The sequence below is a fragment of the Corynebacterium variabile genome (genome assembly GCF_006539825.1).
GTDB classification, from domain to species: Bacteria; Actinomycetota; Actinomycetes; order Mycobacteriales; family Mycobacteriaceae; genus Corynebacterium; species Corynebacterium variabile.
This window is the reverse complement of sequence record NZ_BJNT01000021.1, coordinates 1-57,671: the sequence shown is the minus strand read 5'-3', so window position 1 is coordinate 57,671 and position 57,671 is coordinate 1. Positions and strand designations below refer to the sequence as shown.

The window sequence follows — 57,671 nt, the reverse complement described above, 5'->3', positions numbered from 1 at the left end:
GTCTGCCGTTCTGGTGCGCCGGCATCCTCGGCGTCGTCGGCATGTATCTGCGCCTGAAGCTGGAGGACTCCCCCGCTTTCCAGGAGGCGATGGACGCCGCGGAGGCCCGCGAGGAGGACCTCACCAAGGGCCAGAAGACCGGTCTGGTCTTCCTGCTGCGCAACCACAAGCGCGAGATGCTGGTCCTGCTCGGCATCGTCGCCGCGTACAACGTCCTCGGCTACACGCTGACGTCGTTCATGAACACCTACCTCACCGAGTTCGCGGCACACACCACCACGGTCTTCGAGTCCGACATGCTGGTGCTCGTGGCGATCGTCATCACGGTGGTCACCGCTCACCCGATCGGCATCCTGTCCGACCGGATCGGACGCCGCCCGGTGCTCATCGCCGCGTCCGTCTCCCTGCTGGTCTTCTCCTTCCCGGTATTCGCCCTGCTGCAGTCCGGCAACATGGTGCTGATCTTCCTGGGCTGCGCGGTTCTCGCCGTGAACCTCGGCGGCTTCGCCGGTCCGGTCGCCGCGACACTGCCGGCGATCTTCCCGACCCACACCCGCATGGCCGCGCTGGGCATCGGCTACAACCTGTCGGGCGCGGTCTTCGCCGGGACGACGCCGATGATCAGCTCCGCCCTGATCCCGATCCTCGGTACCTGGTGGCCCGCGATCTGGCTGGTCATCTTCGGTGTCGTCGGCCTGGTGTCCGTGCGCTTCCTGCCGGAGTCCGCGCGCCAGCCGCTGGTGGGCAACAGCCCGCAGGTCGAGTCCCCCGAGCACGCCGCCGGGGTGGCCCGCACGCTGGAGCGGATGCGCCGGTCTCTGCACCTGCGTCGCCGTGACCGCACCGACTACACGGAGTGGGACGCCACCTGGGACCGGTGGCCGGGCGCCGCGGTCGAGGCCGGGCTCGACGCCTCGGACCACGATGCCGCGGTCGGCGAAGTCACGATTGACGATCTGGCCCCGTCCTACGCCGCAGGGGCCGCGGAGACACCGGTCGACGCCACCGCTGTCAAGGAACACGTCACCGCGTCCTGACGCCCCGCTACCCTGGTGTCATGGATGCCCCGGATATCTCACTCCGCGCTGCTGACCTGCTTGCCGGCCCCCGCGGACGCCGCCTGCTGCTGGAGTTCGGGTGCGACGTGGCAGACAACGCCCTGGGTTCCGCGGTGCATGAGGTCAGCGCGGACCTCGATCCGCAACGCGACAGGATCGCCCGGTACGTCCGGTACACCGACGACCCCGGAGACACCGCCGGTGCCTCCGCTCCGGCCACCCCGGACACCGTCGCCCGGCTGCTCACCGTCGCGGCCGGTCGCATTCCCCTCCCGGACCCCACAGCCGGACAGCTCCGGGACGCCCTGGGCACCTCCGTCGACGCCGCCAGGTACTGGTGCCCCTCAGACGGAGCCGACGTCCTCACCGCTGATCCTGCGGTCCGCGCCGCGCTGACGCCATGGGCGGAACACCTCGCGGCGTCCCCGCTCACCGACTGGTGGTGGTCCGCCCCGGACCCCGCCGACCAGTGGACGGTGGCCTGGGGGGAGGACGCCGCCCCGTGCCCCGCAATGACGGCGGAGAAGAAGATCTCGAACCTCCTCGCCTGGTGCACCCGCACCAGGGAGAGCGAACAGCGCGACTCGGGTTTCCTGGACCGTCGGCGGTCAGTGACGGCCGCGGCCGGCGGTGACTGGTGGTCCGTACCACTGTGGGAGGTCCCGGCGTCCACCCGGGCTTGGCCGGACGGTACCGGCGGCGGAGACCCGGTCGGAGCCCTGTTCGTCGAGGACCGGTGGGAGGACGCCTTCTGCGCCACCCGGTTCACCCCGCCGGAGCATGCCCGCATCCGGGAGATCACCGGTGCCGACGACTGGTCCGCCCTATGCCGTGAGTTCCCCCTCGAGGTCACCTGGTCCCGTCGCCGCGAGTGGTGGGAGGTCACCGGTCGGGACTCCCGGGACGCCGGCCCGTGGCTGATCCCCGACTGGTCCGCGGTCGCCGACAGGTGGGACGCCGTGCACCTCACCGTCGCCGGCTACCTCAACGCGGCGACCCGCTCCATCCCCGTCCCCGGCGACGATGGGCAGGACGCCGCCTCCGTCATCGCCGGCTGGGGACCGGACGTCACTTACTGGCTGCGGTGATCTATCCCAGCGCCTCCCCGAGCAGCCGGACAGTCTGCTCGGCACCCGGCGCGCGGTCGATCGGTTCGCCGTCGTAGGCCCCGGCGACCGGGGCGATCATGACCTCGTCGACCCCGTAGCGTCCGGCGAAGGCGGTCAACTGCTCCAGGGCGTTGTCCGGGGTGTCGACGACCTCCTTCAGCCGGTCGGGATCGGTGCTGCCGGTCTTCGAGGCGTAGCTCTCCGCCGGTCCGGGCAGCGGCGTCGTCTGCGCCTCCTCGACCGTCTCCTGGGCGGTCATCGGCAGGCCGGTGCGCAGCCGCGCCATGGTCCGACGCTGCGGGAGCATCCGCTCGGCCGCCTCCTCCGCGGTCGGGGCGACCGACGCGTTGACCGTGAGAATGGTCCGGGGCTCGGGGAACGCCTCGGAAGGCTGGTAGGTGTCGCGGTAGGTCGCCAAGGCGTCAGACAGCCCGGGGCCGCCGAAGTGGTTGGCGAAGACGTAGGGCAGGCCGAGCTCGGCGGCGAGCTTCGCGGAGAAGTCGGAGGAGCCGAGCAACCAGACTTGCGGGATCTCCCCAGCCACGGCGACCGGGGTAGAGCGAACGGCGTAGCCCTCGCCACCACGCAGGCGGACGCCGGCACCGGCCGGGTCGAGCAGGGCCATGATCTCTCGGACCTGCTGCGGGAAAGACTCCGCCCCGGGCGCGGTGCCGGACTGATGCAGCAGCTGACTGATCACCGGGTCACTGCCCGGCGCACGCCCGAGACCGAGGTCGATACGTCCCGGCGCGATCGCGGCGAGGGCGGCGAACTGTTCGGCGACGATGAGGGTGGAGTGGTTGGGCAGCATGACGCCACCGGAGCCGACCCGGATCTGTTCGGTCCTGGCCGCCACGGCGGCGGCGAGGACGGGCGGGGTGGTGGATGCCACGGCGGGCATGTTGTGGTGCTCGGCGAACCAGTAGCGGCGGTAGCCGAGCTTATCGGCGGTGGCGGCGACCTCGAGTGTCGCGACGACGGCCTGGGCACTGGTCTGACCGGTGCGGACGGGCACGAGGTCGAGGACGGACAGGGCAAGGGTGCGGTCACTGTTCATGGTCGCCACCGTAGGCCTGAATTTCAGTCACTGCAATCCCTTTCTACAGTGACTGCAGAATTGGGTTACTGTCGTCCCCATGGCAGGAACACGGACAGCAACCACCGTCGCGGCGATAAGGACAGCAGCACTGGACCTGGCCGCCGAGAACGGTTACCAGCAGACCACCGTCGACCGGATCTGTGAGCGTGCCGGCGTCAGCCAACGCACCTTCTTCAACCACTTCCCCACCAAGCAGGACGCTTTCCTCGACCACGGAACACCGTGTCTCGACGAGAAGGCGACGAGGGAGTTCCTCGTCGGCACCGGCCCCCTGCTCGATGACGCCCTCGCCATGATCACCCTGCCCGGCGCCGAGGACATCGCCCGCATGCGCATCGTCACCTCGTGCCCGGAACTCCTCGCCGCCCATGTCGCACGGATGGACGCCGTGGAGGACGAGATCCGTGACCTGGTGCTGCTGCGACTGTGCAGTGGGCACTCCGGCACCACCGGTGAACAGGAGCAGGACGCCGCCATGGTCGCCTGCCTGCTGGCCGGGGTGGTGCGCTGGGGTGCACTGAACACGGCGTCCTCTGTCCCCTGCCCGGTCACCGCCGCCCGCGCCTGCCTCGACCGGATCACCTCAACCGACACCCGAACCAACCAGGAGTAACCAGGAGTAACCATGACCATTCTCGTCACCGCCGCCACCGGCCACCTCGGCCGCCTCGTCATCGACCGCCTCATCGCCCGTGGAGCAGACGCCTCCGACATCGTCGCCGGTGTCCGCACCCCCGCCAAGGCCGCCGACCTGGCGGAGAAGGGCGTGCAGGTCCGGAACCTCGACTACGACAAGCCCGCCTCCATCCCCGCCGCTCTCGAGGGCATCGACCGCGTCCTGCTGATCTCCAGCCCGGAGATCGGCAGCCGCGTCCCGCAGCACACCGCCGTCGTGGACGCCGCCGCGGCCGCCGGCGTGCAGCTGCTGGCCTACACCAGCTGCGGTGAGGCCCTGACCACGGACTTCATGCTCGCCCCGGAGCACAAGGCCACCGAGGAGGCCATCCACGCCTCCGGTGTGCCCTTCACCGTCCTGCGCAATGTCTGGTACATCGAGAACTATCTGCCCAACGCCGCCCAGGTGAAGGAGACCGGCGTCCTGCTCGGTGCGGCAGGCGCCGGACGCGTGGCCGCCGCGACCCGCGAGGATTACGCGGACGCCGCCGCTGTCGTCCTGCTGGCTTCCGAGGAGGACGGGACGCCGACCTACGCCGGGCAGACCTTCGAGCTCTCCGGTAAGGCACTGACCTACCCGGAGATCGCCGCGGCCCTCGGTGAGGCCGTCGGCCGCGAAGTCGTCTACCAGGATCTTCCGGCCGAGCGGTACCGTGCCGGACTTGAGGTCGCGGGCCTTGACGAGGGCACCATCGGGTTCCTCGCCGGGCTGGCCGACGGCATCGCCACCGGCGGCCTGGACATCGAGAGCCCTGCACTCGCCGAGCTCATCGGCCACGAGCCGACCACCTTCGCCGAGGGCATCCGGGCCGCCCTCGCCGGCGCGGAGTAGCCGACTCCGAAACTGACACCTCCTCACCTTTGTGTCCAGGCCTTTCCGGTGGTCAGGCCTGACGTAACGTTGTTCACTGACGTGACACACCGACGTGAGGAGAGTGTTCAGATGCCACCCGCATCCGAGAAGAGAACCAGTCCGGGCGAACAGCCCAGGTGACCGTCCGGTCGACTGAGTACCGTCCTGAAGAAGGCCGCCAGCGGTGAGCAGTCCATCCACCCGGCCCTGGACCCCGGCATCAGTGTCGAGAACACGAACACGAAGCTCCCGACCCGGATCGGAGTGTTCGCCACCGCGTTGACGGTCGCCCTGTGCTTCATCGTCTGGGCAGCGGTCGCGCCGGACAGTATCGCCGAGGTCGGCTCCACCATGCAGTCCTGGGTGGTCCGCAACCTGGGGTGGATGTACGGGGCGATCACCGTCGCCTGCGCGGTGTTCATGATCGTCATCGCCTGCCGGTCGACCGGACGCATCAAACTCGGCCCGGATGACGCCGAGCCGGACTTCTCCACTGTGACGTGGATTTCCATGCTCTTCGCCGCCGGCCTGGGCATCGGCCCGATCTTCTACGACCCGATGGAACCGCTGCAGCACTTCCTCAATCCGCCGCCGACGACGGACGCCGAAAGCGGCACCATGGAGGCTGTCCGGTCGGCACTCTCCCAGGCGGTCCTGCACCAGGCGAGCTTCGCCTGGGGCATCTACGCCATGGTCGGTGGCTCACTGGCGTACACCACCCACCGACGCGGCCGCGTCCCGCTGATCTCCGCGGTCTTCGAGCCGATCTTCCCGGACGGCTCGAACCGCGTTCTCGGCAAGATCATCGATGTCGCCGCTGTGCTGGTGACCCTGTTCGGTACCGCGACCTCGCTGGGTATCGGCGCACTCCAGATCCGGACCGGTACCTCGATCCTCACCGGCAAGCCACTGGAGGGCAACGGGTTCGTCGTGGTGGCCATGTCGGTTCTCACCGTCGTCTTCATCATCTCCGCGGTGTCCGGTGTGAAGCGGGGTATCGCCCTGCTGAGCAACATCAACATGGGACTGGTCATTGCACTGGGGCTGTTCGTGCTGGTCACCGGGTCGACCGTGTTCCTGCTCGACCTGCTTCCGTCGACGGTTTACAACCTCGCCGAGAATCTCCTGGCCATGTTCCAGGTCAGTGCGAGCGAGGGCAAGGTGGAAGAGGAGTTCCTCACCTCGTGGACCACCCTGCTGTGGGCCTGGTGGATCTCGTGGTCCCCGTTCGTGGGCATGTTCATCACGAAGATCTCCCGCGGCCGGACGATCCGTGAGTTCGCCACGGTTGTCGTGCTCGTCCCGTCTGCGATCTCCATCGCCTGGTTCGTGATCTTCGGAGGCACGTCCATCAGGATGAACCTGGACGGTCTGGGCCTGGAGATCAAGGAGTCCGGAGAGAACGTCATGTTCGATACCATGGACAACCTCCCTTTCACCGGGGTGACGTCCATCGTGGTGCTCATCGCCGTGGTGATCTTCTTCGTCACGGCAGCCGACTCGGCAACGGTGGTGATGGGGTCGATGTCTCAGTCGGGACGCGCGTTCCCCTCGAAGCCGGTGACGATCATCTGGGGCGCGGCCCTCGGCCTCATCGCGATCTTCCTGCTGCTCGCCGGCGGACGCAATGCACTGTCCGGACTGCAGTCGATCATGGTCTCCTGTTCCGTTCCGTTCGCCCTGATCATCATCGGCATGATGGTCTCCTGGTGGAAGGACCTGTCCAATGACCCTGCGACGATCCGTCGCCGGTACGCCCGTTCGGCGGTCTACAAGGGCGTCGCCAAGGGAATCGACGAGCACGGTGACGACTTCGTGTTCGGGGTGGACCCCGTCCCTGCTGAGGAAGGCGCCGGCGCGCACTTCGACAGCGAGGATCCGGAGCTGACCGACTGGTACACCGACGCCACCTCCGAAGATCCGGAGGAGGCGCGGAAGCAGCGTGAGGAGGAGGCTGCCGCTACTCCGGACCCGTGGGCCGCGTACTCGCGGACCCAGGAGAACCGCGCCGCAGCAGAGGCAGCGGAGGCAGCGGAAAAGGACGCCAAAGAGAAGGACGCCGACGGGTAGTAGGTACTCCCCCGGATACAGCACACCCCGTGTCGCTGCAGTGATCCTGCGGCGACACGGGGTGTGTCGTTCTCGGGGTGGCTGCACAACTGCGCGACCATACCCCGGTACTTATCTAGCCGGCGATGATCTTGTTGACCTGGCGGACGACCGGAGCCGGAGCAAAGCGGGCGGACCAGCGGAGGGGAAGGTCCGGGAAGGACACAGAGTAGTCCTGACGCTGACGCTCGATGAAGTTCTTCGGGTGGACGGCCTTCCAGACGGAGTTCGCGACGTCGCTGGGTTCGATCCGGACGCCGAGACGTTTGGTGGACTTGGCCTCCACAGCGGCCAGCCTGGTCTTGGCCCACAGCGGCATGATGCTGACGACGCGGATGTCGTCCTTGCGCCACTCCAGGCTCATGGCCTGGGTGAAACCGTGGACGTAGAACTTGGACGCGGAGTAGGGGGTGATGTGCGGCTGCCCGTAGATACCGGAGGCAGAACCCATGGACAGCATGTGCGCACCCTTGGTGGCCTTGAGGTAGGGGTACGCGGCCTTGGCACCGAGGGTGATGCCGGTGCAGTTGACCTCGATCTGCTTGGCGATCAGGCCGGCCGGCTGCTCGGCGATGTCGAGGTCACCGATGATGCCGGCGTTGTTGTCGAGGACGTCCAGTTTGCCGTTGGTGTGGGAGGTGAAGTCGGCCAGAGCCTCCTCCCAGTTGGTGAAATCGGTGACGTCAAGCTTGCCGGTGATGATGCCGGGAGCCTCGGCGGCGAGCTTGCCGAGGCCCTCCTCGTCGATGTCGTAGGCGCCGACGGTCCAACCGGCGTTGTGGAACTTGAGTGCGACTTCACGGCCGATGCCCGCAGCACCGCCGGAGATGAAAATGCTCTTATTACCCATGGGGAACAAAACTACCGGCGCCCGGACGGCAGCGTCCACGGTTCGGGCATATTTCCAGAAGAAAAGTTGGCCTCAGCTCATCCCCCGCGGTGACCCCGGAGCTTCCGGGGCGAGCGGTTTCACGTGAAACGCACTATCCCTCGTCGCCGCCGATGGCATCCGCCAGCAGTGGCGCGAGGGTCTCGAGCGCCCACTGGGTGGACAGCGGTCCGGGGTAGGCGATGGCCCAGGGGAGATTGCCTTCCTGCTCCTCGGTGTCATCGTTCACCGTGTACCCGGCCTTCCCGGATTCGAAGGCCTTGTTGTGGAGGATCAGGACCCGCCCCTCCTTCACTCCCGGGATCGCCTGGAAGGTCGGGTTGTCCGTCAGATCGTCGATCCTGCCGTTCGAGTTGTCCATGATGCCCATGACATCGGCGGCGGTGTCGTCGAGGCGCTCGGCGGAGATGTCGTCGCTGCCGAAACTCGAGGACTCCGCGATAGTCGTGAGCCCGATGGACTCCATCAGGTCGGCAGCATCCGAATCGTCCGGGTCGAGGTAGCGGATGGTGTCCAGCCCGAAGTAGTTGAGCATCGAGATGCTCTTCCCCTCGAACTCGGGATGCTCGGCCTTCACGTCGGCAGCCACCTGAGCGGTGTCACCGGTGACCGGGGCGATCTTCGAGAGGTCGTCGTACTGGTCCCCGAGGTCCATCTGGCTGGCGAGGATGAGATCCGGCTCCGCAGCGGCGACACTCTCCAGGTCGATGGAGCCGTCTTCGGCGGAGGCGGAGGTGTTCTCCGGTTCTTGACCGTCGAAGGCGTCGACGGTCCAGACCTCCTGCTTGAGCATGTTCTCCCACATGATCACCGGGACCTCGCCGAGTGAAGCCATGATGTCCGCGTCCTTCACCCGACTGCGGCAATGCGGGTCGGCTTCTCCTCCAGGGTGGACTCCCCCACGCGGTCCCGAAGGTGAGCGGGTAGGACGCCGAGTCCACTGCAGTCCCGTCTGCCACCTCTTCTGACGACGAGGAACTGCCGGTGTCGTCGTCATCCGACGAGCAGGCGGTGAGCGTGAGCCCTGTGACGGCTGCGAGAACCGCAGCTGCCACGCTCCGGGACGGGCGGCGCACGGTCAGGGACAAGGGATCTCCTCAGGTCGTGTGCGATGTCATTCAGACTACAAACACGACATGAGGCAAGGCAAAGGTCATGTAGACGGCGCCACCGGTTCACACCGGACCTGCTCCACCGACCCGGGGGACAGGGCGTTGCGCACCAGGTCGATCACCCGTGGCGAGTAGGTCATGTCATGGCCCGACATGTCCCGTTCGCAGCCGTCCTGCAGCACGATATTCTCCACCGTCGCCCCGGGGCCGGCGGTGAGGAAGGTGCTCTCGTAGGGGGTGGTGGTCGTGTCGTAGCGGGAGCCGATGGCGATGTAGTTGACGCCGGGCACCGTATCCCCGTCCGCGTTCAGCTCGGTGAGCAACGGGGAATCGTAGACCTGCTGTATGCCTGCCTCGCCGATGACGTAGTCCAGCGCCGGATCGAGATCGAGTCCGAGGTCACCGATGGTGCGGTCGAGCGTCCCCAGCCCGTTCAACGTAGTGCCGTGGTTCGTCGCGCCGAGCGTGACGAGCCTACCCACCTTCTCCGCCCCGCCATTGAACTTCAGGTACTGCCGGGCGAGCAGTCCGCCCTGGGAATGGCCGACCATGCCGACCTGGGACGTTCCGGTGGCCTGGAGGACGGCGTCCACGTAGTCGGCGAGGTCACCGGCGGTGAGGGCGATGTCCTTGGTGGCGAAGACACCGGGCCCGAGCGACTGCACCCCTCCCCTGGTGGTGATGTCCGCTTCGCCGAGGTTCGGGGCGAATACGCAGTAGCCGTCCTCCTTGAGCTGCGGTGCCAGACCCGACCAGGCACTGTAGGTATTCCCCCATGTCCCGTGGACGAGAACGACCGGCTCGGGGTGCTCCGCCGTGGGGACGCAGTCCCAGTCGTCGGCACCGGGCGGAGCCATGCGTGGGTTATTCCGGGCCTGTGCACTGGCGTCCCGGAAATCGACGGCGCCGGGACCGTTCCCGGTCGTGGTCTCGTGTGGATGGGGCACCTCCGGATACTCGGGAGGGGCGGGCATCTCAGGCATCTCAGGCACAGCCGGCGCGGCAACTGCCTTGGGTGCGGCGAACAACAGACCGAGGGAAGCAAGCAATCCCCCGGCAACGGCACTTGTTTTCCTAGTAAACATAAGAACACGCTACCAGTGACTCACCTCATAGTGTGGTTCACAGTGCGGTGAATCATTGTTTACAGCGTGTTCTTCCCCACCTGATCAACGGCGGTAGGCGATACCCCGCTCATCGAGGAGCTCCTTGAGCCGCGACGGGTAGTCGGTGATGATGCCGTCGGCTCCGGCGTCGATGTACTCCGCCATGTCGGCGGTCTCGTTGACCGTCCACGGCAGGACGCGCACCCCGGCCTCATGTGCCCGGTCGATGAACCCCGCGAGGTCACCTCCGACCCAGGACGAGGAGGTGTCGAAGGCGGGACTCGCGACTTCCACACCCAGCTCCCCCACCCCGGCGAGGACGTCACCGTCGACAGCGTCGTAGTCCACCGGCCCGAGGTACGGCGAGTCCGACCTCCACGTGCTCTTGTCCCACAGTGCGGCGAGTGGGACCTGCGGGGCGCGGTCGCGGACCAGCGGCAGTGTCGACCAGTCGAAGGACTGCACGGTGATCCGGTCGGTGGTGCCGGCGGCGTCCGCGGCATCGAGGATGGCGTCCACATACTCCTGCGGCGCGGCGGACCGCTCCGGCTCCTCGGCCTCGACCTTGGTCTCGATGTTGAAGTACACCTGCGGATCACGCTCCGCGATATCGAAGACATCGCTGAGCTGCAGGATCCGGTTACCGCTGGCGGGCGCGGCGTCCGGGAAATCGTCGAGCACCTTGTCGCAGGTCAGCGTCTGGATCTGGTCCCAGGTCAGGTCGTGGACATCCTTGCCGACATAGGGGAACTCCGGGTCATCGGCGGTGACCGGCGCGGTATCCGTGCACTTGTCGTCCTGGATCGACGGATCGTGCCAGACCAGCGGGATACCGTCCTCCGTCATGTGGATGTCGAGCTCGAGGGTGGTGACGCCGAGGTCGATGGCGGTCTCGAAGGCGGTCCGGGACTCCTCGGTGTGCTCACCGCGGCCGCCACGGTGTGCCTGCAGGTCGAAGGTGGTCGGCAGGTTGTCGACGGGGTCCGCACCCGGGATGCCCGGAAGGCTGCCGGTGATGCCACCGGGTGATCCGGGGACGGATCCCGGGGCCCTGTCGGACAGGGCACCGGCGGCGGTGGCTGCGGGAACTGAGACGAGGAGGGTGGACAGGGCCACTGCGCTGGAGAGGACTGTGGCGGCGAGGCGTCGGGTGAGGGTCATGGGGAGAACGCTAACGACCGGCCACGCTCCCTGTCAGCTATGTGCACCTGGTGTTCACGGTGAACACGGAGAGTTCATCCAGGTGTCAGCATCAGTACGGTCGGGGGTTCTCCGGGGACACCCGCAAGCGGGGACCCGGTGCGGAGTGCGGTCACCGCCCCGCACAGGAACACCCCTACATCCGCCCCAGCCGCCACAGCGAGGTGACCTCGCGGGACCGGGCGACATGCAGCGGATCGTCCCCCCGCAGCACCTTCGGATGACGCGGCGTGGTGTCCGACCGTCCGAGAACCTGCAGGCCGCCGTCGGAGATCCAGGTCTCCAGCTGCTCCCTGGTACGTAGTCCGAGGTGCTCCGCCAGGTCAGACAGCACCAGCCAGCCCTCCCCACCGTCGGTGAGGTGGTCGGTGACTTCAGTGAGGAAGCGCCGTAGGGCATCGGAGGAGGCGTCGTAGATCCCGAGTTCCAGTTCCGAGGTCGGCGTCCCCGGTAGCCACGGCGGGTTGAAGACGACAATATCCGCGGCATCCGCGGCATCCGCGGCATCCGTGGTCTCCGTGGTCTCCGACACCGCCGGCCACAGGTCAGCCTCGACGACCTCGCACCGCTCCCCCACACCGAGCCGGTCCAGGTTCGCCCGCGCACACGCCACCGCACGCGGGTTCACGTCCGTCGCCGTCACTCGTACGGCGCCTCTCCTGGCCAGCACGGCGGCGAGGACGCCGGTTCCGGTCCCCAGTTCCAGGACGCTCGCCCCCGCTTTGAGAGAGGGCAGGAAAGCCGCCGCGACGTCATCGACCAGGTCGACGTACTCGCTGCGCGTCGGCGAGAAAACGCCGTAGTCGGGGTACACCTTCTCCCCCAATGCCGGTACCTCCACACCGTTGAGATGCCACTGATATGCCCCGAGGACACCCTGTAGTGCGGTGAACGGTGTCCGCCGGCTCTCCCCCCGCGAAGGGGCACCGTAGGCGTGCCCGCAGGCCCCGGCCACGTCCGGGGCGCGGTGCAGGTCCAGGAGCCATTGACCGTCCCGCTCCGCCAGGTCGACGACGATGCGGCCGAGGATCTCCGCCCGGCGCGCCCGGTCCTCACGCTGCCGCAGGAACAGGTCTGCCGCGGTCCCCGCGCTCTGCTTCTTCTTCCCCTTACGCGCCGCCTGCTTCGTCAGCCGCCGGTCGACGGCCCTGATGAGCTGGCGTCCGTTGTGGAAGTCCCCCTGCCAGAGCAGTGTGGTTCCGCGGCGCAGCCGGGCGTAGGCGGCGTCTGCGGTGGTCGTGTCATCGGCGACGGTCGTCTGCCCGGAGGTGGAGGTCATGCCTGTGATTGTCGCACGGGCAGGCTGAAGCCCCGGACTACCCCAGCAGGTTCTCGCGCAGGGTCGTGCCCTCGTACTCCCGGCGGAACCGGCCGCGCTCCTGCAGCACCGGGACCACCTGGTCGACGAAGGTGTCCAGCCCGTGCGGCATGGACGGCGGCATGATGTTGAACCCGTCGGCCGCCCCGCAGTCGATCCACCGGATGATCTCGTCCGCGGCCTGCTCCGGGGTGCCCACGAGGGTCGCATGGCCACCACCGGCGGCGAGGTAGCCGAGCAGCTCGCGGACGGTCGGCCGGCGCAGGTCGTCGGGGCCGCTGCTGGATCCGCCGCGGCGTCCGGTATGCGCGATGATGTGGCGGACCAGGGCAGAGCGACCAGGTGCCGCATCGCACTCGCTGACCGGCGGCAGTTCGGGGAACTCGGCGTCCGGGTCCCAGGAGGTGGCGTCCACCCCGAGGAAGGCGGAGAGGTCGTGCAGTGCCGCCTCGACCGGCAGCAGCTCGTTGAGTTCCTGCTGGTAGCGGCGGGCCTCCTCCTCGGTGGAGCCGATGTAGGTCACGAGGCCGGGCATGACGCGCACATGATCGGGGTTGCGCCCCATGGCGGCGGTGCGGGCGCGGACGTCCTTCCGGAAACCGCGGGCGCCCTGGGAGTCCCAGGCGACGGTGAAGACGCCCTCGGCGTGGGACGCGGCGAGGTCCCGGCCCGGCTCCGAGACACCGGCCTGGAAGATCACCGGCTGCTTCTGCGGCGGGGTGGGGATGTTCAGCGGGCCGTCGACCCGGAACCACCGGTCATCGTGGTTGATCTTCTTCAGCTGCGAGGTCTCGGTGTACCGGCCGGAGCGGTCGGCGACGATCGACTCCGCCGGCCAGGACCCCCACAGTTCCTTGAGCGTCTCGGCGAACTCCCCGGCGCGGGCGTAGCGCACCGCGTGGTTCGGCAGGGCGTCCATCCCGTGGTTGCGTGCCTCGGCGTCCAGCTGGGAGGTCACGATGTTCAGCCCGGCGCGTCCACCGGAGATGTGGTCGAGGCTGGCGATGAAGCGCGCCGCATGGAACGGGTCCCAGAACGTCGAGGAGACCGAGGAGACCAGGCCGATGTGTTCGGTGACCTGCGAGATCGCCGCGAGGGTGGTCATCGGCTCGAGGAACCAGGTCGGGCCGGCGGTGAGCGCCTCGGTGCGGGCCGCCTGTCCGTCGGGGAAGAAGACGGCGTCGAGCCTGCCGCGTTCGGCGGTCTGTGCCAGGGACTCCCACCTGGAGATCTCGCCGAGCCGGTCCACGTCGGAGTCTGCCGCGCGCCAGGCCGCGGCATGGTGACCGCAGCCACTGGCGAAGAGGCTGAGGTGGACCTGTGCCGGGTTGTCGGGCTCGCCGTTATCGGTCATGGGAACCTTTCCGAGGTGGTGAATTCCGGGGGTGGGACATTGCTCCACGTCGGTAGCCTTGGCGGCATGTTTCCTGACGTGTCGACAGTTTCACCGTACCTGTCCGCGGCTGAGGGCACCCGCACCGCCTCGGTGGCGACCTGGGTCCTCGTGCCGCTGTTGATCATCATCGGGGCCGTGGCCCTCGCCGCCGTCACCTGGCTGCTGGCCACCGTGATGCGCCGGGTCCTCGGCGTACCGGTGGGGTGGCCGCGGTCGATCGCCGTGGCCCTGGTGGTCTCTCTGGCGACCGGCGGCCTGGTCTACCTGGCGGTCGACCAGTTCTGGGATTCCGGGGTGGACGCCGGCCCGGCGGTCATCCTCGGGGGGATCGCGCTGCTGTGGATGCTCGGGTTCGGTGCGGCGGCGCTCACTGTCCTGGAACTCATCGCCCCGACCGGACCGACAGGCGGCTCCCCGCTGTCCTGGTTCAGCGGCCTGCGCGACGCCCGCGGCCGCAACCGGCGCTACCGGCAGGTCACGGCGGTGTTCGTCCGTCACGGGCTGACCTCGGGGCGTCCTTCCTTCTCCGGGAAGGACGCCGACGCGACCCGTCGGATCGCGCAGTCCTTCCGTGAAGCCCTTGAGGAGTGCGGGACGACCTTCGTGAAGCTCGGCCAGAACCTGTCGACCCGGGAGAACACCCTGCCGCCGGAATTCGTCCACGAACTGTCCCGGCTGCAGACCTCGGCATCCCCGGCACCCTGGCCGGAGATCCGCGAGGCGCTCACCGAGGCTCTCGGCGCGGATCCGGAGGAGGTCTTCGCCTCGGTGGAGCATGAGCCGATGGCGGCGGCGTCGGTGGCGCAGGTGCACCGGGCGCGGCTCGAGGACGGGACAGCGGTGGTGCTCAAGGTGCAGCGTCCGGGTGTGGTCGAGGAGGTCATGCGGGACACCGACATCGTGCTGCGGGTCTGCACCCGGCTGGAGAATTCCGCGCAGTGGGCCCGGGAGATGCGGCTGAAGCAGCTGGCGTCCTCCTTCACCACGACGCTGGCCGAGGAGCTGGACTACCGCACCGAGGCGATGAACATGCGTCAGATGGCGGAGCCGCTCGCGGCGACGGGCATGGTCATGCCGAAGGTCTACGACCGGTACTCCTCGCAGCGACTGCTGGTGATGGACGAGCTGGTGGGTACTCCCCTGGGCTCGGCGACCGGGCCGGACGGGGAGATCGCGGCGATGACCCCGGAACTGCGCCGGGAGCTCGGTGACCTGCTCATGGGCGCCTCGCTGCGGCAGATGATGGAGTACGGCATCTTCCAGGCCGACCCTCACCCGGGCAATGTGCTGGTGATGCACGATGTGACGGTGCGGTCGGCGTCCTCCTCGGAGCATGAGCACAGCCTCGGCCGGGTGCACGTCAGCGCCGGCTCGGACGAGGAGACGGTCATCACGCGGGAGACCGGGCTGGGCATGCTCGACTTCGGTGCGGTGGGCCACCTGGACTCCACGGACCGCGCCGCATTGGCGTCCGTCTTCGCCGCCATCGATCTGGGGGATGCCAGGGTCCTCACCGATGCACTGCTGGGCCTCATGGACCGTCCGGAGGAGCTGGACGTCCGTGCCCTGCAGCGGTCCGTCAGTGCGCTGCTGGCCCGCTACGGCGGCGGGATCGAGTACGGCGAGGGATCCGCACTGTTCAGCCGGCTGACCCGCCTCTTCAATGACTACAGGCTGGTCGTTCCGGAGACGGTCGCCGTGGCCCTGCGCAGTCTCGCCGAGCTGGAGGGCACGTTGCGCGTCCTCGACCCCGACTACCCCCTGGTGGAGACCGCACGGCGTGAAGGATCGGACCTGGTGCGCGACCGGTTCCGTCCGGAGGGCCTGAAGGACGCCGCGGAGAGCGTCCTCATGGAGTCCCTGCCGCTGCTGCGGGACCTGCCGCGCCAGGTCTCGGGGATCGTCGGTGACCTGCAGGACGGCCGCATGTCGGTGAGTATGCGGATGTTCCGCAACCCCGGTGACCGGGCCTTCCTCACCGGACTGCTGCAGCAGGTGACGGTGGCGATGGTGGCGGGGTTCTGCATCCTCGGCGGGGTGATGCTCATCGCCTTCGGTGACGGCGGGCCCGTCCTCGTCGACGAGCTGACCTGGCATGCGGCGATGGGGTACGTGGTGCTGTTCTGCGGCTTCCTCATGTCACTGCGCACCGTGGCGATGGTGCTGTTCCGCGGGCGGGGTGGGCGGGGCCGGGAACGGCCCTGATCCGGCTCAGCCTCCCACAGAGTTCCGCACGAGGACCCGCAGCCGCTCCTCCACTGCCGGGGTCACCTCGACCACGGCGAAACTGGTGGCCCACATGGGGCCGTCGTCGAGGGTGGCGTCCTCCGAGAATCCGACGGTGCCGAAGCGCACCTCGAATTTCGAGGCCGGCTGGTAGAAGACGATGACCTTGCCGTCGAGGGCGTAGGAGGGGAAGCCGTACCAGGTCTTCGGGGCGAGCTGCGGTGCCTCCTCGGTGACGACGCGATGAAGCAGGGCCGCGACGGCCGCGTCCTTCCCTTCGAGGGCGTTGATCGCGGCGACGCAGGCCTCGAACTCCCGGGCGGTCTTCGCCGCCCCCTTGAGCCCCTTGGTGGAGCGGATCTCCTCGGCGCGCTGGGCCATGGCAGCGCGTTCTTCATCGCTGAATCCGGACATGGTGCTACTTCCCTTCCTGGGTCGGGGTCTCCTGGATGCGCAGGAGGTTTCCGGCGGGGTCGCGGACGGCGGCGTCCCTCAGTCCGTAGTCCTGGTTGACCGGTTCCTGGACGATGTCGGCACCGGCGGCGACAAGTGCGTCGAAGGTGGCGTCCAGGTCGGCGGTGGCGAGGTTGACGCCGAAGTAGGTGCCCTTGGCGACAAGATCGGTGAGCAGTGCGGTCTCCTCGTCAGAGAGGTCGGATCCGACACCCACGGGGTGCAGCACAATGGCGGTGTCCGGCTGACCGACGGGGCCGACGGTGATCCACCGTATGGCCTCGTAGCCGACGTCGAGGCGGACCTCGAAACCGAGCACGTCGCGGTAGAACGCGAGGGACGCCTCGGGGTCGAGGTGGGGCAGGAAGCTGGTGTGGATGCTGAGACCGGTACGTGGATCGCTCATACCGCTGAGACTACGGTGCCCCCGATGTGCCCGCTTCTCGATTCCTGACCGGTGCGGTGGGGCGCTCCCGGCGGGGTCTGGTGATCTGCCGGGCGATGCACGGCAGCATCCCCGGAACCACGTCCGCGCCCTGTGCGCGGTACATGCTCGGTGGCACGCCGACGAGCTCGGAGAAGCGGGTGCTGAAGGTGCCGAGTGAGCCGCAGCCGACGGTGAAGCATACCTCGGTGACGCTCATGTCCGTGGTGCGCAGCAGCGTCATCGCGCGTTCGATACGCCTGGTCATGAGGTACTGGTACGGGGTCTCCCGGTAGGCGGCCTTGAACTGGCGGCTGAAATGCCCCGGAGACAGGTGGACCGCCCGCGCCAGGGAGGTGACGTCGAGCGGTCGGTCGTACTCGAGGTCCATGCGGTCGCGGACACGCCGCAGGAGCACGAGTGTCTGCAGGTCAGGTCGTCCGGTCACCTGACCATTGTGGCACGGCTACTCGCCGGTCTCCGCGTCCTCCGGATGGACGAGGCACATGGTGTCGAGGACGTTGTTGTAGGTGTCCAGGGCCTGGCCGGAGAAGTAGGACGCGACGGCCGGGAAGTTCGGGACCACCGAGAACTCCATGGTTCCGGTACCCACCGGCAGTTCCACACCCGGCACCACAGTTCCCCAGATCTTCGAGACGATCATGCCGACGAGGGAGTCCGCGACGTAGGTGTAGTCCACACCGTTGCCGACGGTGAGGTCGGCGACGGCGGTGGTGCCGGACGCGGTGCCGTCGACGGCCCCCTGGACCGCACCCCAGGCGAAAGTGATCATCGGGTCATCGATGTAGGCGAGGACGGGGTTGAGGTCCTCCGGCTCCTTCATGATGAAGTTGTTCGTGATCCGCGCGGTGCGGGCGTTGTTCTGCAGGCGGGCGAGCTCGGCGTCGAAGGCACCCTGTTTGTCAGCCGGGACCTGGCCACGCATGCTCTCGGCGACACGGTCCAGGGCCGCACCGAGGGTCTCGGCGGAGGCCGGGACGCAGGTCTCGCCGTCATCCAGGGTCATGTACTCCGCATTGGCGCGCTCCTGCGGCTGCACCGGGACGACCGGGCGGGCGCCACCGTCGGACAGCCGCTCCTCGTCGGAGGGGGCCGCCTCCCCGTCCCAGCACCGGGCGGTGAGATTGTTCTGCCAGGCGACGGCGAGCTGCTTGATACCGCGGGAACCGTACTGGAAGGGGAGCTTCGCGAAGAAGCCGATGGTGGTGTAGCTGGTGAGCATCGAGCCCACCAGCGGAACGCCCTGGGCGATCGGGGTGAGCGGGGTCGGGCCGATGCTCGGCATGCCCGCCGCGACGACGTCCAGCGGCACGGTGAAGGTGTACATGCCGAGCACCAGGGTCTCGACGACCTCGGAGAGGGTGAGATCCTGGAAGGCGACGACGGCGTCCGCCTCACCGTTGCGGATCTTGTCGAGGCGGGCGACCGCGAAGTTCGCGTACGGGTCCTCGTTGTCCTCGGCCTCGGCGTTGATCTCGGAAGCGTCGCGGGAGACGTCGACATAGGCGACATTCGTGCTGACCAGGGAGGCGCGCAGGTTGTTCACGTTGGTGTCGAACATCGACGCGAACTGGGCCGGGATGCCGGCCTTGGTCTCGGCGGTCATCTGGTCGAAGGCGGCGAGCACGGAGATGGTGCCGGCGTCCTTGCAGGTGGTGTCGTCAGTGGGGGCAGGGGAGTCCTGCGCTGCCGCAGCGGGTGCGACAACGAGCGCGGAGCCAGCGGTGGCGGCGGCCAGGATCATGGTGGCGGCGCCGCGCGACACGCGGCTCATCTTCAACGTCATGCGGGTAGCGTACCCACATCACGTCGACTTTCTCCTGTCGTATCGGTGAGCCTGGCCTAATGTACTTGATCTCACATCGGCCCAGCACCGAGGTCGCCCCGCATTCGCAGGTCAGTAGTTCGCGGGCGGGTCACTGGCGGGGAAGGTCTCCTCGCCCCACTCGTCGATCGTCTCCTCGATCGTTCCGGGTCCCTGCTGCGGAAGCCCGGAGTCCGTGTCCTTGCTGTCCTTGTCTTCCGCGGTGTGCTTCGGATCCTTCTTGGTGTCCTCGGGCGCAGGGGCGTCCTCGGCGTGATGCTTACCGGTCTTCTTGTCCTGATCGGTCATCGTGCTCATTCCCTTCCGGTGATGTCGTGGGTTGGTGAGTTCCCTACCCTAGGCATGAACGCCGCCTCGCGCTGCCCCCGAATTGAGGGGTCCGCTGAGCGCGTGTGTGCCTGGGTGGGGAGGTATGAGCCAGTACTGGATCGCAGATACCTCGGCCCCCGAGAAGACCGACCCTTCCGCGAACACTCCGTTCCGCTCAGCCTCCCAACGCCGCGAGCCCGGCAGGATCGGTCGCTTCTTCCGGTCCATCGCCCGGTTGTGGATGCACCGCAGCCGACCGGAGGGTCCCGCTGAGCGATGATGCGGAATATGACAAAGGGCACTCCCCGGTTTCCCGGAAAGTGCCCTTGACGTGCGGTGGAGCTATGGGGAATCCACCACTAACACACTATCGCCACTGGTCACAGCCCTACCCAACCACCAATGAGACAGTCTTGTTGGGCACTGATTGGGTATACCACCAAGAAAGGTAACCCTTAGCCATTAACAACACCACCGCAACGCCGACCATCATCCACCCCGGAGAGCATGGACGTGGACACCCACGACACTAACGCGGCCAACGTCGCCCGAACCACAACCGCACTCGCGGAGACGATGGACGAAGCACGACGCCTCTACACCGACGACGAGCACAACACCGGACGGTAGAGACCCACCACAGGCACGACAAAGCCCCCACAGGCCCATTACAGGCCTTGTGGGGGCTACTTCTACGTCCAGGTGGGGCTACAGCCTACAAGGGCCGCAGAACGCCGTACAGGGGACAAACAGGGGACGCTAGCGGGGCATTCACCACCAATGGTGAAAAGGGTCACCGAGGACGGCAGGACCGGGAACAGGCACGGATAGCAGGTCAGGACTTTTCTGGATTTTCCCAGAATATTCCCACAGGTGATCTCCCCACACCGCCCGAGGACTTGTTATGGGTAGCCGTCACAATCCCCTCCCGGCACGCACAGGACACCGACAACCACCCCGGCCAGACCTTCTCGGTGACACCACCGACAACCACCCCACCCCGACCGGCGAACTAACCCCCACCACAACAGTAGTCTCGTAAGGCAAACCTAACCCCGCACAGCACCCCGGGGGGGACCCCAGACCAGCAATGATCCCCAGTCCGGTGTCATAGAGCCGAAGGTAGCGTACATGATTGAAAGCCGCACGACGCACACGGTGTCACACGGTATCAGCCTCTCCGTGTACGGGTTTCACACTATTCAACGGTGTTTCATCCCAGGTATTGAACTTTTGGCATAGGTCAAGACTGCTCACCCGGAAAAATCTGGGGAGTATCGTGAACCTTTTTCCGCTGGTCAGGGACGTTTCGCGGAAATCTCCGCGTAATCATCTCCGCTGGTCATGGACAGTTCCCGGTTCTGGGAGGTGCCTTTTCGAGGTTGACCTCAAATGCGCTGGTCAGGGACTACGATCCGATTTCCCGGAACATGCCGCGAACCATTGCGAGGTTGACCTCAACATTGCTGGTCACGCATACGTTCCCGGCGTCGGGAAGCATTGCGGGCACGGCCACCACTTGATTCGGAAATCCGAATATAATCCTGACCTGCACCGAAAACACCCCCTGACCAGCCTATTAGTCACACCACTCCACGCCCGTAGCAGCGTCAACACGGCGCTGTAGCACATCGACAGGCGTTAGGGGAAGAGGCAGAAACGTGTCAGCGAGGAAACGATCTGCGTACTCGTCAGCGAACCTCTGGAACTGGTCGGTCAGATCAACACCACGGCGCTTAGCGTTGCTGACCTTCGCCCGGGCACTGTTGCACGCTCTGCACACGCGCCAACCACGGGACAGATATGCCTTCACGAGGTTTTCACCGATCAAAGGGTGGCCGTTGACGCATAGCGTCTTCCGTGATCCGTGGTGGTTCCCGTGGCGCACCATGTCTGCGCTGTTCTCTGCCGCCGATCCCGGCCGGAGATTCCAAACGGCTACATAATTCCGCTTCGGAACCTTATGCAATGCCATTGAGCCGTCGTCAAGGCAACCGGGGTGCCAAGCAGCCAAGACAAGCCGTTGTACTCGCCAATGTCGTCTGCCGAACCAGACCACCGGGTACCCGGTGCGGTCTAGCCCGATCTTGTAGGCCTTCTTCGTTTCCGCATTCCAGACCTCCGTGCCGTCCGCAAGGATGTGAATGTGCGGGAAGCCCGGTACGCTTCGGTAGCCGCTACCAGCGATAAAGTGGGGGCTGTTCAGGTCCTCTTCGGTGTAGCCGGTCGCCCGGGCTAGTGCTTTTGTATTCAAAGTATTCTCCTTCGATTAATTATTGATTCAATTCCTAGTCTGTCTGTCCGTGAGCGCTCCGGCACCTGCCGCACGTCGGTGATGAGTAGCGGGTCCACGATGACCTCCGGCTCCGCTGTGGACAGTCGTAGGCCCTGTGCCCGTGCGCGTGCGTAAACCGCTTCACAGTCCACAAGAATGGCACCCACAGGCGCTGTAGCGGTCAAGACGGTGCGAACCTCGTGCCGTTGCCGGGCAAAGATCACAGCGGCCTGACGGCTGGTAGTCCAGGACATGCCGTAGTGCTGATAGGTCCACTCATCCACGTGTGCGCCTCGGTACACGTTCACGGGCTGGTCTGGTGTGGGCATGTGAGCGTTGTTGAACAGGTCTATCCACCGCTCTTGTGGCATGAGTAGTTCAGGGTGGCCGCTACGGGTCCACGCTGTGAGCAGTTGCAGCGGCGTCGGTGCCTGACCGGTCAACAGTTGTGCCCGTAGGCGGGTCAGATGCTCCGTCTCGTTGACGAAGTGCTCTACACCCACTGTTCTCCGCCGTTCGCCCTCGGCATTGACGAGACACCGGGTGCCGTCGTGGTTCCGGTCAGGTAATCAATGAACTCGTCAATCGGGCCGTTCCACGGGTCTTTCGGTGGTGTCTGCGGCCTGGTCCGGTTCGCCCACGAGACGTGTTCCGGCCTGTCGAACGTCTCGGTGAAGGTCAGATCGTCGGCCCATGTGTCGGACTCAAATCCGTCATTCATGTTTGGGTGTCTTAAAAGGTCCATTTTGCTGTTATCCAATCTGTAGGGTTTTAAGCGGTTGAATCTCCCTAGGGTGGGTCGATGTACGGTCATGCCCTGTAAAGCCGTCAGAGGGGCCTTACAGTGAGTTTTAGAGGGGGTTGGGGCCGGTCCTACTCCGTGTCCAACAACCAATCGTTCAAATAGTCAGCCAAGGCCTGCACTTCGTCCCGGCCAATCACGGCCACCCGATGCGGGAACCTGAACCTGATAGAACGGTGATCGTGTGCCCCAACCGTGAACGTCGTCCAGCGTTCCCCTGTCTTACCCTCGTCCCCCGGCGCCGGAACTACCGGCAATCTGTGTGTGTTCAATCGTGTGTCCTTTCGTTGATGAAATCATGGGCCAGCATGAAAAGGGTGGTGAGTGGCGACGACCGCAAGCGGTGGGTGGTCAAGGTGAGGGGTGAGAGGGCGCAGCGTGAGGGTGTCTCGGTGGAATGGTGAACAGAATCTAGAGCTGGAATAACGATCAGCAGGTCAAGCCCCATTTCGCTATACGATATTCGTATTGCCGCTATACGATATTCGTATAGCACCCTATACGATATTCGTATAGCACCCACCCTGACCTGCGGAAACGTAAAATCGTCAAAAGTGACGAAAATCAAGCTAGTAACCCCTCGCGCTCCGCTTCCGATCAACGAAAACAGCAGCCAATTTCAAGCACTCTGCCGACGATCCCTCACGGAGATAACCGTACTTAACGGCCTCAGTTACAGCCCTCGCGGGATTCTTCGCCCCCGTAGTTCGACACAGTTCCGCCCGTGACTGCCGCGATTCACACGACCGCACACCCTGATTAGCCCTCGCATAGTGCGCGACCCGCAACCACGCCGGTAGGTCCATATTCTTAGACTGCAACTGATCGAACTTTATCGCCGCCAAGTAGTACGCCCCCTCAACCGTAGTGCCCCTATCTTGATTCTGCTCGCTCATGATTCTTCGTCCTCTCGACGTTATCCAACAAAGTGTTCATATTCTCATCGTCCAAAAGCATGTTGTACCTGCCATTAGCGATTCGCCACAGCAACACTCCATCCTTCGTACGGTATCTCTCAACCGAAAACTCAGGCCGCATTAGCCCTCCTCAATTCCGCTCTCAACTCATCCTGTGCCAGGTCTGCAAGCCGCTTGTAATGCTCATCCGCCTTCTTCTGCAACAGTGCAGCCGAATCAACACCACGCAGCCGATCACGTCGAATATCCGCCCGCGCCGAATCGCACGACCTGCAAGCCAACCATCCGCCCGAAAGGTCAGCCTTCGCACAATTCCAGTAAGTCAGCAGGTGACCACGCACGCAATGAGTCCGGGTATCGTCCATCGCCTTAAAACTGATATGTCTCATTCCTCGTCTCCTTTTTGTTCCCGTTTTGCCTTGCAGTAATCCTCTACTACTGCCGCCCAGAGCGGAACGGCGAGCGGCATAACTGCCCAGAAAATCGTGTCGCCGTGGGCCTTTCTGGGGTCCATTAGCCCGTGCTCACACGCGGTAATCGCCGCGCTGACCAAACAGTTACCGGCAGCCTTTTCTTCCTCTTCGAGCGCAGACAGTCGAACTCGACAATCTTTCATTCGATATTCTAGATCGAGGATGCTCAACTTCATTTCCGCGCTAATTCCGTTATGCTCACGAACGGCCTTCCGCCAAACACTAAGGCCCCAGCGAACCCAGTCGTCACTCGCTTTATTCATTCGCTTCTCCTATTTCAGAATGGTCAGCAGCGTTGCGGTCTGCTTATCGTTCAAACGAATCTCGGTGTTGCCGATGCAAAGGTAGTTGTATGCGGTGTCGCGCACCTCGTCGGTCACCCGGAACAAGTCAAGGTCAGCATATTCCCGGCGTGCGCCATTGTCACGGAACCCGCACGGGATTGACCCCAACGTTTCCCGCTTCTGCGCTCCCCGGTAAACGTCCTCGGTAGTATTGTCGTCGTATTCAGTCATTTCACTCTCTCTCGTTGATTGTAGGCCCGCTCAGACGCTCTCTAACGGCTTGAGCGGGTATTTGTAGGGCTACGGGGTGTTTAGGCCCGCAAATGGGCTTAGGAGGTCTTTCCGCAGGTCAGACATGGCTGCATCCACCTCAGCGCACCGCTGGTCCAGCATTTCGAACCTGGCGGCAATATCGGCCATTAATTCCTCAAAGTAAGTCACAGTCAGTCACCCAGCCTAATCCCGAACCGGCTGAACAAACGGCACCATATCCGGCTCCGGGACAGTCGAGCCAACGGTGATTCGCTCAACGGAATTGTCACGAAGATTACGGCGACTGATCACCTTCTCGTACTGACCAGTCTGGCGATTCAAGACATGAGATTCGGAATCCTCGAAAACGTCAGCACTGAAACGGCCCTCCCAATCCTCAGCCTTCCGATTAGCCTCAGAGAAACGCCGTAGTCGGTCCTGCAACACCTCCCAAGTAGGCGCCACGTCGAGCACGAAGTCACCAATCAGGCCACGTGCCAAAGGCGTTACAGCCTTATCACCAGACCCAATCGCACTGAACTGATTATCATCGCTCAAACGGCGACCGGTAATGTCGTCGGTAAAGCCGCCGATAAACGCTTCCCGCCAGTCTTCCGCGACCTTGTGTGCCGAAAGATCAGCGTCCGACCAGTCACAGACGGTGCCGATAGCCTGACCAGAATTGGAAACGTTGTGGCGGTACGTCAGCATCCCCTTAATCCCCGGGTCACTGAATAGCGCGTAGCCCTCCGCAGGATTCGGCAACAGCAGATCAAGCATGAGTAGACGAACCAGCCCGGCGCGGAACTCAGGAATTACCTCGTTAGCGGCCATAGCGTCCCGCAGATCGTTACCGGTCTTTAGGGTGAGTGGCAGAACGTCGTGATTGCAATAGGCACCGAGATACGCGGCCATTGCCCGAACCTTCGCCACCGTCTCAGCGACCGGCAGGACCGACAAGACGTGATCGAACGTAAGTTCCGGGGCCTTGTTCACCTCTAGCGTCTCCACAGCGGCCTTCTGAATTCCCTGTAGTTCAGCCCTCACCTGTGCCCGGTATTCATTCTCGGCGCGGGTATCGTTGATAATCTTCCGCCGACCGGCGTCATTCTTCTCTCGCAGGACAGCAGCGTCGGGCAAAGCGACCGGGGCGTATTCGGCAATCTCCCCGCCGATCTTCTCGACCTCGGCACGGGCCGCGACATAGCCGGGGTGCAGTAGGTCTTCCGGTGCGACGTTCCACGCCTCAGCAATGGCCTCTAGACGGCTCTCATAGCCCGTAGGACGGGTGAACTCGGTCGGCCTGGCATAAGCCCTACGATGGTCGTCAGCGACGCTCAGATTCGCTTGTAGTGGGGTGTTCGGAATGGTGTTCATGTAGTTCCCTTTCGGTTGTGGTTATCGACCGGCAGCGATTGTGCCAGCGGTCGGAATGAGGACCAGTGCGGCCAATAGGTCAGAGACACGGTACAGGCGCTCTTTACCGCACGGCCCTAGCCGGTAGCAGTCCAGCGTGCCGTCATTGGTGCGGCGGCGGATAGTGTCAACGGAGACACCGAGGAATTGTGCAGCCTCTTTCTGGTTGAGTACGTGTCGTCCGGCCAGATCAATGCCGGACAGTGAATCAAGGTCAGTCAATGGGCGCTCCTAGTCGGTGGTGTTCGCGCTTGCACGCATAACGTCGTGGATTTCGTTGAGGTCGAGCCGTAGCAGTCCACCTACGGCGTACCGGGTGAAAGTGCCGTCTTCTAGTCGGCGCATGACGGTCTGACGGGAGACACCGAGGACCTCCTGAGCCTTCTTGACGGAGATGTAATGTGGTTCGGACATGGATAGTTCCCTTCGTTTGGGTATGACAAAATGACCTAGCCGGATTCGGCGTAGGCACAGGTGAGAATGGGTAAGGCTCCGCCCCCAAGCGGGTCTTACTGTTCCGTTTTCGCGGTGGCGATTACGGGGTGAGACTGTCCATTTGAACTAGCCTTCCCCCCAATGGTACCACACTCATACTTCTTGACACAAGTCAAGTCAGCAGGTCACAGGGTGTGAGCGGATTTACGGGTACCTATCTCCCCAATATCCGTAAAAGATCACACTAATTGAATCACCCTGCCCCCTAATGGTATCAGGTGGACACTATTCAACCTCCCGAAAAACCGCACGTCAGGCACGGTCAGCAAAACGAGGGGTACATTAAGCGGGTACAAAGGTAAAATGTCACACTTTTGCACTCTCTACCCCCACACCCGGCGCGACTACTCCCCCGACCCCCGCAACCGCTCCGCCACCCGCGCCAAACCCTCAGCCGTCCGCTCCGCAGTCTGCCGTAGGTAGTGCTCCTGAATCACCGCAGCATTCCGGTCACCAATGAACGCACCAGCCGCCACCGGCGTCATGCCAGCCTCAAGCAACTCCGTAGCGACAAAGCGGCGTCCATCATGCTTCCGCACGTCCGTGACCCGCTTACGCACCACAGCAGCCTCACCCTCCGGCAACCCCTCCGCCAGAGCGTCAGCAGCACGACCAGCCGCACGAGACAGGGTTGTGTTCCACCCCGTATCCAGCAGCCGCGTCCCGTTGCGCGTCACCACCACCACACCGTCAGCGCCCGGCGCGGCATACAGGCGCATGTGACGCTCGCACATCTCGTTGAACTCCGGGAACACCGGCACCACCCGGTAGGAATCCTCCGTCTTCAGCCCCTTATCCACCATCTGTTGTTTCCCATCCACCATGAGCCGCACAGCAGCCCGAACACGCTCCCGGTCAGACAGGTCCACCACCCACGACACAGCCCCGTCAGCGTCCACAGAACACTTCACCTGCCACCTGCGTAGCCCCAACACCTCCTGAGTCCTCAGACCGTGAACCAGTGCCAGAGCCGTAGGGAACCTGTACCGCTCCGGTGTTGCTGCAAGGATCATCCGAATATCCGCAATCGTCGGCAGGTCCGACCGGGTAGCGCCCTGCCCAACCTTCGCCCGGCGCGACTCAAGATCAACAGGACTAGCCGGAATCAACTCCTCACGCGCCGCCCAACGGAACGCAGCAGTCACATGCTTCTTCGCCGCATTATTCGTCGCCGCCGTATCCGGGAACTGTGCCCACACCGCAGACCACCACTCGTTAGCGTCCCGACGCTTCACGTCCACCAGCGGCAGCGTGGCGAACCTGCCAGCGTCCCCGTCAACGTCCAGCACCCGCAGCGTCAACTGACGTTCCACAGTCTGCCTAGTGGACTCCTCCCATGACGTAGCGGCCTTGTACGCAATCCACCTACCGATCATGTCCGCAACCGTCACAGCGGCCCGCTCACGCTCTACCACCGCAGCGGCCCGGAACTCCCGTGGCGGCAACCACTGTGCAATGGTCCCGGTTGCTACAGCGTCCTCCCACCGTTCCCGCTCAGCCTTCAGCCAACCGTCCGCAGCACCCCGCGTCTCAAACGCAACCCCCGGCGTGAATCTCCGGTCAGTACCCGGAAGCCGGTAGCGCGGGTAGTAACGCCACCCCTTCGCCGTCTTCCGTCGCTGAACCTCTCCCCAATCCCGACGATCATTCCGTGCCATGTGTCCGCTCTCCGCTCCCACCCAACGGCCACCCAAACTGTTGGGCACTCGTTGGGTACGTGTTGGGTGTGTTGGGCAACTGTTGGGCAACAGTGCCGCTCATTGCGGCCCCCTGCCGTGCACCGGCGTAGTACGATCATGCCCATGACCTGCACAAAGCAAGAAACCCGCTGGTCTGAATGACCAACGGATTCCATGATAGTGGAGCTATGGGGAATCGAACCCCAGACCTTTGCATTGCGAACGCAACGCTCTACCAACTGAGCTATAGCCCCGTCACGGTCATCTCCGGAGTACTCCGAAGACAACACCGAGAGAGCATACACCCCGGTCGGCGGAACTCATAGTCAGATCTCGGCGGCGTCCCCGACGTAGCCCACCAGCGGTCGGACATCGTCGGTGACGGAGTACTCCGAGGCGTCGCCGGTGAGGATGCGCGACCGGGAACCGTCGACGGCGGTCGGCACCGAACCGGCCAGCGTCACCCGGTGCAGGTTGCGGGTGTGGTCGCCGAAGTCGTTGACGCCGTAGTGCTGGGTGGCGTGGTTGTCCCACAGCACCACATCCCCCTCCTGCCAGTCCCAGCTGAAGACGTTGTCCGGGCGGGTGATGCGGTCCTGGAAGATGTCGAACAGGTCGTGGAACTCACGGGTCTTCAGACCGAGGAAACCCTGGACGAAGTGGCCGAGCAGCAGGGACCGCTCGCCCGTCTCCGGGTGCAGATGGACCACCGGGTGCTCGGTCTCGAAGGGCACCCGGGTGAACTCGCGGCGGTATTCGGTCTTGTCCTTGTTACTGTCGTGACTGTTGGCGTAGTCGTACTCGTTGGAGTGCGTCGCCCACAGACTGTCGGCGAGGACGCGCAGCGGCTCGGGCAGTGCGTTGTAGGCGGCGACGGTGTTGGCGAACAGCGTCGAACCGCCGTAGGGCGGCAGAGTCACGGCCCGCAGGACGCCGATCTTCGGCACCCGGTCCACGAAGGAGACATCGGTGTGCCAGGAGTTCGCGGCGCCCTCGATGACCAGGCGGTCCAGTCCGGTGGAGTGGACGGTGGGATGGGCGAGCGTCGGTGTGCCGATCCGGGAGGCGAAAGCGTACTGACTCTCGTCGTCGAGGAACTGGCCGCGGAAACCCACGGCCTTGTGGGTGGCGAGCGCGCTGCGGATGAACTCGACCTCGTCGTCGGTGATGTCGCCGGAGAGGTCGATCCCCTCGATGACGGCGCCGATGTTCTTGCCCAGGCGGGTGACGGTCGGGGTCGTGGCGGAACCGGCGGTGTCAGTGGCGTCAGTGGTGTCGGTCGGGCGGGAGAGCGTGCTGGTCATGGTGGTGCCTTTCGGTGGTGCGGGAGGCGAATAGGATTCCGGACAAATAGACCGCTCGGTCTGTTCCGGGTGTGGTTACCGACCCTACGGTCCCTCGTCGGCACACCCCCGCATTCGCGTCACCGTGAACCGTAACCGTCCGTCGGCCCACTAGGCTGGCCCGCATGGTCAACCCCGCCCTCGTCGAAGCCCGTCTCACCGCGCTCGGACTCGCCGCCCCCTCACGCGATACCCCGGCACAGGTGCTGACTGACCTCGGGCCGATGCAGGGGCAGGAACTGCCGGGCGTCACCTCCTCGATCGCCCTGCGACTGACCGGGCAGGACGCCGCCACTGTGCAGGAGGCTTTCACCGACGGCTCGATCGTCCGCGGCTACCCCATGCGCGCCACGGTCTTCGCCCTGGCCGCGGAGGACGCCGCGTGGGTCACCGAGCTCTGCGCCGCGCCCCAGCGCACACAGTCCCGACGCCGCCTCGCGAAGGACGGTCTGACCCCGACCGACATCGCCACCGCCCACGACCTGCTGCTGGAGCACCCTGGAGGACTGAGCCGCGCGGATCTCGCCGCCCTGTGGGCGTCGCACGGGCTGCCGGAGACCCGCCCTTTCCTCTATCTTCTGGTGCGCGACATGCTGCTCCACGGAACGGCCGTCTACGGTCCGGTCACCGGGTCCGGCGACCAGCTCGTCGTTCCCGCGGAGACCTGGCTGCCGGCCGGTTCGGGCCTGGAGGGACGCTTCAACGGAGACGCCACGGCCGCCACCGCCGCACTGCTGCTGCGGTATCTGCACGGTCACGGGCCAGCCGGGTTACGGGACTTCGCGTGGTGGACCAAACTCCCGGTGAAGCTCATCAGGAACGCCTTCACGCTGGTCCGGGACGAAATGGAACCCGCCGCGTCCTTCTCCCCCGCCCTGGGCGAGGACGCCTGGGTACGCCCCGGGCTGGTCGACGAGATCACCGCCGCGGCCACGGCGGCGCACGGCACCTTCCTCCTACCGGCCTTCGATGAGCTGATGCTCGGCTACCGCGACCGCCTGGCCTTCCTCGCCGACAACCACCATGACGAGGTCGCCCCCGGCAACAACGGCGCCTTCCGCAAGACGGTGGTGCGAGGCGGGAAGTTCGTGGCGACCTGGCGGGCTCCGAAAACCGGCGTCTCACGGAACCTCAGCCTCTCCCCTTTCCGGCCGTTGAGCGCCACTGCCGAGCGGGACATCATCCGTACGTTCCGGAGCTATCCCCACCCGTGAGCGGCTCCTGTTTCACGTGAAACGGTGATGGTCGCGAGTCTCAGTCGAAGACCTCGGCGGCATCCCTCGCGCTCTCGGCGAGGACCTCTGGACTGTACGGTGCCCGCTCCCCCCCGGCTCATAGCACACCGAGTGCAGCGTGCCCGAGTAGCGCCAGGAGCCGTGGGCGACATAGTTGTCCCAGTGCACCGGCCCACCCCGGTTCACACCGACGTCGATACCGCTGAACGGTGCCATGCCGAGTAGCGCCCACACCTCCGGGATCTCCGCCGACGACCCGTCGACCTCCAGGGTCCACGTCGTCCGGAAGTCAGCGAGCGCCGCAGAGTGCAGTCGCACGGTCCGCCGCCCCGGCGGCACCGGCACGGATGTCTCATGCAGTTCGCCGTACTCGTTGACCGCGAGCCATACCCGGCCGGCGTCGACCCACACCATGTAGCCGCCACCCTGGTCAGCGTGGGAGACGAGGACACCGGAATTCCCTCCGCGACGGTCACGTCGATGACCACCTCGAAGCTGCGCAGCTGGGTGAGTCGCGACGACCGCCACCGTTCCAGTTTCGGTGTGCCGGGCAGCAGAGTCACCGCCTCCCCGTAGACCCCGTCGGCAGGACGCCGCAGTTCCGCCCGCGGATCGGAGTGGTCGTTCAACGGGAAGACGGTATTCTCCCAGGCCAGCCGTTCCCAGCGGGCCGCGAGGTCCCGCACCAGGTCAGGGAACTCTCCGGCGAGGTCGTGGATCTCGTTGGGGTCCTCGTCGACGTGGTAGAGCTCCCACTCGGCGTCCTCGAAGGGCGTACCGGGGCGGTGGTTCGTGAGGATCTTCCACCCGTCGCGGTACAGGCCACGGTTGCCGCCGAATTCGGCGTACTGCTCCGGCCTGGTGGACGGGTGGGACGCGTCCCCGGGCACCGGAGCGAAACTCACCCCGTCAATGTCCTTCACCGGAACACCGTGACGGGTCCCGTTGACCGTCGACGGATGGGGAACGCCCACCAGGTCGAGGATCGTCGGGGTGAGGTCCATGGCGTACTGGTACTGGTCGCGCAGTCCACCCGCGGGCCAGCTCAGCAGCAGCGGCACACGGACGCCCCCGGCGAAGGTCTGTCCCTTGTAGAAGCGGAACGGGGTGTTGGACGCCATGCCCCAACCCTCCGGATAGTGCGCCATCGACCGTGGCCCACCGATGAACGCGGGGTCCCGGTCGACGTCCGCGGCCCAGTCCTCCGGCAGCCTCGGCACATGGTCGAAGCGACTGAAGTAGGAGCGGGTGCCTTCCGGACCACCTTCCGCTGAGCCGCCGTTGTCAGAGGTGAAGACGATGAGGGTGTTGTCCTTCTCCCCCAATTCATCGAGAAGATCGATGATTCGTGCGAGTGACTGGTCAACGGAATCGACCATTGCAGCATACACCTCCTGGTACCGCGCGTAGAGGTCCTTCGTCTGCCCGTCCAGCGAGTCCCAGTCGATGACCTCCTTCCCCAACCGTCCGACCGCCTCAGGCAAGGGCGTCTCCGGCGGGATGATACCCAGTTCGATCTGCCGGGCGTGGCGTTCACGCCGCAGTGCATCCCACCCCTCCGAGTACCGGCCCCGGTGCTTCGCCAGTTCAGTGTCCTTCGCGCCCAACGGCCCGTGCATGGCGGTGTGCGCGAAATCGAGGTAGAACGGCCGCTGTTCCTGCGGCGCGGATGCCCGCGTCCCCTGGATGAACCGGAGCGCCTCATCGGTGTAGTCGTCGGTGATGTAGTAGTCCTCCGGGGTCTCCTCGACCTGCACCACGGTGTTGTCCCGGACGATCTGGTTCGGGTGGAAGGAGGAGTTCAGCCCCTCCAGCGACCCGTAGTAGTGGTCGACGCCCCGCTGTACCGGCCAGGAGGAGTTGTCGGCTCCCTCGTGGATCAGGGAGTCCCTGGTCAGATGCCACTTCCCCACCGCCGCGGTCGCGTAGCCGGCACCGTGGAGCACCTCGGCGAGCGTGGAGACGTCCTCGCCGAGCTCCAGCCGGACACCGGGGGAAGCCGTGATCGGAGTTCGCGACCGTGGCGAACCCGGCGCGGTGCGGGTTGAGGCCGGCGAGCACACCGGGGTGGTGTGGTAGTTCGTGAAGGCGAACCCCTCATCGGCGAGCCGTTGCAGCGCCGGGGTGGGGATCTCGGACCCGAACGGGCCGATGTCCGCGTAGCCCATGTCGTCGAGGAGGACCACGATGACGTTCGGGGCTCCGGTCGGCGGTCGTACCTGGTCCGGCCAGTGAGGCGGCGGGGTTACCGGGGATGAGTCGGAGCAGGGCGAAGACGACGATCGAGCAGGCGACGATGACGCCGAGGGCAGCCGGGAGACGGCGGAGAAGGAAACGGGTCATCACGGTCACTCCGTGAGGTAGGCGTGGGCGAGGTCGAGTTCGGACCGCTTCGACCAGGTGACGCCGTGCAGGGCGGAGGTCGTCACCAGCGGGGAGTCCGGGGCGACGAGTTCGAGGATGAAGGCGTCCTCCAGCAGGTCTTTGTTGAGCCGCCGGTAGATCGTGGAGGCCTCGGGGCCGTCCGGGTCGGCGACGGTCCAGGCGACGGTCCAGGCGTCGGTGGCGTCGGTGGCGTAGTTGTCGTCGAGGAAGTTGGAGGCGTTCTTCTCGGAGTTGAAGAGGAAGGCACTGGCCGACAGTGTCGAGGGGGTGTACTGCGCGAAACTGTGGCCCAGTACCCAGAGGCCGTCGAAGGTGCCGCCGCGGAGCCTGTCGATCATCACGGCGTTCTCCTGGGGGTCCAACCGGGTGCGCAGTCGGATTTCGTCGAGGTTCGCGGCGATGATCTGCGCGATGTTCTGTTCGCTGTCGCTGCCCGCGGTGTAGGAGACGGGGATCTCCGGGATGGTCTCCGCTTCCCCGGCCTCGGCGAGAAGCTGCCTCGCCCGGTCGGTGTAGCGGGTGTAGTGCTCGTTGGCCGCCTCGTCGTAGGCCCGTGAGTAGGTGGGCCAGGGCAGGGAGGTCGCGCGTCCCCGACCGCGGAAGACCTCCTCGAGGATGTGGTCCCGGTCGATGGCGCTACCGATGGCCTGCCGGACCCGCACATCGGTGAGCCCAGGGTGGCGGGTGTTCAGTCCGGCGTAGATGTTGCCGTCGACACCGGTCCGGTCGAGCACCCGGAACAGGTCGTTGCCCTCGAGCGCTTCGGCGTCACGGGCACCGGCGTCCGAGACCACGTCGAGCTGCCCGGAGCGGAGCTGTGAGTAGAGGGTGCGCTCATCGGGGACGACGACGATCTCCGCGTCGTCCAGGCGCGGCGCCCCGCCCCAGTGCTGCTCGTTGGCGGGCAGGTCGAGACTGGCACCGGGGTGCCGCTCCCCGAACCGGAAGGCACCGGTGCCGTTGAACCCGGTGCCGGCATTGAAGGCGTCGACCTCCTTGTCGTCGATGACCGGAACGATGTCGGAGAGATCGAAGAGGTTGTTGACCCTCCGGTCCAGGTGGAGCACGGCGGTGGCGGGGTCGGAGGTGTCGACCCCGCTGATCAGTGCGGCGGTGCGGGCGAGCTGCCCGGAGTGGGTGGGGTCCGCGTAGTTTGTCAGGCTGGCCCTCACGTCGTCCGAGGTGAAAGGGGTGCTGTCATGGAAGAGGACGCCGGGCCGCAGGTGGAGGGTGACGGTGAGTCCGTCGCCGCTGACGTCCCAGGATTCGGCGAGCGCGGGCTGCGGGGTGAGGGCTGCGGTACTGTCCTCGGTCCCGTAGCTGGTCAGCGCATCGAAGACGAGTCCGGAGACTGACTGTTCGGCGGTGGTTGCCGCGGCGTAGAGGGTCTTGGGGCGCAGGTCGGTCAGGGCACCGATCCGGACGGTGCCGCCGTCGACGGCGCGCCGTCCGCGGCGTCCCGGCGCTCCCCCACCGCAGAGGTGCAGGACGCCAGCAGCGCGGCGGCGAGGACGGACGACAGGACGGCGGTGGCCCGCGCCGGTCGGCGGTATCTGTTCAGCATGCATCGAGTAGACCATGCTGTCTGTTTTTGGCCCGACCGTTCCGCTCAGGGAGATCGGTTTCACGTGAAACAGATGCAGAATGCCACGCGCAGGACTACGGTCGCAGCCCGCGCAGAAAGACTTCCACCAACCAGTCCGACTGCCCCGCGGCGAACTTCTCCGCCCGCGTCGGCAGCGGTCGGGACAGGGCACCGAGCCCCAGGTGGTACTGCCGGACCGTCAGTTCCTCCGACACCAGTCCGTAGGACGCCGCAGTCTGCAGCAACTGTCGGTAGGCGGCATCCAGACGTGACCGGAGCCCCGCCGTCTCCCGCCAGACCTTGCCGTCCACCGGGACCACAGCGATGGTTCCCAGCGCCACATCGCCGAGCCCCAGGTCGGCGATCCCGTGGGAGACGGCATGCCAGGCCTGTTCGGCACCCTGCACGGTCCCCCACTCGTCGGCGTGCGCGCCGATCACCGCGAGCACCCGGTCCACCATCTCCGTGACCACGCCGGTGATCAGGTCGTCACGGGTCGGGAAATGACGGTAGAGGGTCGCGATCCCCACCCCTGCCTCCGCAGCCACAGACCTCATCGATACCCCGGGCCCCTTGTCCGCCACGAGCCGCCACGCAGCGTCCACCAACGCCGCCCGATTCTGCCGCACATCTGCGCGCATCTGCCGTCCTTCCTCCGGTGTTGTCACAGCATTTCGCTTGCATCGCAAGAAACGGAACACTGTGCTCCGTTCCAAGCTACCGGAACAGGTTGTTCCGTTTCCAGTCCGACAGGAGAACCTCGTGACCACACCGAGCACCGAACCACAGACCACAGAGTCCCCGGCAGACTCCGCAACCCCCTGGGGCAAACTCATCGGCATTGTTCTCGCCCTCTCCGCGGTCATCTGCCTGATGCTCCTCGCCTTCCTCACCCCCAGCTACAACTCCGGTGCGAAGGACCTCCCGATCTTGTCGCCGGCCCGGAGGCGGCCGTCAGCCAGATCACCTCCGCCCTCGACGAGAAACAGCCCGGCGCCTTCGACACCACCACCTACGCTTCCCCGGAGGACGCCTGTAACGCCGTCCTCGACCGGGACGAGGTCGGCGGCATCGCCGTCGACACCGACGGTGTGACCATCTACACCGCCGCCGGTGCCGGACAGTCCTACAAGACACTGCTCACCAATCTCGGATCCGGTCTGGAGGACCAGGGTATGACTGTCACCTGTGACGAGGTCGCCCCCACCACCGAAGATGACCCCAACGCCTCCGGACTCAGCGTCCTGGCCCTCCCCCTCGCCTTCGGCGGCATGATCTCCGCCGCGCTCCTGTCCCTCACCATGAAGAAGCGCTACAGCCTCCGCGTCATCGGGTCCCTGTCCTTCTCCGTCATGCAGGCTTCCTCGTCGGCGCGATCCTCCAGTTCGGCTTCGGTACCTTCGACGCGAACTACTTGGGAACTCTCCCTCATCCTGGCCCTGGGTATCGGTGGCACATCGATGTTCGTCCTCGGACTGGAGTCCCTCATCGGCTACGCCGGACTGGGGCACGGAGCAGTGCTGACGCTGTTCGTCTCCAACCCCTTGTCCGGCATCGCCACCGGCTCGCAGTGGCTCCCCTCCCCCTGGGGCATGATTGGTCAGTACCTGCCGATCGGTGCGGCCGGCAACGCCGCCCGCTCCGTCGGCTTCTTCGACGGCGCAGGTGCCACGCATTCCGTGGTCACCCTCATCGTCTGGGTCCTCATCGGCCTGGGCTTCGTCGGCCTGGCCACACTCAAGGACCGGAAAGCAGCGTCCTAACCGACCAGGTCGCGCTTGACGACCTTGCCGATGGCGTTGCGCGGCAGCGCCTCGGTCTGCAGGACCACGTCACGCGGGATCGCGGGAACGATGAGGTTGTGCTCGATGTGCGAGCGCACGTCGTCCCCGGAGACCTCGGTGGTGCCGTCGAGGACCACGTAGGCCTTCACGCGCTGGAAGGTCTTCTCATCTTCGACGCCGACGCAGTATGCGTCATCCACACCGTCCATCTTGCAGATGAGGTCGGAGACCGAGCTCGGCCAGATGTTCTCCCCGCCGACGATGATCATGTCGTTGTCGCGGCCGAGCACGCGCAGACGCCCGGACTCCGGGTCGATGACGCCCTTGTCACCGAGGTTGAGCATGCCGTCGGTCTCCTCCGCCGCGTCGCGGTTGCCGAGGTAGCCCTCCATCGACATGACGTTGCGGGCGTGGATGATGCCCACTTCGCCCGGCGCCACCGGCTTACCGTCCTCGCCGAGCACCTCGAGGCGACCGTTCCAGACCGGGTACCCGGCGGTGTTCGGGTCCGCCTTGAGGTCCTCCGGACCGGCGAAGGCGACGAGCAGCCCCTCGGTGGACCCGTAACCGGAACCGAGGATGTAGCCGTACTGCTCCTCCAGGCCGAGGACAAGGTCCTCGCTCATGGCGTTGCCGGCGTTCATGATGAACTTCACCGAGGAGTGGTCGTACTTGCCCGGGTTCGCGACATCGACGGCCAGCTGGTCCTTGAGGAAGACAGCGGAACTGATGATGCCGTCGCACTTGTACTCGTCGACCTGCTGCAGCACCTTCTCAGGGTCGAAGACACGCTGGGTGACGATCCGGCAGCCGGCCATCAGGGCGATGACGGACACACCCCAGCCCAGGACGTGGAACATGGACGCGGTCATCTGCAAGGTGCAGCCCGCGGTGACGGGGAAGGCCTCCAGCGGCGGGCCGATGACACCGAACGGCAGCATCGGCTCACTGTGGTTGACGGCCTTCGGGGTCCCGGAGGTGCCGGAGGACATGAGGACGACGCCGCCCTGGTTGACCTTCTTCGGCAGCGAGTCATCCTGGTCGCCGGGGGCAGCCCACAGGTCCTGGATCGTCGGGAAGTCGATGTCGGTGCGGTGGTCCGGGCCGGCCCACGCGTGGACGAGGGTCAGACCCTCGACGTCGGTCGGGAGCTTCTCGTCGAACTCGGAGTCCGCGAAGATCATGTCGAGATTGTGCTCCACGGCGATGTCATGGAGCTGCTGCTTGCTGGCGCCGACGTTGAGCAGGAAGACCGTGTAACCGAGGTAGCCCTTAGCAGACAGCGGGACCATGAAACCGCGGCCGTTGCGGGCGAGGATGCCGACCCGGCTCTTCTCGGTGATACCCCGGCTGGCCAGGACGTGCGCGGTCAGACGTGCCTGGGTGCGCAGCTGGCGGTAAGTCAGTTCACCCTCGTCGTCGACGAGGGCGATGCGCTCCGGGAAGCGGGCGGTGCCGGCCTCGAGCAGGCCGGTCATGGACGCGCCGTAGCGCGCGAGATTCCGGGCCGAGGCGAGGTGCTCCCCCGGCGTCCCTCCCTTGAGTAGACCGGTGCCCAGAACGGCCTTGCCACCTCGCAGGAGTCCGCGGGTGTCGCTAAGGAACTGCTGACGTTCAGAGCTGTCGAACAGGTTGATCACGGGGAAAGGAGCCTTCCAGTCGGGGTGGTCGTACGCGGGTGTCCGTCGACACCATGAGGGCCATCACTATAACGGGAGCAGGTAGCCCCCGTGAGATAACAGCGTTCTTCGGTCGTCAAACGTTACCGGACAGAGACGCTAACGGGTGTCCTCACTGCCCGCCACCCCCACCCTCGCTGCTCACACCCGAAATTACAGTCCCGTAGTTTAACGTGACCTATGGTGCTTGTGGGGCCAAAGGTATTAGTGTGAAACGGAGGCTCGCACTATTGGTCACGAATGTGTAACGTTCCTGACGACCTGTGCGTTGGACCACCGTGAATCCGCGCGCCGTCGGCGTCTTCATGACGTATCGCCGACGACAGACACAACGAGAGGACGCTCGACTCCATGAGCTCACGCCACACCATGACCTCCGGCCACCGGCTGCGTAACCGCATCGCCACCGCTGCGACCGCAGTGCTCGCTGTCGCAGGTATCGCCGCCGGTGCGGTCGCCGTCACCGGTAACGGTGCCCCTGCAGCCGAGGCCGACGGTGGCCGCGCCGTCCTGGCCGGCGACTCCCTGGTCGCCAACCCGGACATCTACAACTACCTCGCCGGAAAGGGCGTCCCGCTGCCGGACCCGGTTCTGTCCCGCACCGGCTGCGGCACCGACAACCGGTTCCGTGACGCCATCGCCAGCGGCTCCGGCCAGAACGTCCAGAACTACACGTGCGCCGGCGCGTCCTACCGCACCGGTGGCGCGCACGTCATCGACCAGGTGAACCAGGCAGCCCGCAACGGTGATGTCGCCGGTGCGACCGTCTACCTGCTCGCCGGTGCCAACGACACCTACCCCTACATTCTCAACGACCACATGCCGGTCCCGGAGATCGAGAACAACCTCAAGAACGCGATCGCGAAGGCCGTGCGTGCCGCGAAGGACGCAGGCGCCGTCGACGTCAAGGTCCTCGGCATGCCGCACATCACCAACGCCGCCGGTGAGGTCTGTGCCATCAACCTCATCCCGGGTGTCCAGGTCCCGACCTTCGGCATCAACATCTCCGACGTCGAGTGGGCCATGGAGCGTGCCGGTCAGAACGGCGCCGCCGAGGGTGGCGGACGCTTCGTCTCCCTCAAGGGTCCGAGCAACGGCCACGAGATGTGCTCGAACAACCGGTACATCACCGGCATCATCGACACCACCTCCGCCCGCCGCAACCTGCCGCTGCACATGACGGATGAAGGCCACCGCGTCCTCGGCGCCTTCGCCGGCCGCGCGTAGCAGCCGCTGCACACCGACACCCCGGGAGCTCCGATACGGAGCACCCGGGGTGTTCCGGTATGTCACCTCCCCCGGTTCACGGGCAACGGCAACAACATCCTCAACAACACGAAGAAGCCCCCGGGAAGAGCTCGCCAACTGGTGAGGCTCCAGGAAGAGCAGAACATGTTGCTGCGCGAGCTCACCGGCCGCCGGTAGCCGCACAGGGGCGGTGACCCCGGAAATCCCGGCACAGCAGAAGGGCGCCTCCCGTTTCCGGAAGACGCCCTGGGTGCTTACTTGTGGAGCTGAGGGGAATCGAACCCCTGACCTTCTGCTTGCAAAGCAGATGCTCTACCAATTGAGCTACAGCCCCAAAAGTCCGTTGGTGGGCCTAGCAGGATTTGAACCTGCGACCTCGTCATTATCAGTGACGCGCTCTAACCACCTGAGCTATAGGCCCTCGAACGAGTGGAAACTATACCGACACTCTCCCGAAACACACAAACCGGCAGGTCACGCTGTGTTTTTCCATGCTTTCGGGCGATGATGCAGTGTCATTCCTCGCGATGTGCGCCACTGCCCCAGCCAGCCGCTGCTGCTCCGCCCGCAGAGGGTGCTTCCGCGGCCACCTCAGTGGTCACCGCGTCTGCATCGGTCTCTGTCCCAGCATCCGGCTCAGCGCCCTCCTGAGCGTCCGCCACAGCGCCCTCTGCGCCCTCAGCAGCGTCCTCGGACGCCTCGCCTGTCTCCACGACCGCTCCGGCTCCGAGAGTGACCCGCAGGCCGCCCACATAGCCCGCCACGGCGTTGTAGAGCATCGCGCCCAGCGGAATGAACAGCGTCGCGACGATGACCTCCAGGACGCCCACGAGCGCAGCGACACCGAAGTACATGCCTGCACTGACGCCGTCGGCACCGAGCAGATCCCCGGCGAGGCTGTTCACCCGGTCCCACACACCGGTGGCACCGAGGATGATGTAGACGAGCACCGCAGCGACCATCCACGCGACGAAGAGGCACACCCCCACGGCCACACCGATTCTTGCGGCACTGCGGGGATCGACCGCGGCAAGCGCGGTCCGGACCAGGGCCGGCCCCTCCCCGACTGCGCTGCTCCCGTCGTGCACGGTCTCGTCGCTCACGGCGTCCTCTCCCATCGGGTCCTACTGGTCCTCGTGCTCGGCGACCTGCTGGGCGGACTCTTCGCCCTCGTCCTCGACATTGCGGTCGATGGCGAGCAGTTCGACGCCCTTGGCCAGATCGACCAGGCGCACGCCCATGGTGGCTCGGGAGGTCTTGCGGATCTGGCCGACCTCGGTACGGATGATGCCGCCGGCACTGGTGACGGCGAAGATCTCGTCGTCCTCGGTGACGGTGACCGCACCGATGAGCTTGCCGCGCTTGGGGTCGTACTTGAAGGTGACGACACCCATGGTGCCGCGGCCCTTGACCGGGTACTCCTCCATCGGGGTGCGCTTGCCGTAACCGCCTGAGGTGGCGACGAGCAGGCAGGAGTCATCGTGGACCACGGTGAGAGCCAGCAGCTGGTCCTCGCCACGGAACCGCATACCCTTCACACCGGCGGTCGCACGGCCCATCGGACGCAGTGTGTCGTCGTCGGCGGTGAACCGCAGTGCCTGGCCCTCCTCGGAGACGAGGAGCAGGTCATCGTCCCCGGTGCACAGCTGCGCACCGATGAGCTTGTCGCCCTCGTTGAGGTTGATGGCGATGAGGCCACCGGACCGGGCGGTGTCGTAGTCGGTCAGTCGCGACTTCTTCACGCGTCCCTGCTGGGTCGCCAGGACCAGGTACGGGGCGTCCTCGAAGGACTGGATCTGGATGATCTCCGCGATCTGCTCCCCCGGCTGGAACTCCAGCAGGTTGGCGACGTGCTGGCCACGGGCGGTGCGGGACGCCTCGGGCAGCTCGTACGCCTTGAGCCGGTACACGCGGCCGTAGTTGGTGAGGAACATGATGATGTCGTGCGTGGAGCAGACGAAGAAGTGACGCACGATATCGTCCTGCTTCAGTTCCGCACCACGGACGCCCTTGCCGCCACGACGCTGCGAACGGTAGTTGTCCACCTTCGTGCGCTTCGCGTAGCCGGTCGAGGTGATCGTGACGACCACGTTCTCCCGGGCGATGAGGTCCTCCTCGGACACGTCACCGGTGGCACCGACGATCTCGGTACGGCGCTCATCGCCGAACTTCTCGACGATCTCGGTGAGCTCGTCGCGCACGATGGCACGCTGACGCTCGGGGGACGCCAGGATCGCCTTGAGGTCCGCGATGGTCTTTTCTATCTCGGCGAGTTCGTCGATGATCTTCTGACGCTCCAGGGCGGCCAGACGACGCAGCTGCATCGCGAGGATGGCGTCCGCCTGGATGTCGTCGATGTCGAGGAGGTCCTTGAGGCCCTCGCGGGCGATGTCGACGGTCGCGGACCGGCGGATCAGGGCGATGACCTCGTCGAGGGCATCGAGGGCCTTGACCAGTCCTCGCAGGATGTGGGCACGCTTCTCGGCCTCGTCGAGGCGGAACTGGGTCCGCCGCACGATGACCTCGATCTGGTGCTTCACGTAGAGGCGCAGCATCTGGTCGAGTCGCAGGGTGCGCGGCACGGAATCGACGATGGAGAGCATGTTCGCACCGAAGCTGGTCTGCAGCTGCGAGTGCTTGTAGAGGTTGTTCAGCACGACGCGCGGCACGGCGTCCCGCTTGAGCGTGACGACGATGCGCATACCGACACGGTCGGAGGACTCGTCGTCGATCTTGGCGATGCCGGCGATCTTGCCGTCGCGGACCTGCTCGGCGATGGAGCTGACCAGGTTGTCCGGGTTGACCATGTAGGGCAGCTCGGTGATGACGATAATCTGGCGGCTGCCCTCCTCCTCGATCGTGGACTTGCCGCGCATGCGGATCGAGCCACGGCCGGTGGTGTAGGCGTCCTTGATGCCCTGGTCGCCGACGATGAGACCGGCGGTCGGGAAATCCGGGCCCTTCACGCGCTGCATGCAGGCCTCGAGCGCGGTCTGCTCGTCCGACTCCGGGTTCTCCAGGAGCCAGAAGATGGCCTCGGCGAGCTCGTTGAGGTTGTGCGGCGGGATGTTCGTCGCCATACCGACGGCGATACCGCTGGAACCGTTCATCAGCAGGTTCGGGACGCGTGACGGGAGAACGTCCGGCTCCTGGGACTTGCCGTCGTAGTTCGGGGAGAAGTTGACGGTGTTCTCGCGGATATCGCGGACCATTTCGAGGGCCAGCGGGGTGAGCCGGCACTCGGTGTAACGCATGGCGGCGGGGCCGTCGTTGCCGCGGGAACCGAAGTTCCCCTGTCCGTCGACGAGCGGGTACCGCATCGACCACGGCTGCGCCATACGGCACAGGGTGTCGTAGATGGCCGTGTCGCCGTGCGGGTGGTAGTGGCCCATGGTCTCGGCGACCGGGCGGGCCGACTTCACGTAGCCACGGTCGTGGCGGAAGCCGTTGTCGTACATCGCGTAGATGACGCGCCGGTGGACCGGCTTCATGCCGTCGCGGACCTCGGGGAGGGCCCGACCCACGATCACGCTCATGGCGTAGTCGATGTAGCTGTTCCGCATCTCCTCGGTGAGGTCGATGGGGGTGATGCGGTCGAACAGCGTCTCGCCGCCGCCGTTGGTGTCGTCGCTCACGTAGTGCGATCCCTTCTGGCTGCCTGGATATGACCCGACCATTCTAGCATGTCAGGGGATATATTTTCGGGGACTCACCCCACCTCTGCCGGGTTTCGCGGTTAGGCTGGCCTGCATGAGTGACGCGACACAGACATCCGACCGACCCGCCCGCCGCCGACCCCCGGTGCCGAAGACCGCCACAGTGACCGCGACCAGCGTCATCCCCGGTGGGATGGTCCGCCTGACCCTCACTCCGTCCGTGTCGGTCGCGGACATGGGGCTGGAGTACACCGACCATTACGTGAAGCTGCTCTTTCCGCCTGTCGGGGCGTCCTGGTCCTGGAATGACGCCGACCTCGACCCCGCCACAATGCGGGACGTGTACCCGCGCGAGGAGTGGCCGGTGATGCGCACCTACACACTGCGTTCGTGGGACGCGGCGGCGAACACCCTCGACATCGACTTCGTCGTCCACGGTGACACCGGCCTCGCCGGCCCGTGGGCCGCGTCGGTCCAGCCGGGTGGGGTCATCGGCTTCGCCGGCCCGGGTGGCGCCTGGCGCCCCTCCCCCGACGTCGACCGCTTCGTGTTCGCCGGCGACGAAGCTGCAGCGCCCGCGATCTTCGCGGCCCTGGAGGCGCTCCCGGCAGGTGCGACCGCCGAGGTCTTCCTCGAGGAGGAGGACGCCGACCACGGGCTGGAGGCACCGGAGGCCGCCGCGGAGGTCACCCTGCACCGGGTCCTTCGGCACGGGACCGTGCACGGCACGGAGCTCGTCCGCGCGGTCGTGGAATCCGGTGTGGCTGGTGAGGGGCGTGCGTCGTGGTTCGTCCACGGTGTGGCCGAGATGATCCGCGACATGCGTAGTCATCTCTTCGTGGACCACGGTCTCCCCAAGGAGGATGTCTCGATCTCCGGCTACTGGCGGCTCGGCATGGTCGAGGACGAGTGGCAGGCCTCCAAGCGCGAGTTCACCGAGGAGATCGAGGCGGCTGAGGCCGCCGCGCTGGAGAGTTAGGCGCGGGAGGCTCAGGCGGCGAGGTAGAGGTACGGACGCTCGGCGTCCGTGATCACTCCGGTGGTCCGCTGGCTCACGTGGAGCAGGGCGACGGTGTGGCTTCCGGCGTCGAACTCCTGGTAGAGCCGGGTGGTGAGGTGCACCGAGGCACCGTCGACGACGCCTGCCCCACTGTGGTCCGGATGGAGGGATGTCGCCAGGTGGTCACGGGTGAAGCGGCCGGCAGCGAGGGTCTGGAGAGGGTTGAGCACCGAGATGCCGAGCACCGGCGCGGAGCGGAGTTCCTGCCAGGCCGGGTCGTCGGCGGGGATGCTGACGGAGACGAGTCCGGGGGCCAGGCTCTCATCGAAGAACGAGTCGATGACCACACACATCATCCGACCGTTGACCTCCGCGGCCAGGACGGCCAGCGGAAGTCGGGCCTGGTCGGCGACATTTCCTGTGTTCGTGACGGCTGCGGCCGCCGTCAGTGCTGTGGTCATGACGACAAGTAGACCACTCGGTCTGGACAAATGCAAGTACCGATCGGTCTACTTCTCATGTTCTCGCAGGTGACACCATGAAAATAAGGTAGACCAAGCGGTCTGCAGTGGCAGTCTCCCGCCCCTCTCCTCTCACTGCATAGAATGGATGTTCCATTAATTAACGAGCCGGCAGTTCGCCGTCCGTCCGCCTCCTACCCTGACACCATGACCACACCACAGGCGCCACCACCGACTGTCCCTGATCCACCACCACCCCGGTTCGAGGTGGCCACACTCCCGGTCAACGTCTTCGCCGGATACAGACGGGGACGCGGCGCACCGCTGTGGGCTGTCGAGGTAGCCGAGGATCCACTCGCCGCGTCCACCCGGGAGCTCAACCTCAACCACCTCGCGTTGGCGCGCGCCTGCCACCCCGACCCGGATACGGACCTCGAACGACACCTATCCACACTCACCGCGCGTACGGGCATTCCCCGACACCGCATCTCCACCTACTGCGATATCGGGTTCATGCTCACCCGCTTCTACGCGGTGGCCTCCCGGCTCGCCCACGGCGCCTTCAGTCTCGAACACCTGACAATGTTGACCCGCGCCCTGGAGGGGGTGGATGACGCGCATCTCCCTGCCGTCCAGAAGAGCCTGTTCTGGGCACTCGTCCCGCGTCGCAACGGTGAGGCCCTCCCCGGAGTCCGGGCACTGCACAACAAGGTCCAGAAGATCATCGCCGAGTGCGATCCTCTCGGCCGCCCCCTGGACGAGGGCGAACAGGCGTCCACCCGACCTGCTGATGGGCGCCCGGCCGAGCAACGCCGGGTGTACTCACAGAGCCTCCCCGACTCACCCGTCACCACACTTACCGCTGTCCTCACGGATGCGGAGGCCGAGGAATTCACGACCATTCTCGACGCCGTCTGCCGGAAGCTCACGTGCTCCCGTGCCGACGGGCTGATGCACCTCGCCCGCGGAACGACTGACGTCTCTGTCACTCTCAACCTCTTCCGCGACCCGGACTCCCCCGTCGCCGCCACAGAGAACGGCACCTGGCTGGACGCTGTAGCCACTGAAGACTCCATGGAGCGGATCAGTGCCCTGCGGGTCATCGGCCATGGTGCGACGGAGAGCTATACCCCGACGGAGGCGATGACGGCGTTCGTCCGCGGTCGGGACGGCACCTGTCGATTTCCCGGGTGTGATGTTCCGGCACTCGACTGCGACCTGGACCATGTGAAGCGCTTCCTCACGGACAATACCGGCGGTCCGACATCAACGGAGAACCTCCACTGTCTGTGTCGCAGGCACCACATCATGAAGACCATGGGATGGTTCGACGTCACCCTGTCCGGCGAGGGCACCGAGATCTGGAGCAGTGTCGATGACGGACACATCTACATGACCGAACCGCATGGCCCGCTGGCGAAGTACGCGAGGTCCACCCACCGGATTCGGTCAGACCGGAGACGGGCGACTCTCCGTGAACACAACCGTCTCAGACTGGAGCGCCTCGATGAGTTCGCTGAGGCTCTCGACGCTGCACGGCATGAGGAGGTGCCGTTCTAGATCACCGCATGCGCGGCGTTGATCGCCGCCGTCACCTCATGTCGCAGTGCAACGAACCCGGGTTCCGCCGTGAGATCGCGGAGTCGCGTCTGGAGTGTTTCACGTGAAACCTCCCCCTCCCCGACCGGGATCCGGAGATGATCCGGGACGCGCACCTCCTCGATCACACGCCCGGGTCCGGCCGCCATCACCACAACCCGGTGGCCGAGAAGAAGAGCCTCCTCGACACTGTGCGTGACAAAGACGATCGTCGGACGCGAGCGTGCCCACACCCGGAGGAGTTCCGCCTGAAGCTGCTCCCGGGTGAACGGATCGAGCGCACCGAACGGCTCATCCATGAAGACATACCGGGGACCGGCCGCGAGCACCCTGGCGATCTGGGTGCGTTGCTGCATGCCTCCTGAAAGCTCATGGGGCAACCGGTCGGCGGCATCGGCAAGACCCACCAACTCGATAAGTTCGTCCGCGGCCACCTTCTGCGACTCATTCCCGGAGTACCTGTGGGCCAGACGGACATTGTCACGCACCGAGTACCACGGCAACAGTGTGGGTTGCTGGAAGACCACTCCCCTCTCGGGATCGGCACCGTGCACCCGTCGTCCGTCGACCCGGATCGTTCCGTCGGACGCCTCGAGGAACCCGGCCAGGATCCGCAGGAGTGTTGACTTACCGCACCCGGACGGTCCCACCAGGCAGACGATCTCCGCTTCCGGGACCTCCAGCTCCACTCCCCGCAATGCTTCGACTCGGCCGGCGGACGTGGTCTCGTAGACCTGGCTGAGATTCTCGATCGTGATCACTGGTGGTCCTTCCAGAGCTCCGGCTGAGTGGCCGCCTCATAATCCTGCACGTTCTTGGCCGACGGGATCTCTCCCTGTTCCACGAGGAACTCAGCCGTCGCATGAATCTCCTCGGCGAGTTCCGCGAGATAGCGGGACTCCTCGGAACCGTGGATGAACTTCTGGCCCTCAATCTGCCGGGACGCCGAGCTCTCATCCATGCCGGAGGCGCCGGCGTTCACCCGCCCGAACTCCTCCGGATCCTCGTCCGCGTGGTCGACCACCCACGCCTCCAGCGACAGGAAGGTATCGAGAATCTCACTGTGCTGATCAATCCAGGGATTGGATGCCAGGGTGACGTTGTAGGTCGGATGGCCCGCCTCCGCCTCCTGGGCCGAGTCGGTGAGGACCTGCCCCGGCGTGGATCCACCGGTGCCGTCCTTGAGTTGCTGCAGAGTCGGATCCCAGACGTAGGCGGCGTCGATCTGATCGGACTTCCACGCCGCCGGGAGCTTGTCCGGGGAGACGTTGACGATCTCCACGTCGCGCGTCGGGTCCAGGCCGGCGTCGATGAGTGCGTTGAGAAGGCTGTAGTGGGAAGTCGAGGAGAACGGCACAGCAATGCGGGAGCCCTTGAGATCCTTGATGGAGTCGGCGTCCTTGGCGACCAGAGCCTCCGTCTCCCCGATCACGGAGTTCACGGAGACAACTGACACTCCCAGATCCAGCGGTGCACTGAGCGCCTTCGTAGTCGGCGTCGATCCGAGTGCGGCAATGTCCACGGAGTCCGCGGCGAAGCCCTGGACGATGTCCTGCCCGGTCGGGAACCGGGTCCAGGAGACTTCTGCGTTCGGCAGGCATGCCTCCGCGAGTTGCTGATCCTGGGTGTAGAGATCGGCCGCGGGTCCCCCGAGATAGCCGATACGGATGCGGCCGTCCGCTTCTGACGGCGTCACCGGACACTCGATGTCCTCAGAGCTGTTGACCCAATCATTGGCCGGTGGTCCGACGCAGGCCGTGGTCCCGAGCCCGGTCGCAGCGAGGATGCCGACGACGGGAAGAAAGCGCCGTGGTTTCACGTGAAACCGTGTGCGTGACTGAATCACTGCTTCGTCCTCCAGGGTGCATAGGTACGCTCCACCCACAGCAGCAGCTGATCGAGGAGCAGGGCGGCGACACCGATCACGATGATGCAGGCGATCGCCAGGGCGGTGTCCAACTGGGTTCCCGAGATATAGGCGAGCCCGCCGATGCCAGGGATTCCGTCGTTCATCTCGGCCGCGACAATGGCGGACCAGCACAGGCCGGAGGCCAGCCGGATGCCGTTGATGATGTCCGGGAGAGCACCGGGAAGTAGCACGGTCCGGAAGACCTGTCGTCGGTTCGCGCCGAGGGACTGCGTCGCCAGAACCCAGTCCCGACGGACTCCGGTCACACCGGACAGTGTCGCGACAGCCACGGTCGGGAAGGACGCGAGGAAGAGCAGAACCACCTTCGACTGGTCGCCGATACCGAACCAGACGATGAGCAGACCGATGTAGCCCAGCGGAGGAAGGGCACGGAGGAAGGACAGGTAGGGCTCGACGATCGACCGGACGGCAGCGCTGCTACCCAGCCCCCACCCGACGAGAATGCCGACGACAGTGCCGGCGCCGAAGCCGACAGAGATGCGCTCGATCGTCGCAAGCAGATGCTGCCAGAGGAAGTACCCCTGGACGCCGCACTCCTGACGGTTGCTTGACGCCGACGGCGCCTCACAGAGATTGGTGGAGACGAGTTTGTCGGCGACCTCACCCGGTCCAGGAAGAACGACAGGATCCAGTCCTGCCCAACGGGCGACCGCCCACCAGACGGCAATGACTCCCGCGAGGACGCCGAGATGGCGCCCGATATGAGTCAGGCGTCCCCACCCCACTCCCCCACTCTTCACAGCGACGGGTGGCGTCGTGGTCTTTGTCGCCGTTGCATCGGCGCGGATGGTCGTACTCATGCCGAATTCCGCACTGAATCCGCGGTACCCACGGGTGCCTCTTGATTCGTCACTGTGACGCCTCGTCGCTGGAGTGCGGGAACGGTCCCCTCCCCCACCTGGAAGCTCTCCTCCAGATGCGGATAGCCCGAAAGGATGAAGTGTCGGATGCCGGACTGACGGAACGCATCGATGGTCGCGGCAACCTGATCGTGGGAACCGACGAGCGCAGTGCCCGCTCCGCCACGGAGCAGTCCGATGCCGGACCACAGTACCGGAGAGAATTCGAGCGCCCGGGCGTCCCCGCCGGGGACGAATCCCTCGCCACGGCCGTGGATCTCCGACATCCGGTGCTGCCCGACCGACTGGGAGGTCTTGAGCCCTGCCTGGGCCCGGGCCACATCGTCGGGGTCGATGGAGTCGTAGATCTTCTGTGCGACGGCCCAGGCCTCTTCCTCGGTGTCGCGGGAGATGACATGGAGGCGGATGCCGTAGTCGAGCGTCCTGCCGTAGGCTGCGGCGCGGGCAGAGACGGTCTCCAGCTTCGCAGCGACGTCATCGGGGTGCTCACCCCAGGTGAGGTAGACGTCGGCACGCTTCGCGGCGGTCTCGATGCCGTCCGGCGAGGATCCGCCGAAGAAGACCGGCGGAACAACAGAGGGACGCCGCGCCAGAGAAGCCCCGTCGACAGAGATGTGGTCACCGTGGACGTCCACCGGGTCAGACTCCGTCCACAGCCGGTGAACCAGGTCGAGCGACTCGTCAGCGGCACCGTAGCGCTGCTCCTTGGTGGAGTAGTCACCGTAGGCACGCTGTTCGGCGTCCTCACCACCGACGACGACGTTGAGCAGCAACCGGTTTCCGGAGAGCTCCTGGTAGGTCTGTGCCTGCTGGGCGAGGAGTGTGGCAGGAACAAGGCTGGGACGGTAGGCGACAAGGAACTTCAGACGCTCGGTCGCGCCGAGCAGGGCCGCGGTGGCGAGCCAGGAGTCCTGGCACCAGCGACCGGTGGGGGTGAGGACAGACTCGAAGCCGTTGTACTCCGCAGCCTGGGCCAGCTGGGTGAGAGAGCGCAGGTCAGGGAACCGGTCGCCGAGCTGGGCGTCGGCACCGTGCCCACCTCCGACGATTCCGCGGGAGTCGCCGTTGGTGGGGAGGAACCAGTGGAGGGTCACATCGGAGGGTGTTGGAAGAGTCATAGCCATCGAGTAGACCAGTCGGTCTGCACTGAACCCACCGATCCATTCCCGGTGATCGGAACAGACAGAGCAGTCTGTTCTTTTCATTCGGAGTGACCTAAGGTGGCTCCCATGACCCTCACTGTCGCTGACGCCCCCGCAACAGAAACCACACCCGGCACCGCCCACTTCGCCACGCCGGTCACCGGCCCTGCCCGGGTCCTGCACCAGATCAGGACCACACCGGGGATCACCCGCACCCGGCTCCATGAGGATCTGGGGCTTTCACAACCCACGGTGACCAGACATGTCGCAGCACTGATCGATGCCGGACTCGTGGAGCAGGCGTCCTCCTCCCAGTCCTCGGCCACCACCGTCGGCCGTCCCGGCACCACACTGCTGCCCGCAGGGCGCCACCACACCGCCCTCGGTGCACACGTCGGCCTGCGCAGTACTCAACTGGTCGCCGTCGACGGTTCCGGACGGCCGTTGCGTTCCCGCACCCTCAAGCTCCCGCTCGCCGACCTCTCCCCCGAGGACGCACTGGAAGCGGTCAGTCACGGTCTCACCAGCCTCGGACGCGATCTCCCCGACCCGGTAAGTCTCGGTGTCGCGTTCTCCTCCCCGGTGGATGCTGCCGGCCGCGTCTCCTCGCAGGCCTACGGGTGGAACGACGTGGATGTCGCCGGCATTCTCGGACGCGCGGACACCGGGATCCCGGTCTCACTGGCGACAGGTGTCGGTGCCATGGCCGGGGCCGAGCTGACCAGCACTCCCCTGCGGAGCGCCGACAACGACATTCCCGGAGGGCGCTCCTCCCTCTACGTCTACGCCCGGGAGCTGGTCGCCCACTCCTGGATCGTCGGGGACGCCGTCCACCAGCCGTTCACGGGGACCTCCCCCACCGCCTTCACCACCATCGCCGAGTCCGGATCCTTCCGCAGTTCACGGGGTGGAACCGGGCATCCGCTGGGCACCACGGCCGTGCTCGACGCGGCACGGCGCAAGGGTCTGGGTGTGTCGTCCATCCCCGAACTGGTCGCACTGGCGTCCTCCAATGCGGTGGCCCGGGCGCTGCTCGACGAGCGTGCCGAACTGCTGGGACACATCATCACGCTGGCGGTGGAGGTCGTGGACCCGGCGACCGTGGTCTTCGCCGGTGACGCGTTCACCGCCGATCCGGACGCCGTGAAGATCATCGCCGGTGGACTGCAGCGCAGTGCTCCACGACGGGGGTTGAGCATCCAACGGGCCGGCGACGGGATCCTGTCCCGGGCGGCCGCGGTGACGGCCCTGCACCGGCTGTGGACGGATCCGCTGGGCTGAGCCGCTCAGCTGATCCGCTCGACGAAGGCCTCGAGCCGGTCGGAGATGTCCTGCGGTTCACGGGCCCAGCGGTTGTGGCCCAGGGTGCCGGGCAGTTCCTCGACGAGCGGATATGCCTTCGGCATGAGATTCGCCAGGGCACGGCAGGAATCGACGGTGCAGTAGTCGTCGTTGCTGTACCGGGTCAACAGGACCGGCACCCGCACGGCCTGCAGCGCCTCCATGTAGTCCAGGTCTCGGCCGCGCAACCGGTCAAGGGAGTTCGTGCGACCGAACCGCGCCCATTCCTTCAGCTGGACGCCGGACTGACGTCCGTACCCGGAGACATCGAGCGGACCGCCGGGCCAGTACCCGAGGATGCGTCCGACAGTGCCCATCATCAGGCCGCCGATTCGCAGGCGGCGTCGTTCCGGATTCGGGAAGGCGCGGGCGAACGGTGAGCCGGTGCCGACCCCCATCAGCCCGATGAGCCCCAGCTCACGGGCCTCCGGACGCGCCAGAAGCAGTGAACCGATCTGGCCACCCATCGAGTGGGTGAGCAGGATGACCGGGTGGTCCTCGGCGAGGTCGAGACGCGACTTCACCGCACGGATGGTGCGGGGATAGTCCTCGGACGCCAGGTCGTGGTAGCCCCACCGGTCGGTCAGGGACGCCACGGCGGTACTGGATCCCTGGCCACGCAGCTCACCGATACCGACCGGGAAACCGCGTCGCGAGAGCTCCTCGGCGATCGGACGGTAGTAGTATGCGCCGACGCCGAAACCGGGCCAGATCATGATCAGCGGCCGGGTGGCGCCACTCCCCGGGAAGACCGGGACACGGGAGGCGGAGCCGTCGGGCATGGCCACCAGGATGCTGCTGGCCGGGACCGTCGTCACATCAGACATCGAGGAACCGGACGTCCTTGGCGTTGCGGGTGATGAAGCTGCGGCGGGCGACCACATCGTCGCCCATGAGGACGGCGAAGGTCTCGTCGGCGTCCGCGGCGTCCTCCAGGGTGACCTTCTTGAGGATGCGGTCCTGCGGGTCCATGGTGGTCTCCCACAGCTCCTTGGCATTCATCTCGCCGAGGCCCTTGTAGCGCTGGATGCCGTCGTCCTTGTTGATCTTCCGGCCGGCGGCGAGGCCCTCGGCCAGCTGCGCGTCACGCTCGGCGTCGGAGAAGGCGAAGCCCGGCTCGCCCTTGCCCCACTTGAGCTTGTACAGCGGCGGCATCGCGAGGTAGACGTGGCCCTCCTCGATGAGCGGACGCATGAAGCGGTAGAGCAGGGTCAGCAGCAGGGTCGCGATGTGCTGGCCGTCGACGTCGGCGTCCGCCATGAGGACGATCTTGTGGTAGCGGAGCTTGTTGATGTCGAACTCGTCGTGGATACCGGTACCCAGGGCGGTGATGATCGCCTGGACCTCGGCGTTCTTCAGGACCTTGTCGAGGCGGGCCTTCTCCACGTTGAGGATCTTGCCGCGCAGCGGGAGGATCGCCTGGAACATCGAGTCACGGCCGGACTTGGCGGAACCGCCGGCCGAGTCGCCCTCCACGATGTAGATCTCGGACTTCACCGGATCCTTGGAACGGCAGTCGGCGAGCTTGCCGGGCAGGCCGCCGAGATCCGTGGCGGACTTGCGTCGCACCAGGTCACGGGCCTTACGGGCGGCGACGCGGGCCTGGGCAGAGGAGACGGCCTTGTTGACGATCGCCTTCGCCTCGGCCGGGTTGGCGTCGAACCAGTCGGCGACGTGCTCGTTGGTGGCCTTCTGGACGAAGCCCTTGATCTCGGAGTTACCGAGCTTGGTCTTCGTCTGGCCCTCGAACTGCGGGTCACCGACACGCACGGAGATCACCGCGGCGAGGCCCTCACGGCAGTCGTCACCGGTGAGGTTCGGCTCCTTGTCCTTGAGCATCTTGTGGTCGCGGGCGTAGCGGTTCATCAGGGAGGTCAGCGCAGCGCGGAAACCCTCCTCGTGAGTACCGCCCTCGACCGTGTTGATGGTGTTGGCGAAGGTGTGGACCGACTGCGAGTAACCGGAGTTCCACTGCAGGGCGATCTCGACCTCGTGGTCGTCACCCTTGACCTCCAGGTCGATGACGGTGGGGTGAACCGGGGTCTTCGACTTGTTGAGGTGGTCAACGTAGTCCTTCAGGCCGTCCGGGTAGTGGAAGACCTTGGTGCGTACCTTCGGTGCGTCCTTCTTCTGCTCCTCGGCCTCTTCGTCCGCGGTCTTCGGGGCGGCAGCCTCGTCGGCGGCGGCGTCCTCCAGGTCCTCGACCTGCTCGATGACCTGCCTACGCTCATCGGTGAGCGTGATGGTCAGGCCCTTGTTGAGGAAGGCCATCTCCTGGAGGCGGCGGGAGACCGTGTCGAAGTTGTAGGTCGTGGTCTCGAAGATCTCGGGGTCCGCCCAGAACCGCTGGGTGGTGCCGGATCCGCGGGCCTTCTTGACCTGCTCCAGTTCCTCGGGGATGGAGTGGTCGAAGACCTGGTGCCAGAGGTAGCCGTCACGCCTGATCTCGGTCTCGACGCGGGTCGACAGGGCGTTGACCACGGAGATACCGACACCGTGCAGACCACCGGAGACCGCGTAGGCCTGGGAGTCGAACTTACCGCCGGCGTGCAGCTCGGTCATGACGACCTGGACGGTCGGACGCCCCGTCGGGTGCATCTCCACCGGGATGCCACGGCCGTTGTCGGAGACCTGGACGGAACCGTCGTCCTTGAGGGTCACCTCGACATGGTCGGCGAAACCGGCCATCGCCTCATCGACGGAGTTGTCCACGACCTCCCAGATGAGGTGGTGGAGACCGCGCTCACTGGTGGAGCCGATGTACATGCCCGGGCGCTTCCGGACTGCCTCGAGGCCTTCCAGGATGGTGATCTGGTCTGCACCGTAATCCCCGGACCCGTGGTGGGATTCCGGTCCAGCGTTCATCTCAGCCTCAGCCACAGCCTTTTCCACTCCTTGATAGGTACAGGTCGAACCACCCCATCCTACCCGGTGAGGCGCCCTGGTGTAAGCAGGCGCTATCCGTAGGTGTCCCGCGGGCCGCGGCCCTTGACGTGGTACCGGCCCTTCCGCCAGTTGGGCGGACGCGGACCGTAGATGCGCAGCTCAGCAACCACGTCGCCGCCGATCTTCTTCGCGATGGTCTGCAGGATGAAGGTCTGCATCAGGCGCAGGTTTGTGGCCCAGGCGGTGGAGTCGCATTCGATGTGGAGCTGGCGCTCCTTCTCCTTGTACATGACGACCCTGGTGTGGCGGGCGACATCCTCTCCGACGATGCCCGCCCAGTTGCCCCGGATCGTGCCGACCGCGAAGTTCCGGTTCCACCCGTTGCGCCGGACCTCACGTTGCACCAGGTCACCGAACCGACCGGGATCCCTGTAACTACGGTCCATCCGCCCGTCGTAGCGGGTCTTCATGCGTTTCGGCTTCGCCCCGCGACGCCGCGGGTTGAACGGCTGGCGCAGCGGGACGGGGGACGCCGAGAGGTCGTCGCCGGTCTTCTTCGCCGGCCCGGACAGACCACGCAGCTTCTCCCACTGGGCGGCGACGGGATCGTGGGGGTCAGTCATCGGCGGGGTCCAGCTCTGAGACGCGTCCGTCATCGGTCATGTGGGCGCGCACCGCATGGACCTGCGCGATCTCGCGGAGATCGGCGGGGATGTCTTCGTCGACGGCGGCGGTGATGAGCACCTGTTCAGCCTCCCCCGCCAGATCGACGAGCGCACGGCGGCGGGCCCGGTCGAGTTCGGCGAAGACGTCGTCGAGGATCACCAGCGGCTCGGTGCCGTCGGCGCGTTGCATCCGGTGGGACGCCAGGCGCAGCGTCAGCGCGAAGGACCAGGACTCGCCGTGGCTGGCGAATCCCTTGGCCGGCTGGGTACCGAGGATCAGCTGCAGGTCGTCACGGTGCGGACCGGTGAGTGTGGTTCCTCGTTCGACCTCGGCGTTGCGTCGCTGGGCGAGACGGGAGAGCAGCACCGCCTCGGCGACATCCGGGTCGACCAGGTAGGTGCCGCCGGGGTCGACGCCGACGTCGGCGAGCTCGGCGTCCACCGTGGAGGTGTAGCTGATCAGCGCGGGCCGCGAGCCGGGGGCGAGTCGGGCGTAGGACTCCTCGACATGTGGCGCGAGATCGTGCACGACCTGCACCCGTGCCGACATGATCTCGCCGCCGAGGTGGGCGAGCTGGGCGTCCCACACGTCGAGGGTGTCGGCCACCGCCACCGGGGACGACGCAGACTTCAGCAGGGCATTGCGCTGCCGGAGAACCTTGTCGTAGTCGGCCCGGACGCCGGCGAGTCGCGGGTAGCGCGCGGCGACGACCTGGTCGAGGAAGTGCCGACGCTGTTCCGGTTCACCGCGGACCAGGGCGAGGTCCTCCGGGGCGAACATGGTGGTCCGGACAATGCCGGCGAGACCACGCTGGTTACGCAGGGAGGTCCGGTTCACCGCGGCCTTGTTCGAACCACGGGCGTTGATGACCAGGTGTGCGGTGAGTTCACGACCGTGGTTCACGGCGGTGGCCGAGACACGGGCGGAATCACAACCCTCGCGGACGAGGGCTGCGTCCCCGCTGACCCGGTGTGAGCTGAGGTGGGCGAGGTAGCCCACCGCCTCGACGATATTCGTCTTCCCGTTGCCGTTCGGGCCGGCGAAGACGGTGACGCCGGGGGTGAGTTCCAGGTCGAGGGACGCCCACGACCGGAAGTCGCCGAGGTGCAGGGAACGCAGATACATGCAGGTGACGGACCTAGCCCGGGAGGCGGACCGGCATCAGCAGGTAGGTGAACGGGGTCTCCGGGGTCGGGAAGGCACCGTCCGGGCCTGCCTCGGGCAGATCCTCGGGCTCGGGGAACAGGATCGCCGGGCGGGACGGCTGGGTGAAACCGAAGACGACCCGGTCGGTGTGGATCGCGCCGAGGCCGTCCTTGAGGTAGCCGGGGTTGAAGGCGATGACCAGGGGCTCGCCGACGAAGGCGCAGGGCAGCTGCTCCTCAGCGACGCCGATGTCGCTGCCACCGCCGGAGATGGTCAGCCCACCTTCCTCGAAGGCCATCCGGATCTGGGAATTACCTTCGGTGACCAGGGAGACACGGCGGATCGCGTCGAGCAGCGGGGTGATCTCCACGGTGGCCAGGGCGGTGTTCTGCTTCGGCAGCAGCGGACGGAACTTCGGGAAGTCCGCGTCGATGAGCCTGGTCGTGGACCGTCGGTCGTCGGTGGCGATACCGAGCAGACGGCTACCGCCGGACGCGGCGTCCGTGTCGAGGGCGATCTCGACCGGCTCACCGTTGGAGTCCAACGAGCGGGCCGTGTCTGCCAGGGTGCGGGCCGGGATGAGCAGCTCGGCGGAGATGTCGGCACGGGCGGGGGCCCAGTCGACGGTGCGCACCGCGAGGCGGAAGCGGTCGGTGGCGGCGAGAACGACATGCTCACCGTCGATCTCCATACGGATACCGGTGAGCATCGGCAGGGTGTCGTCCCGGCCGGCGGCGACGGCGACCTGGCTGATGACCTCCGCGAAGAGGTTCGGGTCCAGGGAACCGGCGGTCGCGGGGAACTCCGGGAGGACCGGGTAGTCGTCGATGGTCATCGCCGGCAGTTCGAAGTGGGAGCTGCCGCAGTTGACGAGCACCTTGGTGCCGTCGTAGTCGATGCGCACCGGCTTGTCGGGGAGGGCACCGATGATGTTGGACGCCAGGCGGCCGGCCACGAGGATCCGACCGGGCTCGGCGACATCCGCGGACACGCGGACTTTGGTGGAGACCTCCCGGTCGAAGCCGGAGAGCTGGAGCCCGTCCTCGGTGGCTTCGATGAGCACACCACGCAGGATCGGCTGCGAGGCCTTGCTCGGGAGGCTACGTGCCACCCAGGCGAGTGCCGAGGAGAAGTCGTCCTTGGCCACGGTGAAGCTGACGGACTGCTGGTCCCCCAGCTGATCGGTGGTCACTCGTTCGTACCTTTCTGCAGGTCATCCATTCGAACATCATTCGAACACCGGCGCCGTCGGGGATCTCCCGGCGCTCCCGGCACGGGTTCACGGGCCCGTTGTGTGCCCCCAGAGTAGTCCACAGTGGTGGACCCCCGCGAGGCCCGTCCACTCTTCTCCTGTGCCTGCCTTCCGTTGTGGGCCGTGGTGTGTCCGGGCCCGGACGATCGAGCTGACTTGTCCCCACCGCCTTTTTCTCTTGAAGAACTTCATGTAGATCGATAGTCGTAGCAGTAGGGGGTGTGGACGCTGTGGATAACCGGGAATCCGGGCAGTTCGGAGTGGTTGCGGCCGTGTGGAGCAGGTGGTGGCCGGTATTGTGGATAACTTCGCGGAACTGTGGATAACTCCGGTGCAGGTTCCGGTGCACACCGCGTGTCCACCGGGTGGTGCACGGGGAAACGGTGATTTATCCACATCTAGTTCACCTCTGTGACCTGCGGAAACGCGGTTTCCTGTCTTCGGGTGCCGGTCAGGTCGGTCTGCGGGAACACATTCTTGTGATTTGTCCACAGGAGAGGTGGAGTTATCCACGGGCAGTGGACGCCGGAGCCCCGGATCGTGGCCGGGGTGTCTGAACAGTGCAGGCCGGGGCCTAATCGCACTCATGTAATTACATCGGTGTGGATAACCCTGTGGAGAATGTGGATACCGGTCGATGTTGTCCACTGCGACCGGCGGGCGCCCGGTCCCCTACCGGTCGTCTGCTCCCCCCCCCC

At 65.9% G+C, this 57,671-nt stretch carries 48 protein-coding genes and 3 tRNA genes (1 of these 51 running past the window's edge); 13 read left to right on the top strand and 38 right to left on the bottom strand.

Annotation, left to right across the window (positions count from 1 at the left end):
* Both CVA01_RS12445 and CVA01_RS12440 read left to right on the top strand, forming a co-directional pair.
* Positions 1-1,037, top strand: partial view of an MFS transporter gene (locus CVA01_RS12445; protein ID WP_141331141.1) — the 3' portion only. 676 nt of this gene lie to the left of the window's left edge; 1,037 of the gene's 1,713 nt are visible here — the last part of the coding sequence; the start codon falls outside the window, past its left edge; its stop codon occupies positions 1,035-1,037.
* 20 nt (positions 1,038-1,057) lie between these two features.
* Complete coding sequence (locus tag CVA01_RS12440; protein WP_141331139.1) at positions 1,058-2,146, top strand: fatty acyl-AMP ligase; 1,089 nt, start codon at positions 1,058-1,060, stop codon at positions 2,144-2,146.
* A gap of 1 nt (position 2,147) precedes the next feature.
* On the opposite strand, the gene CVA01_RS12435 is transcribed toward CVA01_RS12440, so the two are convergent.
* On the bottom strand, positions 2,148-3,224 hold the full coding sequence (locus CVA01_RS12435) for an LLM class flavin-dependent oxidoreductase (RefSeq protein WP_141331137.1): 1,077 nt from the start codon (positions 3,222-3,224) through the stop codon (positions 2,148-2,150).
* 79 nt (positions 3,225-3,303) lie between these two features.
* Here CVA01_RS12435 and CVA01_RS12430 point away from each other — a divergent pair, with 79 nt between their 5' ends.
* The 3 genes from CVA01_RS12430 (at position 3,304) to CVA01_RS12420 (ending at position 6,864) form a co-directional block, all read left to right on the top strand.
* Complete coding sequence (locus tag CVA01_RS12430; RefSeq protein ID WP_014008577.1) at positions 3,304-3,879, top strand: TetR/AcrR family transcriptional regulator; 576 nt, start codon at positions 3,304-3,306, stop codon at positions 3,877-3,879.
* Between the two features lie 12 nt (positions 3,880-3,891).
* Positions 3,892-4,773 (top strand): NmrA family NAD(P)-binding protein, encoded by an 882-nt coding sequence (locus tag CVA01_RS12425; protein ID WP_141331135.1) that lies wholly within the window; start codon positions 3,892-3,894, stop codon positions 4,771-4,773.
* A 285-nt stretch (positions 4,774-5,058) separates the two neighbouring features.
* Complete coding sequence (locus CVA01_RS12420; RefSeq protein ID WP_141331133.1) at positions 5,059-6,864, top strand: BCCT family transporter; 1,806 nt, start codon at positions 5,059-5,061, stop codon at positions 6,862-6,864.
* A 115-nt stretch (positions 6,865-6,979) separates the two neighbouring features.
* Here the strand turns inward: CVA01_RS12420 and CVA01_RS12415 are convergent, their stop codons facing one another.
* The 6 genes from CVA01_RS12415 to CVA01_RS12390 form a co-directional block, all read right to left on the bottom strand.
* Positions 6,980-7,753 carry an SDR family oxidoreductase gene (locus CVA01_RS12415; RefSeq protein WP_141331131.1) on the bottom strand — a complete coding sequence of 258 codons (774 nt, stop codon included), beginning with the start codon at positions 7,751-7,753 and terminating at the stop codon, positions 6,980-6,982.
* 133 nt (positions 7,754-7,886) lie between these two features.
* A complete protein-coding gene (locus CVA01_RS12410) occupies positions 7,887-8,627 on the bottom strand; it encodes an ABC transporter substrate-binding protein (protein WP_170209784.1) in 741 nt (246 codons plus the stop codon).
* Positions 8,628-8,945: 318 nt separating this feature from the next.
* Entirely contained in the window at positions 8,946-9,761 is an 816-nt protein-coding gene (locus CVA01_RS12405) for an esterase/lipase family protein (RefSeq protein WP_244938300.1), read from the bottom strand.
* 312 nt (positions 9,762-10,073) lie between these two features.
* Positions 10,074-11,171, bottom strand: a complete 1,098-nt coding sequence (locus CVA01_RS12400; RefSeq protein WP_141331125.1) for a glycerophosphodiester phosphodiesterase family protein — start codon at positions 11,169-11,171, stop codon at positions 10,074-10,076.
* A 175-nt stretch (positions 11,172-11,346) separates the two neighbouring features.
* The gene (locus tag CVA01_RS12395) at positions 11,347-12,489 is read right to left on the bottom strand and encodes a methyltransferase (protein WP_141331123.1); all 1,143 of its coding nucleotides are present in this window, start codon (positions 12,487-12,489) and stop codon (positions 11,347-11,349) included.
* 37 nt (positions 12,490-12,526) lie between these two features.
* A complete protein-coding gene (locus CVA01_RS12390; protein ID WP_141331121.1) occupies positions 12,527-13,882 on the bottom strand; it encodes an LLM class flavin-dependent oxidoreductase in 1,356 nt (451 codons plus the stop codon).
* Between the two features lie 78 nt (positions 13,883-13,960).
* On the opposite strand from CVA01_RS12390, the gene CVA01_RS12385 reads away from it, so the two are divergent.
* Positions 13,961-16,129, top strand: a complete 2,169-nt coding sequence (locus CVA01_RS12385; protein ID WP_244938299.1) for an ABC1 kinase family protein — start codon at positions 13,961-13,963, stop codon at positions 16,127-16,129.
* 6 nt (positions 16,130-16,135) lie between these two features.
* Here CVA01_RS12385 and CVA01_RS12380 read toward each other — a convergent pair whose 3' ends face one another.
* The 5 genes from CVA01_RS12380 to CVA01_RS12360 all read right to left on the bottom strand — a co-directional run bounded on the left by CVA01_RS12380 (position 16,136) and on the right by CVA01_RS12360 (position 19,161).
* Complete coding sequence (locus CVA01_RS12380; RefSeq protein ID WP_141331119.1) at positions 16,136-16,564, bottom strand: hypothetical protein; 429 nt, start codon at positions 16,562-16,564, stop codon at positions 16,136-16,138.
* Positions 16,565-16,568: 4 nt separating this feature from the next.
* Positions 16,569-17,009: a VOC family protein gene (locus CVA01_RS12375; RefSeq protein WP_073883816.1), complete on the bottom strand. Its 441-nt coding sequence runs from the start codon at positions 17,007-17,009 to the stop codon at positions 16,569-16,571.
* A gap of 10 nt (positions 17,010-17,019) precedes the next feature.
* Positions 17,020-17,475 (bottom strand): helix-turn-helix transcriptional regulator, encoded by a 456-nt coding sequence (locus CVA01_RS12370; protein WP_373862683.1) that lies wholly within the window; start codon positions 17,473-17,475, stop codon positions 17,020-17,022.
* A gap of 18 nt (positions 17,476-17,493) precedes the next feature.
* On the bottom strand, positions 17,494-18,834 hold the full coding sequence (locus CVA01_RS12365) for a hypothetical protein (RefSeq protein WP_141331117.1): 1,341 nt from the start codon (positions 18,832-18,834) through the stop codon (positions 17,494-17,496).
* Positions 18,835-18,945: 111 nt separating this feature from the next.
* A complete protein-coding gene (locus CVA01_RS12360) occupies positions 18,946-19,161 on the bottom strand; it encodes a hypothetical protein (RefSeq protein ID WP_014008564.1) in 216 nt (71 codons plus the stop codon).
* Positions 19,162-19,689: 528 nt separating this feature from the next.
* Here CVA01_RS12360 and CVA01_RS15500 point away from each other — a divergent pair.
* Positions 19,690-19,812 carry a hypothetical protein gene (locus CVA01_RS15500; RefSeq protein WP_280528075.1) on the top strand — a complete coding sequence of 41 codons (123 nt, stop codon included), beginning with the start codon at positions 19,690-19,692 and terminating at the stop codon, positions 19,810-19,812.
* A gap of 3,749 nt (positions 19,813-23,561) precedes the next feature.
* Here the strand turns inward: CVA01_RS15500 and CVA01_RS12355 are convergent.
* The 8 genes from CVA01_RS12355 to CVA01_RS12320 all read right to left on the bottom strand — a co-directional run bounded on the left by CVA01_RS12355 (position 23,562) and on the right by CVA01_RS12320 (position 29,079).
* On the bottom strand, positions 23,562-23,912 hold the full coding sequence (locus CVA01_RS12355; protein WP_141331114.1) for a hypothetical protein: 351 nt from the start codon (positions 23,910-23,912) through the stop codon (positions 23,562-23,564).
* 9 nt (positions 23,913-23,921) lie between these two features.
* Positions 23,922-24,164, bottom strand: a complete 243-nt coding sequence (locus tag CVA01_RS12350; protein WP_141331112.1) for a hypothetical protein — start codon at positions 24,162-24,164, stop codon at positions 23,922-23,924.
* 225 nt (positions 24,165-24,389) lie between these two features.
* Entirely contained in the window at positions 24,390-25,562 is a 1,173-nt protein-coding gene (locus CVA01_RS12345; RefSeq protein ID WP_141331110.1) for a hypothetical protein, read from the bottom strand.
* A gap of 21 nt (positions 25,563-25,583) precedes the next feature.
* On the bottom strand, positions 25,584-25,823 hold the full coding sequence (locus CVA01_RS15605; RefSeq protein WP_141331108.1) for a helix-turn-helix domain-containing protein: 240 nt from the start codon (positions 25,821-25,823) through the stop codon (positions 25,584-25,586).
* Between the two features lie 9 nt (positions 25,824-25,832).
* A complete protein-coding gene (locus CVA01_RS12335) occupies positions 25,833-26,015 on the bottom strand; it encodes a helix-turn-helix domain-containing protein (RefSeq protein WP_244938298.1) in 183 nt (60 codons plus the stop codon).
* 425 nt (positions 26,016-26,440) lie between these two features.
* Positions 26,441-27,754 carry a site-specific integrase gene (locus CVA01_RS12330; protein ID WP_141331106.1) on the bottom strand — a complete coding sequence of 438 codons (1,314 nt, stop codon included), beginning with the start codon at positions 27,752-27,754 and terminating at the stop codon, positions 26,441-26,443.
* 202 nt (positions 27,755-27,956) lie between these two features.
* Positions 27,957-28,029, bottom strand: a tRNA-Ala gene (locus tag CVA01_RS12325).
* 72 nt (positions 28,030-28,101) lie between these two features.
* The gene (locus tag CVA01_RS12320) at positions 28,102-29,079 is read right to left on the bottom strand and encodes a TauD/TfdA dioxygenase family protein (protein ID WP_141331104.1); all 978 of its coding nucleotides are present in this window, start codon (positions 29,077-29,079) and stop codon (positions 28,102-28,104) included.
* A gap of 164 nt (positions 29,080-29,243) precedes the next feature.
* Between CVA01_RS12320 and CVA01_RS12315 the strand changes: the two genes are divergently transcribed.
* Entirely contained in the window at positions 29,244-30,332 is a 1,089-nt protein-coding gene (locus tag CVA01_RS12315; protein ID WP_014008562.1) for a winged helix DNA-binding domain-containing protein, read from the top strand.
* Positions 30,333-30,535: 203 nt separating this feature from the next.
* Here CVA01_RS12315 and CVA01_RS12310 read toward each other — a convergent pair whose 3' ends face one another.
* The 3 genes from CVA01_RS12310 to CVA01_RS12295 all read right to left on the bottom strand — a co-directional run bounded on the left by CVA01_RS12310 (position 30,536) and on the right by CVA01_RS12295 (position 34,964).
* Positions 30,536-32,539 carry an arylsulfatase gene (locus CVA01_RS12310; RefSeq protein WP_141331102.1) on the bottom strand — a complete coding sequence of 668 codons (2,004 nt, stop codon included), beginning with the start codon at positions 32,537-32,539 and terminating at the stop codon, positions 30,536-30,538.
* A gap of 162 nt (positions 32,540-32,701) precedes the next feature.
* Positions 32,702-34,306, bottom strand: coding sequence for an ABC transporter substrate-binding protein (locus tag CVA01_RS12300; protein ID WP_244938297.1), 1,605 nt, complete (start codon positions 34,304-34,306; stop codon positions 32,702-32,704).
* Between the two features lie 91 nt (positions 34,307-34,397).
* A complete protein-coding gene (locus CVA01_RS12295) occupies positions 34,398-34,964 on the bottom strand; it encodes a TetR/AcrR family transcriptional regulator (RefSeq protein ID WP_170209783.1) in 567 nt (188 codons plus the stop codon).
* 450 nt (positions 34,965-35,414) lie between these two features.
* Here CVA01_RS12295 and CVA01_RS12290 point away from each other — a divergent pair, with 450 nt between their 5' ends.
* Positions 35,415-36,086 carry an ABC transporter ATP-binding protein gene (locus CVA01_RS12290; protein ID WP_244938296.1) on the top strand — a complete coding sequence of 224 codons (672 nt, stop codon included), beginning with the start codon at positions 35,415-35,417 and terminating at the stop codon, positions 36,084-36,086.
* Here CVA01_RS12290 and CVA01_RS12285 read toward each other — a convergent pair.
* The gene (locus CVA01_RS12285) at positions 36,083-37,747 is read right to left on the bottom strand and encodes an AMP-binding protein (RefSeq protein WP_141331096.1); all 1,665 of its coding nucleotides are present in this window, start codon (positions 37,745-37,747) and stop codon (positions 36,083-36,085) included. The two genes, CVA01_RS12290 and CVA01_RS12285, sit on opposite strands and share 4 nt — an antisense overlap.
* A gap of 390 nt (positions 37,748-38,137) precedes the next feature.
* On the opposite strand from CVA01_RS12285, the gene CVA01_RS12280 reads away from it, so the two are divergent.
* Positions 38,138-39,013 (top strand): SGNH/GDSL hydrolase family protein, encoded by an 876-nt coding sequence (locus CVA01_RS12280; protein WP_141331094.1) that lies wholly within the window; start codon positions 38,138-38,140, stop codon positions 39,011-39,013.
* Positions 39,014-39,295: 282 nt separating this feature from the next.
* Here CVA01_RS12280 and CVA01_RS12275 read toward each other — a convergent pair.
* From CVA01_RS12275 to gyrA, 4 genes are all read right to left on the bottom strand, one after another.
* Positions 39,296-39,368: transfer RNA gene (locus tag CVA01_RS12275), tRNA-Ala, on the bottom strand.
* A gap of 10 nt (positions 39,369-39,378) precedes the next feature.
* A tRNA-Ile gene (locus CVA01_RS12270) sits at positions 39,379-39,455 on the bottom strand.
* 94 nt (positions 39,456-39,549) lie between these two features.
* The gene (locus CVA01_RS12265; protein WP_244938295.1) at positions 39,550-40,137 is read right to left on the bottom strand and encodes a DUF3566 domain-containing protein; all 588 of its coding nucleotides are present in this window, start codon (positions 40,135-40,137) and stop codon (positions 39,550-39,552) included.
* Positions 40,138-40,158: 21 nt separating this feature from the next.
* On the bottom strand, positions 40,159-42,669 hold the full coding sequence (gene gyrA / locus CVA01_RS12260; protein WP_141331090.1) for a DNA gyrase subunit A: 2,511 nt from the start codon (positions 42,667-42,669) through the stop codon (positions 40,159-40,161).
* 115 nt (positions 42,670-42,784) lie between these two features.
* On the opposite strand from gyrA, the gene CVA01_RS12255 reads away from it, so the two are divergent.
* Positions 42,785-43,669, top strand: coding sequence for a siderophore-interacting protein (locus tag CVA01_RS12255; RefSeq protein WP_141331088.1), 885 nt, complete (start codon positions 42,785-42,787; stop codon positions 43,667-43,669).
* A gap of 11 nt (positions 43,670-43,680) precedes the next feature.
* Here the strand turns inward: CVA01_RS12255 and CVA01_RS12250 are convergent, their stop codons facing one another.
* Entirely contained in the window at positions 43,681-44,151 is a 471-nt protein-coding gene (locus tag CVA01_RS12250; RefSeq protein WP_141331086.1) for a flavin reductase family protein, read from the bottom strand.
* A 207-nt stretch (positions 44,152-44,358) separates the two neighbouring features.
* Here CVA01_RS12250 and CVA01_RS12245 point away from each other — a divergent pair, with 207 nt between their 5' ends.
* Entirely contained in the window at positions 44,359-45,711 is a 1,353-nt protein-coding gene (locus CVA01_RS12245; protein ID WP_141331084.1) for an HNH endonuclease signature motif containing protein, read from the top strand.
* Here the strand turns inward: CVA01_RS12245 and CVA01_RS12240 are convergent.
* The 4 genes from CVA01_RS12240 to CVA01_RS12225 all read right to left on the bottom strand — a co-directional run bounded on the left by CVA01_RS12240 (position 45,708) and on the right by CVA01_RS12225 (position 49,658).
* Positions 45,708-46,511 carry an ABC transporter ATP-binding protein gene (locus CVA01_RS12240; protein ID WP_141331082.1) on the bottom strand — a complete coding sequence of 268 codons (804 nt, stop codon included), beginning with the start codon at positions 46,509-46,511 and terminating at the stop codon, positions 45,708-45,710. The two genes, CVA01_RS12245 and CVA01_RS12240, sit on opposite strands and share 4 nt — an antisense overlap.
* The gene (locus tag CVA01_RS12235) at positions 46,508-47,446 is read right to left on the bottom strand and encodes a taurine ABC transporter substrate-binding protein (protein ID WP_244938294.1); all 939 of its coding nucleotides are present in this window, start codon (positions 47,444-47,446) and stop codon (positions 46,508-46,510) included. Before CVA01_RS12235 ends, CVA01_RS12240 begins: the two co-directional genes overlap by 4 nt.
* 146 nt (positions 47,447-47,592) lie before the next feature.
* Positions 47,593-48,480: an ABC transporter permease gene (locus CVA01_RS12230; protein ID WP_373862682.1), complete on the bottom strand. Its 888-nt coding sequence runs from the start codon at positions 48,478-48,480 to the stop codon at positions 47,593-47,595.
* Entirely contained in the window at positions 48,477-49,658 is a 1,182-nt protein-coding gene (locus CVA01_RS12225) for an LLM class flavin-dependent oxidoreductase (RefSeq protein ID WP_141331078.1), read from the bottom strand. Before CVA01_RS12225 ends, CVA01_RS12230 begins: the two co-directional genes overlap by 4 nt.
* 111 nt (positions 49,659-49,769) lie before the next feature.
* On the opposite strand from CVA01_RS12225, the gene CVA01_RS12220 reads away from it, so the two are divergent.
* Positions 49,770-50,963 carry an ROK family transcriptional regulator gene (locus CVA01_RS12220; protein ID WP_141331076.1) on the top strand — a complete coding sequence of 398 codons (1,194 nt, stop codon included), beginning with the start codon at positions 49,770-49,772 and terminating at the stop codon, positions 50,961-50,963.
* A 5-nt stretch (positions 50,964-50,968) separates the two neighbouring features.
* On the opposite strand, the gene CVA01_RS12215 is transcribed toward CVA01_RS12220, so the two are convergent.
* From CVA01_RS12215 to dnaN, 5 genes are all read right to left on the bottom strand, one after another.
* Complete coding sequence (locus CVA01_RS12215; RefSeq protein ID WP_170209782.1) at positions 50,969-51,850, bottom strand: alpha/beta fold hydrolase; 882 nt, start codon at positions 51,848-51,850, stop codon at positions 50,969-50,971.
* Complete coding sequence (gene gyrB, locus CVA01_RS12210) at positions 51,843-53,888, bottom strand: DNA topoisomerase (ATP-hydrolyzing) subunit B (protein WP_174775641.1); 2,046 nt, start codon at positions 53,886-53,888, stop codon at positions 51,843-51,845. The genes CVA01_RS12215 and gyrB overlap by 8 nt, the downstream gene beginning before the upstream one ends.
* Before the next feature lie 92 nt (positions 53,889-53,980).
* On the bottom strand, positions 53,981-54,532 hold the full coding sequence (locus CVA01_RS12205) for a DciA family protein (protein ID WP_141331074.1): 552 nt from the start codon (positions 54,530-54,532) through the stop codon (positions 53,981-53,983).
* On the bottom strand, positions 54,525-55,700 hold the full coding sequence (recF, locus tag CVA01_RS12200; protein ID WP_141331072.1) for a DNA replication/repair protein RecF: 1,176 nt from the start codon (positions 55,698-55,700) through the stop codon (positions 54,525-54,527). Before recF ends, CVA01_RS12205 begins: the two co-directional genes overlap by 8 nt.
* Before the next feature lie 13 nt (positions 55,701-55,713).
* The gene (gene dnaN, locus CVA01_RS12195) at positions 55,714-56,913 is read right to left on the bottom strand and encodes a DNA polymerase III subunit beta (RefSeq protein ID WP_014008542.1); all 1,200 of its coding nucleotides are present in this window, start codon (positions 56,911-56,913) and stop codon (positions 55,714-55,716) included.
* Positions 56,914-57,671: the final 758 nt, after the last annotated feature.

Coding starts and splice junctions, on each gene's coding strand:
- CVA01_RS12440 (WP_141331139.1), top strand. CDS start 1,058: ATGGATGCCCCGGATATCTCACTCCGCGCTGCTGACCTGCTTGCCGGC.
- CVA01_RS12435 (WP_141331137.1), bottom strand. CDS start 3,224: ATGAACAGTGACCGCACCCTTGCCCTGTCCGTCCTCGACCTCGTGCCC.
- CVA01_RS12430 (WP_014008577.1), top strand. CDS start 3,304: ATGGCAGGAACACGGACAGCAACCACCGTCGCGGCGATAAGGACAGCA.
- CVA01_RS12425 (WP_141331135.1), top strand. CDS start 3,892: ATGACCATTCTCGTCACCGCCGCCACCGGCCACCTCGGCCGCCTCGTC.
- CVA01_RS12415 (WP_141331131.1), bottom strand. CDS start 7,753: ATGGGTAATAAGAGCATTTTCATCTCCGGCGGTGCTGCGGGCATCGGC.
- CVA01_RS12410 (WP_170209784.1), bottom strand. CDS start 8,627: ATGGCTTCACTCGGCGAGGTCCCGGTGATCATGTGGGAGAACATGCTC.
- CVA01_RS12405 (WP_244938300.1), bottom strand. CDS start 9,761: ATGGCTCCGCCCGGTGCCGACGACTGGGACTGCGTCCCCACGGCGGAG.
- CVA01_RS12400 (WP_141331125.1), bottom strand. CDS start 11,171: ATGACCCTCACCCGACGCCTCGCCGCCACAGTCCTCTCCAGCGCAGTG.
- CVA01_RS12395 (WP_141331123.1), bottom strand. CDS start 12,489: ATGACCTCCACCTCCGGGCAGACGACCGTCGCCGATGACACGACCACC.
- CVA01_RS12390 (WP_141331121.1), bottom strand. CDS start 13,882: ATGACCGATAACGGCGAGCCCGACAACCCGGCACAGGTCCACCTCAGC.
- CVA01_RS12380 (WP_141331119.1), bottom strand. CDS start 16,564: ATGTCCGGATTCAGCGATGAAGAACGCGCTGCCATGGCCCAGCGCGCC.
- CVA01_RS12375 (WP_073883816.1), bottom strand. CDS start 17,009: ATGAGCGATCCACGTACCGGTCTCAGCATCCACACCAGCTTCCTGCCC.
- CVA01_RS12365 (WP_141331117.1), bottom strand. CDS start 18,834: ATGACGTTGAAGATGAGCCGCGTGTCGCGCGGCGCCGCCACCATGATC.
- CVA01_RS12360 (WP_014008564.1), bottom strand. CDS start 19,161: ATGACCGATCAGGACAAGAAGACCGGTAAGCATCACGCCGAGGACGCC.
- CVA01_RS15500 (WP_280528075.1), top strand. CDS start 19,690: ATGGACGTGGACACCCACGACACTAACGCGGCCAACGTCGCCCGAACC.
- CVA01_RS12355 (WP_141331114.1), bottom strand. CDS start 23,912: ATGAATAAAGCGAGTGACGACTGGGTTCGCTGGGGCCTTAGTGTTTGG.
- CVA01_RS12350 (WP_141331112.1), bottom strand. CDS start 24,164: ATGACTGAATACGACGACAATACTACCGAGGACGTTTACCGGGGAGCG.
- CVA01_RS12345 (WP_141331110.1), bottom strand. CDS start 25,562: ATGAACACCATTCCGAACACCCCACTACAAGCGAATCTGAGCGTCGCT.
- CVA01_RS12335 (WP_244938298.1), bottom strand. CDS start 26,015: ATGTCCGAACCACATTACATCTCCGTCAAGAAGGCTCAGGAGGTCCTC.
- CVA01_RS12330 (WP_141331106.1), bottom strand. CDS start 27,754: ATGGCACGGAATGATCGTCGGGATTGGGGAGAGGTTCAGCGACGGAAG.
- CVA01_RS12320 (WP_141331104.1), bottom strand. CDS start 29,079: ATGACCAGCACGCTCTCCCGCCCGACCGACACCACTGACGCCACTGAC.
- CVA01_RS12315 (WP_014008562.1), top strand. CDS start 29,244: ATGGTCAACCCCGCCCTCGTCGAAGCCCGTCTCACCGCGCTCGGACTC.
- CVA01_RS12300 (WP_244938297.1), bottom strand. CDS start 34,306: ATGCATGCTGAACAGATACCGCCGACCGGCGCGGGCCACCGCCGTCCT.
- CVA01_RS12295 (WP_170209783.1), bottom strand. CDS start 34,964: ATGCGCGCAGATGTGCGGCAGAATCGGGCGGCGTTGGTGGACGCTGCG.
- CVA01_RS12280 (WP_141331094.1), top strand. CDS start 38,138: ATGAGCTCACGCCACACCATGACCTCCGGCCACCGGCTGCGTAACCGC.
- CVA01_RS12255 (WP_141331088.1), top strand. CDS start 42,785: ATGAGTGACGCGACACAGACATCCGACCGACCCGCCCGCCGCCGACCC.
- CVA01_RS12250 (WP_141331086.1), bottom strand. CDS start 44,151: ATGACCACAGCACTGACGGCGGCCGCAGCCGTCACGAACACAGGAAAT.
- CVA01_RS12245 (WP_141331084.1), top strand. CDS start 44,359: ATGACCACACCACAGGCGCCACCACCGACTGTCCCTGATCCACCACCA.
- CVA01_RS12230 (WP_373862682.1), bottom strand. CDS start 48,480: ATGAGTACGACCATCCGCGCCGATGCAACGGCGACAAAGACCACGACG.
- CVA01_RS12225 (WP_141331078.1), bottom strand. CDS start 49,658: ATGACTCTTCCAACACCCTCCGATGTGACCCTCCACTGGTTCCTCCCC.
- CVA01_RS12220 (WP_141331076.1), top strand. CDS start 49,770: ATGACCCTCACTGTCGCTGACGCCCCCGCAACAGAAACCACACCCGGC.
- CVA01_RS12215 (WP_170209782.1), bottom strand. CDS start 51,850: ATGTCTGATGTGACGACGGTCCCGGCCAGCAGCATCCTGGTGGCCATG.
- gyrB (WP_174775641.1), bottom strand. CDS start 53,888: ATGAACGCTGGACCGGAATCCCACCACGGGTCCGGGGATTACGGTGCA.
- CVA01_RS12205 (WP_141331074.1), bottom strand. CDS start 54,532: ATGACTGACCCCCACGATCCCGTCGCCGCCCAGTGGGAGAAGCTGCGT.
- recF (WP_141331072.1), bottom strand. CDS start 55,700: ATGTATCTGCGTTCCCTGCACCTCGGCGACTTCCGGTCGTGGGCGTCC.